At 56.6% G+C, this 56,612-nt stretch carries 54 protein-coding genes; 26 read left to right on the forward strand and 28 right to left on the reverse strand.

The genetic code is table 11. The annotated features are described in order from the left end of the window. On the reverse strand, nucleotides 1–1,236 hold a 1,236-nt coding region (locus F8562_RS29630), incomplete at its 3' end, for a DNA translocase FtsK 4TM domain-containing protein (protein WP_226789540.1). A 135-nt stretch (nucleotides 1,237–1,371) separates the two neighbouring features. After that, entirely contained in the window at nucleotides 1,372–1,866 is a 495-nt protein-coding gene (lrp, locus tag F8562_RS27320) for a leucine-responsive transcriptional regulator Lrp (protein WP_002439523.1), read from the reverse strand. Nucleotides 1,867–2,397: 531 nt separating this feature from the next. Between lrp and trxB the strand changes: the two genes are divergently transcribed. From trxB to infA, 5 genes are all read left to right on the forward strand, one after another. Continuing rightward, nucleotides 2,398–3,366 carry a thioredoxin-disulfide reductase gene (gene trxB, locus F8562_RS27325; protein WP_004849433.1) on the forward strand — a complete coding sequence of 323 codons (969 nt, stop codon included), beginning with the start codon at nucleotides 2,398–2,400 and terminating at the stop codon, nucleotides 3,364–3,366. Nucleotides 3,367–3,480: 114 nt separating this feature from the next. Then, nucleotides 3,481–5,247, forward strand: a complete 1,767-nt coding sequence (cydD, locus tag F8562_RS27330) for a heme ABC transporter permease/ATP-binding protein CydD (RefSeq protein WP_014228628.1) — start codon at nucleotides 3,481–3,483, stop codon at nucleotides 5,245–5,247. Beyond that, nucleotides 5,248–6,969: a heme ABC transporter ATP-binding protein/permease CydC gene (gene cydC, locus F8562_RS27335; protein ID WP_014837950.1), complete on the forward strand. Its 1,722-nt coding sequence runs from the start codon at nucleotides 5,248–5,250 to the stop codon at nucleotides 6,967–6,969. A gap of 38 nt (nucleotides 6,970–7,007) precedes the next feature. Continuing rightward, entirely contained in the window at nucleotides 7,008–7,712 is a 705-nt protein-coding gene (aat, locus tag F8562_RS27340; RefSeq protein ID WP_009653303.1) for a leucyl/phenylalanyl-tRNA--protein transferase, read from the forward strand. A 279-nt stretch (nucleotides 7,713–7,991) separates the two neighbouring features. After that, the gene (gene infA, locus F8562_RS27350; RefSeq protein ID WP_002211347.1) at nucleotides 7,992–8,210 is read left to right on the forward strand and encodes a translation initiation factor IF-1; all 219 of its coding nucleotides are present in this window, start codon (nucleotides 7,992–7,994) and stop codon (nucleotides 8,208–8,210) included. 137 nt (nucleotides 8,211–8,347) lie between these two features. Here infA and clpA read toward each other — a convergent pair whose 3' ends face one another. Both clpA and clpS read right to left on the reverse strand, forming a co-directional pair. Continuing rightward, nucleotides 8,348–10,630: an ATP-dependent Clp protease ATP-binding subunit ClpA gene (gene clpA / locus F8562_RS27355; protein WP_151891956.1), complete on the reverse strand. Its 2,283-nt coding sequence runs from the start codon at nucleotides 10,628–10,630 to the stop codon at nucleotides 8,348–8,350. Between the two features lie 30 nt (nucleotides 10,631–10,660). Further along, nucleotides 10,661–10,978 carry an ATP-dependent Clp protease adapter ClpS gene (gene clpS, locus F8562_RS27360; protein ID WP_004100628.1) on the reverse strand — a complete coding sequence of 106 codons (318 nt, stop codon included), beginning with the start codon at nucleotides 10,976–10,978 and terminating at the stop codon, nucleotides 10,661–10,663. Between the two features lie 324 nt (nucleotides 10,979–11,302). Between clpS and cspD the strand changes: the two genes are divergently transcribed. Continuing rightward, nucleotides 11,303–11,533, forward strand: coding sequence for a cold shock-like protein CspD (cspD, locus tag F8562_RS27365; protein ID WP_004100627.1), 231 nt, complete (start codon nucleotides 11,303–11,305; stop codon nucleotides 11,531–11,533). A gap of 68 nt (nucleotides 11,534–11,601) precedes the next feature. Here cspD and macB read toward each other — a convergent pair whose 3' ends face one another. From macB to F8562_RS27380, 3 genes are all read right to left on the reverse strand, one after another. After that, on the reverse strand, nucleotides 11,602–13,548 hold the full coding sequence (gene macB, locus F8562_RS27370; RefSeq protein ID WP_014837948.1) for a macrolide ABC transporter ATP-binding protein/permease MacB: 1,947 nt from the start codon (nucleotides 13,546–13,548) through the stop codon (nucleotides 11,602–11,604). Beyond that, nucleotides 13,545–14,660: a macrolide transporter subunit MacA gene (gene macA / locus F8562_RS27375; RefSeq protein ID WP_014228619.1), complete on the reverse strand. Its 1,116-nt coding sequence runs from the start codon at nucleotides 14,658–14,660 to the stop codon at nucleotides 13,545–13,547. The genes macB and macA overlap by 4 nt, the downstream gene beginning before the upstream one ends. 175 nt (nucleotides 14,661–14,835) lie before the next feature. Then, nucleotides 14,836–16,494 (reverse strand): ATP-dependent endonuclease, encoded by a 1,659-nt coding sequence (locus tag F8562_RS27380; protein ID WP_014228618.1) that lies wholly within the window; start codon nucleotides 16,492–16,494, stop codon nucleotides 14,836–14,838. A gap of 382 nt (nucleotides 16,495–16,876) precedes the next feature. On the opposite strand from F8562_RS27380, the gene aqpZ reads away from it, so the two are divergent. The 4 genes from aqpZ to hcr all read left to right on the forward strand — a co-directional run bounded on the left by aqpZ (nucleotide 16,877) and on the right by hcr (nucleotide 21,373). Next, nucleotides 16,877–17,572: an aquaporin Z gene (aqpZ, locus tag F8562_RS27385; RefSeq protein WP_014228617.1), complete on the forward strand. Its 696-nt coding sequence runs from the start codon at nucleotides 16,877–16,879 to the stop codon at nucleotides 17,570–17,572. Nucleotides 17,573–17,697: 125 nt separating this feature from the next. Continuing rightward, the gene (locus F8562_RS27390; RefSeq protein WP_014837946.1) at nucleotides 17,698–18,597 is read left to right on the forward strand and encodes a lysine exporter LysO family protein; all 900 of its coding nucleotides are present in this window, start codon (nucleotides 17,698–17,700) and stop codon (nucleotides 18,595–18,597) included. A 144-nt stretch (nucleotides 18,598–18,741) separates the two neighbouring features. Beyond that, on the forward strand, nucleotides 18,742–20,394 hold the full coding sequence (gene hcp, locus F8562_RS27395) for a hydroxylamine reductase (protein WP_014837945.1): 1,653 nt from the start codon (nucleotides 18,742–18,744) through the stop codon (nucleotides 20,392–20,394). A 10-nt stretch (nucleotides 20,395–20,404) separates the two neighbouring features. Further along, nucleotides 20,405–21,373, forward strand: coding sequence for an NADH oxidoreductase (hcr, locus tag F8562_RS27400; RefSeq protein WP_014228614.1), 969 nt, complete (start codon nucleotides 20,405–20,407; stop codon nucleotides 21,371–21,373). Nucleotides 21,374–21,412: 39 nt separating this feature from the next. On the opposite strand, the gene F8562_RS27405 is transcribed toward hcr, so the two are convergent. Then, nucleotides 21,413–21,847: a DoxX family protein gene (locus tag F8562_RS27405; RefSeq protein WP_014228613.1), complete on the reverse strand. Its 435-nt coding sequence runs from the start codon at nucleotides 21,845–21,847 to the stop codon at nucleotides 21,413–21,415. A 152-nt stretch (nucleotides 21,848–21,999) separates the two neighbouring features. Between F8562_RS27405 and poxB the strand changes: the two genes are divergently transcribed. The 4 genes from poxB (at nucleotide 22,000) to F8562_RS27425 (ending at nucleotide 27,428) form a co-directional block, all read left to right on the forward strand. After that, nucleotides 22,000–23,718, forward strand: coding sequence for a ubiquinone-dependent pyruvate dehydrogenase (gene poxB / locus F8562_RS27410; RefSeq protein ID WP_014228612.1), 1,719 nt, complete (start codon nucleotides 22,000–22,002; stop codon nucleotides 23,716–23,718). Nucleotides 23,719–23,872: 154 nt separating this feature from the next. After that, a complete protein-coding gene (gene ltaE, locus F8562_RS27415) occupies nucleotides 23,873–24,874 on the forward strand; it encodes a low-specificity L-threonine aldolase (RefSeq protein WP_014228611.1) in 1,002 nt (333 codons plus the stop codon). 10 nt (nucleotides 24,875–24,884) lie between these two features. Next, the gene (locus F8562_RS27420) at nucleotides 24,885–26,318 is read left to right on the forward strand and encodes a DUF2867 domain-containing protein (protein WP_014837944.1); all 1,434 of its coding nucleotides are present in this window, start codon (nucleotides 24,885–24,887) and stop codon (nucleotides 26,316–26,318) included. Nucleotides 26,319–26,414: 96 nt separating this feature from the next. Continuing rightward, nucleotides 26,415–27,428: an NAD-dependent epimerase/dehydratase family protein gene (locus tag F8562_RS27425; protein WP_009653274.1), complete on the forward strand. Its 1,014-nt coding sequence runs from the start codon at nucleotides 26,415–26,417 to the stop codon at nucleotides 27,426–27,428. Here F8562_RS27425 and F8562_RS27430 read toward each other — a convergent pair. Both F8562_RS27430 and F8562_RS27435 read right to left on the reverse strand, forming a co-directional pair. Then, on the reverse strand, nucleotides 27,425–28,255 hold the full coding sequence (locus F8562_RS27430) for an N-acetylmuramoyl-L-alanine amidase (RefSeq protein ID WP_014837943.1): 831 nt from the start codon (nucleotides 28,253–28,255) through the stop codon (nucleotides 27,425–27,427). The genes F8562_RS27425 and F8562_RS27430 overlap by 4 nt on opposite strands. Continuing rightward, nucleotides 28,252–28,575, reverse strand: coding sequence for a heavy metal-binding domain-containing protein (locus tag F8562_RS27435; protein ID WP_004100606.1), 324 nt, complete (start codon nucleotides 28,573–28,575; stop codon nucleotides 28,252–28,254). The genes F8562_RS27430 and F8562_RS27435 overlap by 4 nt, the downstream gene beginning before the upstream one ends. 117 nt (nucleotides 28,576–28,692) lie before the next feature. On the opposite strand from F8562_RS27435, the gene F8562_RS27440 reads away from it, so the two are divergent. From F8562_RS27440 to artJ, 6 genes are all read left to right on the forward strand, one after another. Next, a complete protein-coding gene (locus F8562_RS27440) occupies nucleotides 28,693–29,208 on the forward strand; it encodes a lipoprotein (protein WP_014837942.1) in 516 nt (171 codons plus the stop codon). Nucleotides 29,209–29,435: 227 nt separating this feature from the next. Next, nucleotides 29,436–30,164, forward strand: coding sequence for an arginine ABC transporter ATP-binding protein ArtP (gene artP / locus F8562_RS27445; RefSeq protein ID WP_004111834.1), 729 nt, complete (start codon nucleotides 29,436–29,438; stop codon nucleotides 30,162–30,164). A 19-nt stretch (nucleotides 30,165–30,183) separates the two neighbouring features. Beyond that, complete coding sequence (gene artI / locus F8562_RS27450; protein ID WP_004130868.1) at nucleotides 30,184–30,915, forward strand: arginine ABC transporter substrate-binding protein ArtI; 732 nt, start codon at nucleotides 30,184–30,186, stop codon at nucleotides 30,913–30,915. Nucleotides 30,916–30,921: 6 nt separating this feature from the next. Then, nucleotides 30,922–31,638, forward strand: a complete 717-nt coding sequence (artQ, locus tag F8562_RS27455) for an arginine ABC transporter permease ArtQ (RefSeq protein WP_004100599.1) — start codon at nucleotides 30,922–30,924, stop codon at nucleotides 31,636–31,638. Then, nucleotides 31,638–32,306: an arginine ABC transporter permease ArtM gene (artM, locus tag F8562_RS27460; RefSeq protein ID WP_014228606.1), complete on the forward strand. Its 669-nt coding sequence runs from the start codon at nucleotides 31,638–31,640 to the stop codon at nucleotides 32,304–32,306. Before artQ ends, artM begins: the two co-directional genes overlap by 1 nt. 173 nt (nucleotides 32,307–32,479) lie before the next feature. Further along, nucleotides 32,480–33,211 (forward strand): arginine ABC transporter substrate-binding protein ArtJ, encoded by a 732-nt coding sequence (gene artJ, locus F8562_RS27465; protein ID WP_014228605.1) that lies wholly within the window; start codon nucleotides 32,480–32,482, stop codon nucleotides 33,209–33,211. 461 nt (nucleotides 33,212–33,672) lie between these two features. Here the strand turns inward: artJ and F8562_RS27470 are convergent, their stop codons facing one another. From F8562_RS27470 to F8562_RS27525, 12 genes are all read right to left on the reverse strand, one after another. After that, nucleotides 33,673–35,145, reverse strand: coding sequence for an ATP-binding protein (locus F8562_RS27470; RefSeq protein WP_014837940.1), 1,473 nt, complete (start codon nucleotides 35,143–35,145; stop codon nucleotides 33,673–33,675). Next, entirely contained in the window at nucleotides 35,142–35,858 is a 717-nt protein-coding gene (locus F8562_RS27475) for a response regulator transcription factor (protein WP_004849381.1), read from the reverse strand. Before F8562_RS27475 ends, F8562_RS27470 begins: the two co-directional genes overlap by 4 nt. A gap of 78 nt (nucleotides 35,859–35,936) precedes the next feature. Next, entirely contained in the window at nucleotides 35,937–37,067 is a 1,131-nt protein-coding gene (rlmC, locus tag F8562_RS27480; protein ID WP_014837939.1) for a 23S rRNA (uracil(747)-C(5))-methyltransferase RlmC, read from the reverse strand. A gap of 42 nt (nucleotides 37,068–37,109) precedes the next feature. Continuing rightward, nucleotides 37,110–37,598, reverse strand: a complete 489-nt coding sequence (locus tag F8562_RS27485; RefSeq protein ID WP_004100588.1) for a YbjO family protein — start codon at nucleotides 37,596–37,598, stop codon at nucleotides 37,110–37,112. 57 nt (nucleotides 37,599–37,655) lie between these two features. After that, nucleotides 37,656–38,501 carry a putrescine ABC transporter permease PotI gene (gene potI / locus F8562_RS27490; protein ID WP_004130847.1) on the reverse strand — a complete coding sequence of 282 codons (846 nt, stop codon included), beginning with the start codon at nucleotides 38,499–38,501 and terminating at the stop codon, nucleotides 37,656–37,658. Further along, the gene (gene potH, locus F8562_RS27495) at nucleotides 38,498–39,451 is read right to left on the reverse strand and encodes a putrescine ABC transporter permease PotH (protein ID WP_014228601.1); all 954 of its coding nucleotides are present in this window, start codon (nucleotides 39,449–39,451) and stop codon (nucleotides 38,498–38,500) included. Before potH ends, potI begins: the two co-directional genes overlap by 4 nt. Nucleotides 39,452–39,461: 10 nt before the next feature. Further along, on the reverse strand, nucleotides 39,462–40,595 hold the full coding sequence (gene potG, locus F8562_RS27500) for a putrescine ABC transporter ATP-binding subunit PotG (protein ID WP_004134592.1): 1,134 nt from the start codon (nucleotides 40,593–40,595) through the stop codon (nucleotides 39,462–39,464). Between the two features lie 102 nt (nucleotides 40,596–40,697). Next, nucleotides 40,698–41,810, reverse strand: coding sequence for a spermidine/putrescine ABC transporter substrate-binding protein PotF (potF, locus tag F8562_RS27505; RefSeq protein ID WP_014837938.1), 1,113 nt, complete (start codon nucleotides 41,808–41,810; stop codon nucleotides 40,698–40,700). A 348-nt stretch (nucleotides 41,811–42,158) separates the two neighbouring features. Next, on the reverse strand, nucleotides 42,159–42,638 hold the full coding sequence (locus tag F8562_RS27510) for a YbjN domain-containing protein (RefSeq protein WP_014837937.1): 480 nt from the start codon (nucleotides 42,636–42,638) through the stop codon (nucleotides 42,159–42,161). A gap of 89 nt (nucleotides 42,639–42,727) precedes the next feature. After that, entirely contained in the window at nucleotides 42,728–43,630 is a 903-nt protein-coding gene (rimK, locus tag F8562_RS27515; RefSeq protein WP_009653278.1) for a 30S ribosomal protein S6--L-glutamate ligase, read from the reverse strand. Nucleotides 43,631–43,733: 103 nt separating this feature from the next. Further along, nucleotides 43,734–44,456 carry a nitroreductase NfsA gene (gene nfsA / locus F8562_RS27520; RefSeq protein ID WP_014228599.1) on the reverse strand — a complete coding sequence of 241 codons (723 nt, stop codon included), beginning with the start codon at nucleotides 44,454–44,456 and terminating at the stop codon, nucleotides 43,734–43,736. Next, nucleotides 44,440–44,730: a YbjC family protein gene (locus F8562_RS27525; protein ID WP_009653259.1), complete on the reverse strand. Its 291-nt coding sequence runs from the start codon at nucleotides 44,728–44,730 to the stop codon at nucleotides 44,440–44,442. The genes nfsA and F8562_RS27525 overlap by 17 nt, the downstream gene beginning before the upstream one ends. A 204-nt stretch (nucleotides 44,731–44,934) precedes the next feature. On the opposite strand from F8562_RS27525, the gene F8562_RS27530 reads away from it, so the two are divergent. Further along, entirely contained in the window at nucleotides 44,935–45,198 is a 264-nt protein-coding gene (locus F8562_RS27530) for a GrxA family glutaredoxin (protein WP_004100567.1), read from the forward strand. A 6-nt stretch (nucleotides 45,199–45,204) separates the two neighbouring features. On the opposite strand, the gene ybjM is transcribed toward F8562_RS27530, so the two are convergent. Then, the gene (gene ybjM / locus F8562_RS27535) at nucleotides 45,205–45,588 is read right to left on the reverse strand and encodes an inner membrane protein YbjM (protein WP_004849358.1); all 384 of its coding nucleotides are present in this window, start codon (nucleotides 45,586–45,588) and stop codon (nucleotides 45,205–45,207) included. Nucleotides 45,589–45,855: 267 nt separating this feature from the next. Here ybjM and F8562_RS27540 point away from each other — a divergent pair, with 267 nt between their 5' ends. Continuing rightward, nucleotides 45,856–47,541, forward strand: a complete 1,686-nt coding sequence (locus F8562_RS27540) for an aspartate:alanine antiporter (protein WP_004849356.1) — start codon at nucleotides 45,856–45,858, stop codon at nucleotides 47,539–47,541. A gap of 158 nt (nucleotides 47,542–47,699) precedes the next feature. Here the strand turns inward: F8562_RS27540 and F8562_RS27545 are convergent, their stop codons facing one another. Further along, nucleotides 47,700–48,242 carry a TetR/AcrR family transcriptional regulator gene (locus F8562_RS27545; RefSeq protein WP_014228592.1) on the reverse strand — a complete coding sequence of 181 codons (543 nt, stop codon included), beginning with the start codon at nucleotides 48,240–48,242 and terminating at the stop codon, nucleotides 47,700–47,702. 182 nt (nucleotides 48,243–48,424) lie between these two features. On the opposite strand from F8562_RS27545, the gene F8562_RS27550 reads away from it, so the two are divergent. Continuing rightward, a complete protein-coding gene (locus tag F8562_RS27550; RefSeq protein WP_014228591.1) occupies nucleotides 48,425–49,627 on the forward strand; it encodes an MFS transporter in 1,203 nt (400 codons plus the stop codon). After that, on the forward strand, nucleotides 49,627–50,442 hold the full coding sequence (locus tag F8562_RS27555) for a Cof-type HAD-IIB family hydrolase (RefSeq protein ID WP_014837935.1): 816 nt from the start codon (nucleotides 49,627–49,629) through the stop codon (nucleotides 50,440–50,442). Before F8562_RS27550 ends, F8562_RS27555 begins: the two co-directional genes overlap by 1 nt. A 47-nt stretch (nucleotides 50,443–50,489) precedes the next feature. Here the strand turns inward: F8562_RS27555 and F8562_RS27560 are convergent, their stop codons facing one another. After that, nucleotides 50,490–51,725, reverse strand: coding sequence for an MFS transporter (locus F8562_RS27560; RefSeq protein WP_014228589.1), 1,236 nt, complete (start codon nucleotides 51,723–51,725; stop codon nucleotides 50,490–50,492). Between the two features lie 318 nt (nucleotides 51,726–52,043). Here F8562_RS27560 and ybjG point away from each other — a divergent pair, with 318 nt between their 5' ends. Next, the gene (gene ybjG / locus F8562_RS27565; RefSeq protein ID WP_004849347.1) at nucleotides 52,044–52,637 is read left to right on the forward strand and encodes an undecaprenyl-diphosphate phosphatase; all 594 of its coding nucleotides are present in this window, start codon (nucleotides 52,044–52,046) and stop codon (nucleotides 52,635–52,637) included. A 125-nt stretch (nucleotides 52,638–52,762) separates the two neighbouring features. Beyond that, complete coding sequence (gene deoR, locus F8562_RS27570; RefSeq protein WP_004849345.1) at nucleotides 52,763–53,521, forward strand: DNA-binding transcriptional repressor DeoR; 759 nt, start codon at nucleotides 52,763–52,765, stop codon at nucleotides 53,519–53,521. Nucleotides 53,522–53,549: 28 nt separating this feature from the next. Here the strand turns inward: deoR and dacC are convergent, their stop codons facing one another. The 3 genes from dacC to F8562_RS27585 all read right to left on the reverse strand — a co-directional run bounded on the left by dacC (nucleotide 53,550) and on the right by F8562_RS27585 (nucleotide 56,549). Next, nucleotides 53,550–54,752 (reverse strand): serine-type D-Ala-D-Ala carboxypeptidase, encoded by a 1,203-nt coding sequence (gene dacC, locus F8562_RS27575; protein ID WP_038423245.1) that lies wholly within the window; start codon nucleotides 54,750–54,752, stop codon nucleotides 53,550–53,552. A gap of 459 nt (nucleotides 54,753–55,211) precedes the next feature. Further along, on the reverse strand, nucleotides 55,212–55,628 hold the full coding sequence (locus F8562_RS27580; RefSeq protein ID WP_042934048.1) for a hypothetical protein: 417 nt from the start codon (nucleotides 55,626–55,628) through the stop codon (nucleotides 55,212–55,214). Between the two features lie 369 nt (nucleotides 55,629–55,997). Next, nucleotides 55,998–56,549, reverse strand: coding sequence for a recombinase family protein (locus F8562_RS27585; protein WP_064342399.1), 552 nt, complete (start codon nucleotides 56,547–56,549; stop codon nucleotides 55,998–56,000). Between the last annotated feature and the right edge of the window lie 63 nt (nucleotides 56,550–56,612).

Below are 56,612 nucleotides of genomic sequence, written 5' to 3' on the forward strand. Positions count from 1 at the left end.
CGCATGCTGCGGCTGATAAGTCGGTGCTGGCTGATACGCTGGCTGCTGTACCGGTGCCTGTTCTGGCTGGTACGCATGCTGCGGCTGGTAAGCCGGTTCTGGCTGATATGCTGGCTGCTGTACCGGTGCCTGTTCCGGATGATAGACCGGCTGAGCCTCATACCCTGGCAGCGGTTCAGACCATGCCTGCGGCGCAGCGGTATCCTGCGCGGCCAAAGCCACCGGATCGGCAATGCTATGACCGTTTAACAGAGGATCGTAGGGGTCAAAATCGCCGGGACGTGCCGCACTGACGCCGGAGAACAGAACATCATCAGCATTTGCCGGACGCGCTGCGCTGGAGCCAGAAAAAAGGACATCGTCAGCGGCAACAGGCGCACCGCCGGCGCTGTACTGGACCTCGTCTTCGGCGTCATCCATCCGTTTACCCGAGAACAGCGCCGCATCGGTCTTACGTCCCATCGGATTAGAGAACTTCTCAGCCAGACGCTGGCGGCGAGCTAAGGCGCTGCGTAAAATTCGCGCGCGTCGAGAACCCTGCTGCTTCGCGGGTTCATCATCTTCATATTCTTCTTCATCATCTTCATATTCCCCTTCATCAACCCAGGTATCGTCACGACGGGTACGGTTGCTGGCAAACGTGAGAATAGAAAGAATCGCACCGCCGAGTTTTTCAGCAATGCTAACCCAGGACCAGCCGGTAAATAGCGTCAGTCCTGCCGCCCAGATGCAGAGCAGCGCGATTGTGCCGCCGCTGCTGTGCAGCAGCGGTTGCAGGGTGGTGCTCAGCAGGCTGCCGATCACGCCGCCGGAGGCGAAATACCAGATATCATCAGCGTTGATTGCCGCCAGACCGCAGGAAGTGAGGATCAGCGCCAGCGCGCCAATTAAACGCAGCGAGACGGCGAAATAGTCGATGTACTCGTCGTTTTCTTGATGACGCCAGGCAAACCAGCAGCCGCCGATAATGATGACCGGAATGGTATAGGCCATTACGCCAAAAATAAAAAATAGCGTATCGGCAAGCCAGGCTCCCGGCGTCCCGCCTATGTTGTGAATAGGCTCATGCCACGCCGTTTGCGACCAGCTAGGATCCGAGGGATTAAAGCTGAGTAAGGCCGCCATCAACCAGATGGCAAAAAGGGAGCAAAGAATGAGTAACGCCTCAAGGAGCCGGCGTCCGCTACTCAGCTTTGTGAATTTGACTTCTTTGTCTTCAGTGTATTCCTGGCTCAAGAAAGGCTCTCCAGGTATCAGGCTGTTTCCTGCCTTCGGCTAAAACGGACAACAGTGCCGGGTCTCCCCGGCACTGTTGCTGTATGGATTAACAGGAGTGTAATCAAACTACATCGATTTTGCACCTGTTCCGTGTTAGCGCGTCTTGATTACCAGACGATTACTCTGCTTGACTTCTTCCATTACCACATAGGTACGGGTGTCATTTACGCCCGGCAGGCGCAGCAAGGTCTCGCCCAGTAATTTACGATACGCTGACATATCCGGTACGCGGGTTTTCAACAGGTAGTCAAAATCCCCGGAAACCAGATGACACTCTTGAATTTCTTCAAGTTTTTGCACAGCGGAGTTAAATTGCTCAAACACATCCGGCGCGCCACGATTCAGAGTAATCTCAACAAATACCAGAAGTGATGCATCCAGATAGTGCGGGTTGAGCAGCGCTGTATAGCCCTGAATAAAACCCTGTCTTTCCAGTCGACGCACGCGCTCAAGGCAAGGCGTCGGAGAAAGTCCCACCCGTTTAGAAAGCTCGACGTTGGAAATACGCCCGTCTTTTTGCAATTCATTCAATATATTACGATCAATGCGGTCGAGATCTTTGCCAGGGCGCTTCTTGCTATCTACCATTATTATTGTCTCTCTGTATTCCTTCCCTACTCCTGTTCCGACTCTGAGCCTTCACTGCCAGAGTCCATCCTGTTATCACCCGTACGACGTTGGGTAACCCAGGGGTACGTGAGAAGCCCGTTGCCTGACGGCAGCCACCGACACCACGCATGGCGTCTGTCCACACCATGCGTAGATTTCGCTAACCCGGATAAAAATGGCATTTGCGTGCATGAAAATTCGCCACACGCGAAACACTGCTTTTCTTCTTCCATGAATGTTTTCGCAAAAGCACAGGGGATTGTCAAAGCAAAACATCGATTTTTAGTACAAGATGCCAGATATTCATAATCCTCCCCAGTTGATTCTCATGTTTTCCTCTTATAATTGTCTCGCTAACAGTAGAATTAGTTATATTCTTCGTTCGTTAAATCGCCGATTAATCGGCAGCTTCTATTGCACATATCGTTAACAAAACCGCCGCGCTCTTTTTTTACGTCCACAAATTCCCTACAATCCAGCTCATGTATGCCAATAAATTATGAGGATCTCATGGGCACGGCCAAACACAGTAAACTGCTTATTCTTGGTTCTGGACCTGCGGGATACACCGCTGCGGTCTACGCAGCGCGCGCAAATCTGCAGCCGGTACTGATTACCGGAATGGAAAAAGGCGGTCAGCTGACCACCACCACGGAAGTGGAAAACTGGCCAGGCGATCCTAACGATCTGACCGGACCGCTGCTGATGGAGCGCATGCATGAACATGCCACCAAATTTGAAACCGAAATTATTTTCGATCATATCAACAGCGTCGACCTGCAAAACCGTCCGTTCCGTCTGGTCGGCGACAGCGGCGAATACACCTGCGATGCCCTGATTATTGCCACCGGCGCTTCAGCACGCTATCTGGGTCTTCCCTCGGAAGAAGCGTTTAAGGGCCGCGGCGTGTCTGCCTGTGCGACCTGCGACGGTTTCTTCTATCGTAACCAGAAGGTTGCCGTCATCGGCGGCGGCAATACGGCCGTCGAAGAGGCGCTGTACCTGTCTAACATCGCTTCCGAAGTGCATTTGATCCACCGTCGTGACGGCTTCCGCGCGGAAAAAATCCTTATCAAACGCCTGATGGACAAAGTGGAGAGCGGCAATATCGTGCTGCACACCCACCGTACGCTGGAAGAAGTGACCGGCGACCAAATGGGCGTAAGCGGCTTGCGTCTGCGCGATACCCAGAATGCGGATAACGTTGAATCCCTGGAGGTTGCGGGGCTGTTCGTGGCTATCGGCCACAGCCCGAACACGGCAATTTTCGCCGGTCAGCTGGAGCTGGAAAACGGCTACATTAAAGTCCAGTCCGGCATCCACGGCAACGCCACCCAGACCAGCATCCCGGGCGTCTTCGCCGCCGGCGACGTGATGGATCATATCTACCGTCAGGCGATAACTTCTGCGGGTACCGGCTGCATGGCAGCGCTGGACGCGGAGCGCTATCTGGATGGTTTAGCCGACGCTTGCAAATAATCTTTACAAGTCAGTAACAAAGGTAAAGAAGGCGACGAAAAGTCGCCTTTATTTTTGCCTCGTTGTAACATTGCCGTGCCCAAAAAACTCATAACTACACCTGCTAAGCGCGCAATGAATAAAACCCGTCAACAAGAGTTAACCCGTTGGTTAAAAGATCAAAGCATTATCTCCCGTCGCTGGTTGATGATTTCCCGCGTATTGGGCGTCGTTAGCGGCCTGTTGATCGTCGCCCAGGCCTGGTTCCTGGCGAGGATCCTCCATCGCATGATTATGGAAAATATCCCCGCGACGGCGCTGCTGCTGCCCTTTACGCTACTGGTGCTGGTCTTTGTGCTGCGCGCCTGGGTGGTCTGGCTGCGTGAAAGAGTGGGTTTTCAGGCCGGTCAACATATCCGCCTTGAGATCCGCCGTCAGGTTCTGGATCGTTTACAGCAGGCGGGACCGGCGTGGATACAGGGCAAACCTGCGGGTAGCTGGGCCACGCTGATCCTTGAGCAGATCGACGATATGCATGACTACTATGCTCGCTATTTGCCGCAGATGACGCTGGCCGCCTCTGTACCGTTGCTGATTGTTATCACGATTTTCCCCATCAACTGGGCCGCGGCGCTGATTCTGCTGGGTACCGCACCGCTTATTCCGCTGTTTATGGCGCTGGTGGGAATGGGCGCGGCTGATGCCAACCGGCGCAACTTTCTCGCTCTGGCGCGTTTAAGCGGCCATTTTCTCGATCGCCTGCGCGGTATGGAAACGCTGCGTATTTTTCATCGCGGCGAAGCGGAGACGGACAACATACGCGAGGCCTCGCAGGATTTCCGCCAGCGAACAATGGAAGTGCTGCGCCTGGCGTTTCTCTCCTCCGGTGTCCTGGAGTTTTTCACCTCGCTGTCGATTGCGCTGGTCGCCGTTTACTTTGGTTTTTCCTATCTGGGAGAGCTCAACTTTGGCCATTACGGCGCCGGGGTGACGTTGATGTCCGGTTTCCTCGCCCTGATTCTGGCTCCTGAGTTTTTCCAGCCACTGCGCGATTTAGGCACCTTTTATCATGCGAAAGCGCAGGCGATTGGCGCCGCCGATAGCCTGAAGACCTTTATGGAAGCGCCGCTGGCGCAGGCAGAGCGTGGGGAAAAGGCATTAAAAGATGATGAAACGGTAAGCCTTGAAGCTCGCGACCTGCTGATTAAGTCTCCCGAAGGGAAAGTGCTGGCCGGGCCGCTGAATTTTTCCCTGCGCGCCGGTGAACGCGTGGTGCTGGTTGGGCAAAGCGGCTCGGGAAAAAGCTCGCTACTGAATACGTTAACGGGTTTTCTTCCCTATGACGGCTCGCTCAAGGTCAATGGCGTCGAGTTAAAGAGTCTGGATGCCGACCGCTGGCGTCGTCTCCTGAGCTGGGTCGGGCAAAATCCGCAGCTGCCCGCGGCGACGCTGCGCGAAAACGTCCTGCTCTCCTGCCCTGAAGCCACCGAAGCGCAGCTGCAGCTTGCGCTGGATAAAGCCTGGGTTAGCGAGTTCGTCTCTCTTCTGCCGCAGGGTATTAATACGCCTGTTGGCGATCAGGCCGGCCGACTGTCGGTCGGGCAGGCTCAGCGCGTCGCCGTCGCACGAGCGCTGCTGGTGCCCTGTCGTCTGCTGCTGCTTGATGAGCCTGCCGCCAGCCTTGACGCGCATAGCGAACAGCGCGTGATGCAGGCGCTGACCAATGCATCAACGCAGCAAACCACGCTAATGGTTACCCATCAGCTGGAAGGACTGGCGAACTGGGATGCGATCTGGGTTATGCAGGATGGTCGAATTGTTGAGCAAGGCAGCTATTCGCAGCTGGCGGCCGCTGGCGGCCCCTTCGCGACCCTGCTCGCTCATCGTCAGGAGGAGATTTAAATGCGCGCATTATGGCCTTACCTGGCGCTGTACAAACGACACAAATGGCTGTTGCTGCTCGGTATCGTGCTGGCGATCGTGACGCTGCTGGCCAGCATTGGCTTATTAACGCTATCCGGCTGGTTCCTGTCGGCATCAGCCGTCGTTGGCGTGGCGGGCATCTACAGCTTTAACTATATGCTGCCAGCCGCGGGCGTGCGCGGCGCGGCAATTATTCGCACCGCGGGCCGCTACTTTGAGCGTCTGGTCAGCCATGACGCCACCTTCCGCGTTCTGCAACACCTGCGGGTCTTTACCTTCAGTAAGCTGCTGCCGCTCTCCCCCGCCGGACTGGCGCGTTTTCGTCAGGGCGAGCTGCTTAACCGGGTGGTTGCAGATGTCGATACCCTGGATCATCTCTATTTGCGCGTCATATCACCGCTGGTAGGCGCGCTGGTAGTGATCCTGGTCGTCACCGTAGGGTTGAGCGTGCTGGACGTCACTCTGGCCCTGACCCTCGGTGGTATTATGCTGCTCACCCTGCTGGTGATGCCGCCGCTGTTCTATCGCGCAGGTAAACCCGCAGGTGAAAGCATAACCCGGCTTCGCGGGCAATATCGCCAGCATCTGACCTCATGGCTCCAGGGACAGGCGGAACTCATGCTGTTCAACGCCAGCGACCGCTACCGGCAGCAAATGGAAAAAACGGAAGCGCGCTGGCTGGATGCGCAGCGTCGCCAGGCTGAGCTGACCGCGCTCTCCCAGGCGCTGATGCTGCTGATTGGCGGTATTGCGGTTATTGCTATGCTGTGGCTCGCCTCCGCGGGCGTTGGCGGCGATACTCAGCCAGGGGCGCTGATTGCGCTGTTTGTCTTCTGCGCGCTGGCGGCGTTTGAAGCGCTGGCGCCGGTAACCGGCGCATTTCAGCATTTGGGGCAGGTGATCGCCTCCGCAAAGCGCATCACGCAAATTACCGAGCAAGAGCCGGAAGTGGCCTTCCCTCAGGGCAAAGGCCAGACGCTGGATCGCGTCTCGTTACGCTTACATCAGGTCACCTTCAGCTATCCGCAGCAGCCCTCTCCCGCGCTGGAGAAAGTGTCATTGCAGATCGAGGCCGGAGAGCATATCGCCATCCTCGGACGAACAGGCTGCGGTAAATCGACCCTGCTGCAGCTGCTGACCCGCGCCTGGGATCCGGCTGAAGGGGAAATCTTACTCAACAATCAGCCGCTGGGGCAGTTTAATGAGGCGACGCTGCGCCGGGCGATGAGCGTCGTGCCGCAGCGCGTACATCTGTTCAGCGCTACGCTGCGCGACAACCTGCTGCTGGCTTCTCCCGGAGCCAGCGATGCCCGACTTGCCCAAACGCTTGAACGCGTCGGCTTAGCGAAATTACTGGAAGATAGCGGTCTGAACAGCTGGCTGGGAGAAGGCGGTCGCCAGCTTTCCGGCGGCGAGCTGCGCAGGCTGGCTATCGCCCGCGCCCTGCTTCACGATGCGCCGGTCATGCTGCTTGATGAACCTACTGAAGGCCTCGATGCGACGACCGAAAGTCAAATCCTTGATTTACTGGCGGAAGTGATGCGTGAAAAAACCGTGTTAATGGTAACCCATCGTCTGCGCGGACTGGCGCGTTTTAATCAGATAATAGTCATGGACAACGGGAAGATTATTGAGCAAGGTAGTCACGCAGAATTGCTGGCTGAACAGGGGCGTTACTACCAGTTTAAGCAGCGCCTGTAGGCTACTATTGAATCATTGCCTGATGCGTTGAGGTAAAAATGCGGCTGGTTCAGCTCTCTCATCATTCCATCGCCTTCCCCTCCCCGGAAGGCGCTTTACGCGAACCTAATGGCCTGTTAGCGCTGGGCGGCGATCTTAGCCCGGCGCGTTTACTGATGGCCTATCAGCGCGGTATTTTTCCGTGGTTTTCGCCCGGCGACCCTATTTTGTGGTGGTCCCCCGATCCGCGAGCGGTACTGTGGCCAGAGAAATTTCATCTCAGCCGCAGTATGAAGCGTTTCCATCAGCGCTCGCCTTATCGCGTCACGCTGAATCACGCCTTTGGTCAGGTTATCGAGGGCTGCGCCGACCACCGCGATGAGGGAACATGGATAACGCCGGGGATCGTTCAGGCGTACCACCAGCTGCATGAGCTGGGACATGCTCATTCTGTTGAAGTATGGCAGGGAAAGGAATTAGTCGGCGGGATGTACGGCGTCGCGCAGGGCGCGCTGTTTTGCGGAGAGTCGATGTTCAGCCGTGCCGAAAACGCCTCTAAAACCGCGCTGCTGGTCTTTAGCCAGATATTTTCGCAGGATGGCGGAAAATTAATCGATTGTCAGGTGCTGAATAAGCATACGGCGTCGCTGGGCGCAGTGGAAATTCCCCGCCGCGATTACCTCGACTATCTTTCCGTGCTGCGGACGTATCGTCTGCCGGAGCGATTCTGGGTACCAAGGGTGCTATTTGCAGGAGAAGCATAAATGTTTTCAGCACATTTTTTGTTGGGATGTTATAATTGCGCGGTAGAGTAGCTTCTGCCCGTTGCCCCGCCGCCGTTTGGGAATAATAAGAGTCAGATAACACCCATTGTTCTGTCACTCCCCCTTTACGTTTGCGCCTGTCACCCGGTTTATCCGCGTGAATTACGGGTAATGCGCCAAAACTACTTCGGCGATTTGACGTAAAACTTTACATACTTGCTGAACTTCGGCATTATCTTGCCGGTTCAAAACTACGGTAGTGATACCCCAGAGGACTAGATGGCCAAAGAAGACAATATTGAAATGCAGGGCACCGTACTTGATACGCTGCCTAACACTATGTTCCGCGTAGAACTGGAAAACGGTCACGTGGTAACTGCGCATATTTCCGGTAAAATGCGTAAAAACTACATCCGCATTCTGACGGGCGACAAAGTGACTGTTGAGCTGACCCCGTACGACCTGAGCAAAGGCCGCATTGTCTTCCGTAGTCGCTGATCGTTTTCGCGCTTAGCGCGCCAGATGCTGAAGGCCGGGATAATTCCCGGTCTTTTCATTTCTGCGTCATTTACAACTTAAAGCGCGCAGATAAAAAAACCGGCCCTGAGGCCGGTTTTGTCACTGAGTACCGAAACTTAATGCGCCGCTTCCGGTTTGTGCTTCTGCGCACTCTGAAAGTCGTAGGTCAGCGCATTTTTCTCTTTATCCAGTTCAACGGTCACCTGTCCGCCGTCAACCAGTGAGCCAAAGAGCAGCTCGTTGGCCAGCGGTTTTTTCAGGTTGTCCTGAATCACCCGCGCCATCGGACGCGCGCCCATGGCCCGGTCGTAGCCTTTCTCGGCCAGCCAATCGCGGGCTTCCTGGCTGACTTCCAAAGAGACGCCTTTCTGATCCAGCTGAACCTGCAGCTCGACGATAAATTTATCCACCACCTGATGGATAACCGTCGTAGACAGATGATCGAACCAGATAATGTTGTCGAGACGGTTACGGAACTCCGGCGTAAAGATCTTTTTGATCTCATCCATCGCATCCGGACTGTTGTCCTGATGGATGAGGCCAATGGATTTACGCTCGGTTTCACGCACCCCGGCGTTGGTGGTCATCACCAGCACCACGTTGCGGAAATCCGCTTTGCGGCCGTTGTTGTCGGTCAGCGTCCCGTTATCCATCACCTGCAGCAGCAGGTTAAAGACGTCCGGATGCGCCTTTTCAATTTCATCCAGCAGCAGCACCGCGTGCGGATGCTTAATAACCGCATCGGTCAGCAGCCCGCCCTGATCGAAACCGACGTAGCCCGGAGGCGCACCGATTAAGCGGCTGACGGTATGACGTTCCATATATTCGGACATATCAAAACGCAGCAGCTCAATGCCCAGCGACTTCGCCAGCTGTACGGTAACCTCGGTTTTACCGACCCCGGTAGGCCCGGCAAACAGGAAAGAGCCGACGGGTTTGTGCTCATGGCCAAGCCCGGCGCGCGCCATCTTGATCGCTTCGGTTAAGGCCTCAATCGCCTTATCCTGGCCGAAGACCAGCATTTTCAGGCGATCGCCGAGGTTTTTCAGCGTATCGCGATCGCTGCGGGAAACGCTCTTCTCAGGTATACGCGCAATCCGCGCCACCACGGACTCAATATCCGCCACGTTAACCGTTTTCTTACGTTTGCTCACCGGCATCAAGCGCGCACGCGCCCCGGCTTCATCAATCACGTCAATCGCCTTATCCGGCAGATGACGATCGTTAATGTACTTCACCGCCAGCTCTACCGCCGCACGTACCGCTTTCGCGGTGTAACGGACTTCGTGGTGCGCTTCATACTTCGGCTTCAGGCCGTTAATAATCTGCACCGTCTCTTCCACGGAAGGTTCGGTGATATCAATTTTCTGGAAACGCCGCGCCAGGGCACGATCTTTTTCAAAGATGTTGCTGAACTCCTGATAGGTCGTCGAGCCAATGACCCGAATCTTACCGCTGGAAAGCAGCGGTTTAATCAGGTTAGCGGCATCGACCTGCCCGCCGGAAGCCGCCCCCGCACCGATAATGGTGTGGATCTCATCGATGAACAGAATACTGTTGGTGTCCTGCTCCAGCTGCTTAAGCAGCGCTTTAAAGCGTTTTTCAAAGTCGCCGCGGTATTTAGTACCTGCCAGCAGCGAGCCAATATCCAGTGAATAGATAGTGCAATCAGCCATCACTTCCGGCACGTCGCCCTGCACGATACGCCAGGCAAGTCCTTCAGCAATAGCGGTTTTACCAACGCCGGATTCCCCCACCAGCAGCGGGTTGTTCTTGCGGCGGCGGCACAGAACCTGAATAGCACGTTCCAGCTCTTTCTCGCGGCCGATCAGCGGATCGATACCGCCTACGCGGGCAAGCTGGTTGAGGTTGGTGGTGAAGTTTTCCATACGATCCTCCCCGCCTGCTTGCTCTTCGCTGCTGCCAGGCTGACTTCCGCTGTTATCGGAAGACTGGCTCGGCTCGTCTTTACGCGTACCGTGAGAGATGAAATTCACCACATCAAGTCGGCTGACTTCATGTTTACGCAGCAGGTATGCCGCCTGAGATTCCTGTTCGCTAAAAATCGCGACCAGAACGTTGGCGCCGGTCACTTCGCTGCGGCCGGAAGACTGGACGTGGAAAACAGCACGTTGCAGCACGCGCTGGAAGCTCAGCGTCGGCTGAGTGTCGCGCTCTTCTTCCGTTGCAGGCAGTACGGGTGTGGTCTGTTCGATGAAGGCTTCAAGCTCCTGACGCAGCGCGACCAGGTCCACTGAACACGCTTCAAGCGCTTCGCGGGCCGAAGGGTTGCTAAGCAGCGCCAGCAACAAGTGCTCGACGGTCATGAACTCATGACGGTGCTCGCGCGCTCTGGCGAAAGCCATGTTTAAACTGAGTTCCAGTTCTTGATTGAGCATAGGCACCTCCCCCAAGTTTATTGCCTGCATTCAGGCTTTTTCTAGCGTACACAACAACGGATGTTCGTTCTCCCTCGCATACTGGTTCACCATCGATACTTTGGTTTCTGCGACTTCTGCGGTAAACACCCCGCAAATCGCTTTACCTTGATAGTGAACCGTCAGCATCAGTTGCGTTGCACGTTCAACATCATAAGAAAAGAATTTTTGTAACACGTCAATAACAAACTCCATTGGAGTGTAGTCATCATTGACTAATATCACTTTATACATAGATGGCGGTTTAAGCGCATCTTTAACTTCGTCCTCAATTAGCTGATCGAAGTCCAACCAGTCTCTCTTACTCATCGTCAGTGTTCATCATCGGTTGCTGTTGCCAACAGGCGGTGGCCTGTCGATGACCAGAGGCTATGCACATCACAAATCTACAATAGATCATAGATAATTATCATCTATTACTTCCATCCGCGACGTCTGTCACATTCCCCGGCAATAGCGTTAACTGCTTCAAATTTTGACGCATTTTTCACCGTCCCCTGGCGTCAATCGCTTGACGCATTTCCTGATTTCTCTAAATTGTAGTGGCGAGAGTTGGCGAGCAAATGAACAACTCGTCACTCCACTACCGGTTCATTCCATCTTACTTATAAGATTTACGAAGGATGTCGAAGTATGGAAATGGGTACTGTTAAGTGGTTCAACAATGCCAAAGGGTTCGGTTTTATCTGCCCTGAGGGCGGCGGCGAAGACATTTTCGCCCATTACTCGACCATCCAGATGGATGGTTACAGAACGCTAAAAGCCGGACAAGCGGTTCGGTTTGATGTTCACCAGGGGCCAAAAGGTAACCACGCCAGCGTGATTGTCCCTGTTGAAGCTGAAGAAACAGAAACAGCCGCATAACTCTTTTGCTTCATTGTGTACATCCCGCCAGCAAAATGCCAGTCCTTCTGACTGGCATTTTTTTATCGCTACTCGCGCGCCAGGGCGTCGACGGGGTCCAGACGAGCCGCATTGCGCGCCGGTAGCCAGCCAAACAGCACCCCGGTCAGCGTGGAGCATAAAAACGCGGTCAATAGCGCCAACGGTGAAAAACCGATCTCCCAGCCGGGTAAAAACAGCTGTAACACAAAGGCAATCAGCAGCGAAAGCGTGACGCCCAGCGCCCCGCCAACCAGGCAAACCAGCACCGCCTCGATCAAAAACTGCTGTAAGACATCGCTGGCCCGCGCCCCGACCGCCATACGGATACCGATCTCCCGCGTGCGTTCGGTGACTGAGACCAGCATAATATTCATCACGCCAATCCCGCCGACCACCAGCGCAATCACCGCCACCAGCGTCAAAAACAGCTGTAATGTATGTGTGGTCCGTTCCGCCGTTTTCAAGATGCTGTCCATATTCCAGGTGAAAACATCCTTCTTACCGTGACGCAGTTCCAGTAGACGCAACAGCTGCTGCTCGGCAACCGCGCTGTCGTAGCCTTCATTGACGCGCACGGTGATGGAATTCAGCCACGACTGCCCCATCACCCGGCCAGCCATCGTGGTATAGGGCAACCAGACGCGCAGAATTTTGCTGCTGCCGAACATTGACTGTTTTTCATCCGCCACGCCGATCACCGTCGCGGGCATATTGCCGACCAGAATCACTTCGCCGACGACCCGCGCTTTGTGCGGAAATAGCTGTCGGCGCGCGTTGCTGTCGAGCACCACCACCTGCGCGCGGCTATTTAGCTGAAGCTCGTTAAAGGTGTTGCCTTCGCTAAAGGTCATGCCGTAGACGTTAAAGTACTGCGCCCCCACGCCCTCGGCGCTGGCGGCAACGTCGATGTTATCCGCCCGCAGGCGCAGGCTTTTTGATACCGCCGGGGTCGCCGAGCTCACCCACGGCTGTTTCTGAATAGCAAGCAGATCGTCGTACTTGAGCGATTGCTGATAGCGGGGATCGTCATCGCCGAAATCCTTGCCGGGATAAACATCAATGGTATTCGTGCCGATGGCGCGGATATCGGCCAGCACCATCTGCTTCGCGGCATCGCCCACCACCACAATCGACACCACAGATGCGATGCCGATAATAATCCCGAGCATCGTCAGCAGCGTACGCATTTTATTCGCCGCCATCGCGCGCCAGGCCATGATCAGCGCTTCGCGAAAGCCGCTGCTGAACTGACGCCACGCCGACGGTTCGGCCGCCGTGCGCTGGCGCAGTACGCCGCCTTGCGCCGGACTCAGAGCGGGCGGATTACGCACGATTTCACCGTCGTGTATCTCAATCACCCGCTCCGCCTGGGCCGCCACCTGCGGATCATGGGTGACGATAATCACCGTATGCCCCTGCGCTTTTAGCTGGTGAAGGATCCCCATGACCTCTTCGCCGGAGCGGCTGTCCAGCGCACCGGTTGGCTCATCCGCCAGAATCACTTCCCCGCCGTTCATCAGGGCGCGGGCGATACTCACCCGCTGCTGCTGGCCGCCGGAGAGCTGCGAAGGCTGATATTCAGCTCTGTCGCCCAGCCCCAGCCGAACCAGCAGCTCATGGGCCCGGGCCAGGCGCGCTTTGCGCTCGGCGCCGGCATAAACCGCAGGGACTTCCACGTTCTGCGCCGCGGTGAGATGCGATAACAGGTGATAGCGCTGGAAAATAAAACCGAAATGTTCCCGCCGCAGGCGCGCCAGCTCGTCGCCGTTGAGGCGAGCCACGTCCGTTCCCGCGACCCGGTAGGTACCGCCGGTCGGTTTGTCCAGACAGCCGAGAATATTCATCAACGTGGATTTCCCGGAGCCGGACGCGCCGACGATTGCCACCATCTCACCGGCGGCAACGTTCAACGTAATGCCTTTCAGCACCTCAACGTTGCCATCGCCGGAGGGGTAGCTGCGGCGAATATCACGCAGTTCCAGTAACGCCGTCATTTCGCCGCTCCGGCCGCACCTTCGCCGATAATGACTTCATCCCCCTCGTCCAGCCCTTTCACCACCGCCACATCGGTGTCGTTACGCGCGCCGATAACGATTTCACGCTCTTTAACTTCACCGGTACGCAGCAGACGCACGTGATAGCGGTTATCGCCGATGGCCTCACCCAGCGCGCTCAGCGGGATGGTGATAACATTTTTCACTTCTGAGAGCTGAATATGCACCTGGGCGGTCATCTCCAGGCGCAGGATGCCCTGCGGGTTCGGCACTTCAAAACGGGCGTAGTAGAAAATAGCGTCGTTGACCTTTTCGGGCGTCGGGAGAATATCCTTCAGCGTTCCTTCATAGCGCGTCAGCGGATCGCCCAGTACGGTAAACCAGGCCTTTTGCCCCGGCTTAAGATGAATGACGTCCGCTTCCGAGACCTGCGCCTTCACCAGCATGGTGCTGAGATCGGCCAGGGTCAAAATATTCGGCGCCTGCTGGGCAGCAATCACCGTCTGCCCCTGCAGGGTGGTGATTTGCGTCACTTCTCCGGACATCGGCGCCAGAATTTTGGTGTAGTCGAGGTTGGTTTTGGCCGTATCCAGGGTCGCCTGATTGCGTTTGACCTGGGCTTCAATCGTGCCGATTTGCGCCTCTTTGACCGCTAAGTCGGTCGCGGCGGTATCGAGGTCCTGGCGAGAGACCAGCTGCCGCTGCGCCAGCTGCTGCTGACGAGCCAGCGTCGCCGCAGACAGTTTACGTTCCGCGCGCGCCTGGTTCAGCTGCGCCCGTAGCTCCATCAACGTCGCTTCGACTTCCTTTATCTGGTTTTCCGCCTGCTCCGGGTCGATAACCCCCAGCAGCTGGTCTTTTTTCACTTTGTCGCCAATCTCGACGCGCAGCGTTTTTAGCTGCCCGCTCACCTGCGCCCCGACGTCCACTTTTTTCAACGCATCGAGCTTACCGGTCGCCAGCACGCTCTGCTGAAGGTCGCCTTTACGCACCACCAGCGTCTGATACTGCGGCAGCGGCGCATTCAGAATTCGCCATCCCCAGACGGCGAGGGCCAGCACGACAATCGCCAGCAGCCACCAAACTTTCCTGCGCTTTCCATTTAATTTCATAACAATTCCTGATGTTTTAACCCGCAGAACCCGCGACAATTCTATCTAAATGCGGCAATAGAATAACGCGCATTTTTAGATGCGCTTCATTTTTGTTTAACTGAAGTTGAGGGTGTGCAGATGAAGACCTGCCGGGATGGATCGCCCGGCAGAAAGAGAGAAACAGCGGTCTGCGCTAATCTGCGCGTCCGCGCGCCAGCCATAGTACGCGAGAGAACATTTTTTTCAACAGCGCAGGAATGGCGTCAACCCCGCGCCGCCCGGCCTCCATCGCCACTTCAATCGCCAGGTCCGGTTTTGACGAACGGTGAATCGCTTTGGTGATCACCCGCCGCATATTCATGGGTATATTCATCGGCAGCTGCGCGACCCGGTGATAAACATCGTCGAAGCCCTGACGGTACATAAAATGCTCCATATCCATCGCCGGTAGCGCGGTGAGATGGTCTCGCTCCAGCATTTTATCGTCATTCAACAAACTGCGAACGGTGGCGGCGTATTTCTTCCCGGCTTCATCGCCATCCACCAGCACATGCCACTCAATACCCATTCGCCGGGCGAATTTAATCAGCGGCTTCAAACCCGACTGGGCAAACTCAATGACCTTCACCCCTTCCGCATCAAAGTGATGGCCGCACTGGCGGGCCAGCTCGTTGATAACCCAGGTTTCCGTCTCCCCCTCCACCAGCAGCCAGCAGCGGGCAAACAGCGATGAAGCGCGGTTAAAGCGAATATGAAACGCGATGCGTCGGCTGTCTTCCGCATTCATCCCGCCGGGCCCCAGCCGCCAGGCCGACACTCGTGAAGATTCACGCACCAGCCGACAGACGTGCTCGACGGGCGTTAATGACAGCAGCTCGCCGGAGTTCGTTGTCGTCACCCGCTGCAGCGGCAGTAAATTGAGCAAATGCCAGGCCACCGACAGCATAATAGGATGCAACCGGGTTTCCGGGTCCTCAATCAACAAGAGCGGCCGCGCATCGCGATCGAGTCTTACCGTGCCTTTCGCCTGCAGCAGAGTCGAAAACAGCCCCAATAAAATCACCCGATGGCTGCGCCCGCCGGGCTTGTCGATCATCCTGTTGATAATATCCAGGTAGCGCCAGCTGCGCTGTTCATCATGTGAATGACGGCGCATCAGACGATGGCGCGACTGCGCGCTGCTCTGCTCGGCAAAATAGTGCTCCAGCAATTGCACCATAGCCGACAGCCCCTGGCGGATCTGTCCATCGGTTAAATTTTGCGGATGATGTACCAGTTCGCGAGAGAGGAAATCAAGCTGGCGAGCGGTAATTTCGATCTGCGGCGAGTGCGGAACGGTGCCGTTGTGGATCCGCCGCATAAAGCGGGCGTCGCGTAGCCGCAGAACCGGCATCAGCCGTACCAGGTGACGGGCGAGTTCATCAATATCGTCAAGCTCCAGCGCTTTCCCTTCACCATCAATAAAGCTGCGCAGGGTCATCACGCTGTCGTCATCGGCAAGCTCCCCCTCCAGGCGATAGAAAACGCGCTGATAGCCATCGTCGCAGGGAACCCAGCAGCTGCTGAGAGGACGATAGCGTCGAACCCGATGGCGCCCGGGTTCATTTTCACGGAAGGTCAGGATGATATGCAGATGATGCTCGCGCCCCTGAATATCGCCGGGCGGAAACCAAAAATCTTCCCGAACAAAATGATAGAGGTCGAACTCCGGCGACAGGAGCAGCGTCAGGGCATCCAGCAGGCTGGATTTACCCCAGGCATTTTCGCCAATCAGCACGTTATTTTGTTCCAGCATCAACGATAATCGGTTAATGCCGCGAAAACCGACTATTTCTACGCGCTCAAGATGCATATGCCCTCCGCTCAGTGGCGACTATCTCCTTCAGTTATCAGCAGTATAGCGAGGTGAGCATCAACATGACACTCCGGGCGTCTGCGAATCGCTCATGGCCGCAGGGGGGAATGTGATGAGCCATACATCACTTAATTGAGAAACGCCTTCATCATTGAAAGTCGTTTTTTTAACCGTTTTTGTTCTACACTTTTAAAAAAACCGACATGAAAAGGAATCCCAGCGCATTGTTCTAAATCAAATTACATCAATTTATTTAACTGGTCCCAAGGTGGCGATCGTCCATAGAATAGCGTCGCTTTATTCTGGTCGTCATTCTTTGTGGCGAAAATAAAGGCCGGCACGAAAACTCGTGCGCGTTTACGTTTTTATTGAGGTGGTTATGTTTAGAAAATTAGCAGCAGAATGCTTTGGTACATTCTGGCTGGTATTTGGTGGTTGCGGCAGCGCCGTGCTAGCTGCGGCATTCCCTGAGCTGGGAATTGGTTTTGCCGGCGTCGCGCTGGCTTTCGGTTTAACCGTATTAACCATGGCGTATGCCGTCGGTCATATTTCCGGCGGGCACTTTAACCCGGCGGTAACTTTAGGTTTATGGGCCGGCGGTCGTTTCCCGGCCAGGGACGTGATTGGTTATATTATCGCCCAGGTTGTCGGCGGTATTATCGCCGCCGCTATTCTGTACGTTGTCGCCAGCGGTAAAGCGGGCTTTGACGCCGCCGCTAGCGGATTCGCATCGAACGGCTATGGCGAACATTCTCCCGGCGGTTTCTCCATGCTCTCCGCTATTGTGATTGAGATCGTCCTGACCTGCGGCTTCCTGCTGGTCATTCACGGCGCCACGGATAAAAACGCACCGGCCGGCTTCGCTCCTGTCGCTATTGGCCTGGCGCTAACGCTTATCCACCTGATCAGCATTCCGGTCACCAACACGTCGGTAAACCCGGCGCGCAGTACCGCGGTAGCGATATTCCAGGGCGGCTGGGCGCTGCAGCAGCTGTGGCTATTCTGGGTGATGCCGATTATCGGCGGCATTCTCGGCGGCGTGCTCTACCGCACCCTGCTGGAAAAACGCAGCTAAACTTCCTCCACTTTTCTTGAGGCCCGGTGCTGCCGGGCCTTTCTTTTTTTCCACCACTTTACTCAGTCCGGCGATTTGGGTAGTGTCAGGGGCGCTATTTTCATTCTGCAAGGACCAAGTCGTTCATGTTTTCGGGACTTTTAATCATTCTGCTGCCGTTGGTTATAGGCTATCTTATTCCTCTTCATCGGCCATCAGCCCTTAAACTCATCGCGCGACTTCTGAGCTGGATTGTCTACGTTATTCTCTTTTTTATGGGCATTAGCCTGGCCTTCCTGGATAATCTGGCCAGCAACCTCCTGGCGATCCTTCATTATGCGGCGGTCAGCGTCGTTATTATTCTGCTATGCAATATTGCCGCCCTGATGTGGCTCGAGCAAAAAATGCCCTGGCAAAATCATCATCGTCAGGAAAAATTACCCTCCCGTCTGGCAATGGCTCTGGAATCCCTTCAGCTATGCGGCGTGGTATTTATTGGTTTTATGATTGGTCTGAGCGGTATATCCTTTTTACAACACGCCACCGAGGCCAGCGAATATACCCTGATCTTCCTTTTGTTCCTCATCGGTATTCAACTGCGCAATAATGGCATGACGCTGCGGCAGATCGTACTGAATCGCCGCGGAATGATTGTCGCGGTAGTGGTCATGGTCAGTTCACTGCTGGGCGGTATCATCAACGCCTTTATTCTCGACCTGCCGCTAAAAACCGGGCTGGCCATGGCTTCCGGGTTTGGCTGGTATTCGCTCTCCGGGATTCTGCTGACCGAATCCTATGGCCCGGTAATTGGCAGCGCGGCCTTCTTTAACGATCTTGCCCGCGAGCTGCTGGCGATAATGCTTATCCCCGGACTGGTGCGCCGCAGCCGTTCCACCGCGCTGGGCCTTTGCGGCGCGACATCAATGGACTTTACGCTGCCGGTACTGCAACGCTCTGGCGGGGTGGAGATTGTGCCGGCGGCCATCGTTCATGGCTTCATTCTCAGTCTGCTGGTGCCCATATTGATGGCTTTCTTCTCCGCTTAATACCTCTCTGGCGGTAGTCTTCTGCCGCCAATTTTGCGCTAAATCAATCTCCCCGTAAGTTGTATCAGAAATACCTTTTCTCTTCTCGCGCTCGGGCATAACCTTAAACATGTATATTAAATATAACTTTAAAAAGGTGTGACCATGTTTTGTGTGCAATGTGAACAAACCATCCGTACCCCGGCAGGGAACGGCTGCTCTTACGCGCAGGGTATGTGCGGAAAAACGGCCGAAACGTCCGATCTGCAGGATCTGCTGATTGCCTCTCTGCAGGGGCTCTCCGCCTGGGCGCTTAAAGCCCGTGAATACGGCATCATCGACCACGACATCGACAGCTTTGCGCCGCGCGCTTTTTTCTCCACGCTGACCAACGTTAACTTCGATTCCCCGCGCATCGTTGGCTATGCGCGCGAGGCCATCACCCTGCGTGAAGCGCTGAAAGCCCAGTGCCTGAACATTGATGCCCAAGCGACGGTTAACAACCCGATGGCCGATCTGCAGCTGGCGAGCGACGATCTGGGCGACCTGCAGCGCCAGGCGGCGGAATTCACCCCGAACAAAGACAAAGCGGCCATCGGCGAGAACATTCTCGGCCTGCGCCTGCTGTGCCTGTACGGCCTGAAAGGCGCTGCGGCTTATATGGAGCACGCGCACGTTCTGGGTCAGTACGACAACGACATCTACGCCCAGTACCATAAAATCATGGCGTGGCTCGGTACCTGGCCTGCCGATATGAACGCGCTGCTGGAGTGCTCGATGGAAATCGGCCAGATGAACTTCAAAGTGATGAGCATTCTGGACGCTGGCGAGACCACTAAATATGGTCACCCCACCCCGACTCAGGTCAACGTCAAAGCGACCGAAGGCAAATGCATTCTGATTTCCGGCCATGACCTGAAAGATCTGTACAACCTGCTGGAGCAAACAGAAGGTACCGGGGTTAACGTCTACACCCACGGTGAAATGCTGCCAGCGCACGGTTACCCGGAACTGCGTAAATTCAAGCATCTGATTGGTAACTACGGCAGCGGCTGGCAAAACCAGCAGGTCGAGTTTGCCCGCTTCCCTGGCCCGATTGTGATGACCTCTAACTGCATCATCGACCCAACCGTCGGCGCCTATGACGACCGTATCTGGACCCGCAGCATCGTCGGCTGGCCAGGCGTCAATCATCTGGAAGGCGAAGATTTCGCCCCGGTTATCGCCCAGGCGCAGCAGATGGCGGGCTTCCCGTACAGCGAGATCCCGCACCTGATCACCGTTGGCTTCGGTCGTCAGACCCTGCTGGGCGCGGCTGATACGCTGATCGACCTGGTGAGCCGTGAAAAACTGCGCCATATCTTCCTGGTGGGCGGCTGCGACGGGGCGCGCGGCGAACGTAACTACTTCACCGATTTCGCCACCAGCGTACCGGACGACTGCCTGATCCTGACCCTGGCCTGCGGTAAATACCGTTTCAACAAACTCGAATTCGGCGATATCGAAGGTCTACCGCGTCTGGTCGATGCCGGTCAGTGTAACGACGCTTACTCTGCCATCATCCTGGCGGTCACCCTGGCTGAGAAACTGGGTTGTGGCGTGAACGACCTGCCGTTGTCTCTGGTGCTCTCCTGGTTTGAACAGAAAGCGATTGTTATTCTGCTGACCCTGCTGTCGCTGGGCGTGAAAAATATCGTCACCGGCCCGACGGCGCCGGGCTTCTTCACGCCGGACCTGCTGGCCGTTCTCAACGAGAAATTCGGTCTGCGTTCCGTGACCACCGTTGAAGAAGACATGAAGCAGCTGCTGAGCGCGTAAGGAGTAAAGAATGACAATGCCAACTCATCAGTGCCCATGGCGGATGCAGGTTCATCACATCCATCAGGAAACGCCGGATGTATGGACAATTTCGTTGCTGTGCCACGACTATTATCCGTACCGTGCCGGGCAGTATGCACTGGTCAGCGTACGTAATTCAGCGGAGACGCTGCGTGCTTACACCATTTCATCGACGCCGGGAGTAAGCGAGTACATCACGCTGACCATCCGTCGGATTGACGATGGCGCAGGCTCACAGTGGCTGACCCGCGACGTGAAGCGCGGCGACTATATCTGGCTGTCCGATGCCATGGGTGAATTTACCTGTGAAGATAAGGCTGAAGATAAGTTCCTGATGCTGGCTGCTGGCTGCGGCGTTACGCCAATCATGTCAATGCGTCGCTGGTTGGCAAAGTACCGCCCGCAGGCCGATGTGCAGGTGATCTTTAACGTTCGTTCACCGCAAGATGTTATTTTTGCCGACGAATGGCGCGAATATCCGGTGACCTTAGTCGCTGAAAACAATGCCACCCACGGTTTTGTTTCTGGCCGACTGACGACCGATCTGCTGAAAAGCGTACCGGATCTGACCTCTCGTACCGTGATGACCTGCGGCCCGGCGCCGTATATGGATTGGGTTGAGCAGGAGGTGAAAGCGCTGGGCGCGACGCGTTTCTTTAAAGAGCAGTTCTTTACGCCGGTAGCCGAAGCCGCTACCAGCGGCCTGAAGTTCACCAAACTGCAGCCGGCGAAAGCGTTCTACGCGCCGGTCGGCACCACGCTGCTCGAAGCGCTGGAAAGCAATAAGGTGCCGGTTACCGTCGCCTGTCGCGCAGGCGTCTGCGGCTGCTGCAAAACCAAAGTGGTTTCCGGAGAATATACCGTCAGCAGTACCATGACGTTAACCGATGCGGAAATCGCTGAAGGCTACGTGCTGGCCTGCTCCTGCCACCCGCAGGGTGATTTGGTACTGGCTTAACCCTCAGCTGCCGGATGGCGCAACGCCGTCCGGCAATGTTTACCGCCAGGCTGAATTGCCGCCGATGGCATAGCGCCCTGCCCCGAGGAAGGCAATCGCCAGCGCGCCCACAAAGAAATAGACCAGGCTCTCAATCGCCCACGCGCCTACCGCATCCAGCGCAAAGGTTTTGCCCGTCCCGACCATCAGCCAGGCCACGACCATCGTAAACGCCAGCACCAGCGCCGCCGGACGCGTAAGCACTCCCAGAATCAGCAGGCAAGGCGCTACCACCTCGCCCACTAAAACCCCATAAGCGATAAACCCCGGCAATCCTTTTGCTACCAGCATATTGCTGATTCCCCCTACGCCATCAAATAGCTTATGCAACCCGTGAAACAGCATCAGCCCGCCAACGGCAAGTCGTAACAAGAGTTTGCCGAAATCGTCATGGGATAGCAGTTTATTAACAGCATTTAACAGCGATTTAACCATTTGAAATGATTCCTGTTTACCACTTTATGTGAGCTCAGATTATGCGGAGTTTTCACTGAAAAAAACCAGCGGAAAATGAGAGGTGAAAGCGAGCGTAACTGGCAGTTTCATCTAAGCTTGTAAGCGTTATCACAAAAAGGAGATGGAGAACCATGAAACAGACCGTGGCGGCATACATTGCCAAAACTCTTGAACAGGCTGGCGTTAAACGTATTTGGGGCGTAACCGGGGATTCGCTCAACGGCTTAAGCGACAGCCTGAACCGTATGGGGACCATCGACTGGATGCCCACGCGCCATGAAGAAGTGGCCGCCTTCGCCGCCGGGGCGGAAGCGCAGCTTACCGGCGAACTGGCGGTCTGCGCAGGCTCCTGCGGGCCGGGCAACCTGCATCTGATTAACGGCCTTTTCGACTGCCACCGCAATCACGTTCCGGTTCTGGCCATCGCCGCCCATATTCCTTCCAGCGAAATCGGCAGCGGCTATTTTCAGGAAACGCATCCGCAGGAGCTGTTCCGGGAATGCAGTCACTACTGTGAACTGGTCTCAACCCCGGAACAGATCCCGCAGGTGCTGGCCATCGCCATGCGCAAAGCGGTGATTAACCGCGGCGTCTCGGTAGTGGTGCTTCCCGGCGACGTTGCGCTGAAAGCCGCGCCGGAAAGCGCCAGCAGCCACTGGTACCACGCGCCGCTGCCGCAGGTGACGCCGGCGGAAGAAGAGCTGAAAAAGCTGGCCCAGCTGCTGCGCTATTCAAGCAACATCGCCCTGATGTGCGGCAGCGGCTGCGCCGGGGCGCATAAAGAGCTGGTAGACTTCGCCGCGAAGCTCAAAGCGCCTATCGTTCACGCGCTGCGCGGCAAAGAGCACGTAGAATACGACAACCCTTATGATGTGGGGATGACCGGACTGATTGGCTTCTCCTCCGGCTTCCACACCATGATGAACGCCGACACCCTGGTGCTGCTCGGCACCCAGTTCCCCTATCGCGCCTTCTACCCGACGGACGCGAAAATCATTCAGATTGATATCAATCCCGGCAGTATTGGCGCCCACAGTAAAGTGGATATGGCGCTGGTCGGCGATATTAAATCGACCCTCAGCGCGCTGATGCCGCATCTTGAGGAGAAAACCGACCGTAAGTTCCTCGATAAAGCGCTGGAACACTATCGCGACGCGCGCAAGGGGCTTGATGACCTGGCGAAGCCCAGCGAAAAAACAATTCATCCGCAGTATCTGGCGCAGCGCATCAGCCACTATGCCGACGACGATGCCATCTTTACCTGTGACGTGGGTACGCCGACCGTCTGGGCCGCGCGCTATTTGCAGATGAACGGTAAGCGCCGCCTGCTCGGATCGTTCAACCATGGGTCAATGGCTAACGCCATGCCGCAGGCCATCGGTGCGAAGGCCACCGCCCCTGACCGTCAGGTTGTGGCAATGTGCGGCGACGGCGGCTTCAGCATGCTGATGGGGGATTTTCTCTCGCTGGCGCAGATGAAGCTGCCGGTGAAGATCGTTATCTTCAATAACAGCGTACTGGGCTTCGTGGCGATGGAGATGAAGGCCGGGGGCTATCTGACAGACGGCACTGAACTTCACGCCACCAACTTTGCCCGCATCGCCGAAGCGTGCGGCATTAAGGGCATACGTGTTGAAAGCGCGTCAGAGGTTGATGAAGCGCTGCAAACCGCTTTCGCTACCGATGGTCCGGTCCTGGTGGATGTGGTCGTCGCCAGTGAAGAGCTGGCGATGCCGCCGCAAATTAAACTGGAGCAGGCCAAAGGTTTCAGCCTTTATATGCTGCGCGCGATTATCAGCGGCCGCGGCGACGAAGTTATCGAACTGGCGAAAACTAACTGGCTAAGGTAAAAATATCCTTTTCAATTCATACGCAAAATTATTCGTGTTGCCTCAAGGCGGCAAGGCCGAAAACCCCCGGGCGCAGAGATAACTCTGTGACCGGGCTTTGAGGGAGCAGCCAACGCCGGGGCAGCGCGAAGGATGAAGTGTATAAGGATATGACATGATAGATTTACGCAGCGATACCGTTACCCGTCCGGGCCGCGCCATGCTGGAAGCCATGATGGCCGCCCCGGTCGGGGATGACGTGTATGGCGATGACCCGACCGTTAACGAACTCCAGCGCTTTGCCGCCAACCTGGCGGGCAAAGAGGCCGCTATCTTCCTGCCTAGCGGCACCCAGGCCAACCTGGTCGCCCTGCTCAGCCACTGCCAGCGCGGCGAAGAGTATATCGTCGGCCAGGGCGCGCATAACTATCTCTACGAAGCCGGCGGCGCGGCGGTGCTTGGCAGCATCCAGCCGCAGCCAATCGATGCCGCAGCGGACGGTTCCCTGCCGCTGGATAAAGTCGCGGCCAAAATCAAACCGGACGATATCCATTTCGCCCCTACCCGGCTGCTGTCGCTGGAAAACACCCATAACGGCAAAGTGCTGCCGCGTGAATATCTCAAAGATGCCTGGGAGTTTACGCGCCAGCGCGGCCTGGGGCTGCACGTTGACGGGGCGCGTATTTTTAACGCCGTCGTGGAATACGGCTGCGCGCTGCGCGAGATCGCCCGCTACTGCGACTCCTTCACCATCTGCCTGTCTAAAGGACTCGGCGCGCCGGTAGGCTCACTGCTGGTGGGGAGCGAAGAGTACATTCACCGCGCTATCCGCTGGCGGAAAATGGTCGGTGGCGGGATGCGTCAGGCCGGGATTCTGGCGGCCGCGGGCCTGTATGCCCTGCAGAACAACGTCGCGCGCTTAAAAGAGGATCACGACAACGCCGCGTGGATGGCGGAGCAGCTGCGCGCCGCCGGCGCCGAGGTGACGCGTCATGATACCAATATGCTGTTTGTTCGCGTCGGTGAAGCGCGCGCCGCCGCGCTGGGCGAGTATCTGCGCGAACGCGGGGTGCTGATCAACGCCTCGCCCATCGTGCGCCTGGTGACGCATATTGACGTTAACCGCCAGCAGCTCACCGAGGTGGTTAGCCACTGGCAGGCATTTTTAAACCGTTAAGGGGTCCGGCGTGTCGCAGCGAATTCTGGTGCTTGGCGCCAGCGGTTATATCGGCCAGCATCTGGTGAAAAGGCTCAGCGAGCAGGGCTTCACCGTGCTGGCGGCGGCACGCCAGATCGACAGGCTTAAAAAACAGCAGCTCCCCGGCGTCGAGTGCTATTCGCTCGATTTAAACCAGCCGGACGCGCTACCCGCCCTGCTGGCGCAGGCTGATACCGTTTACTATCTGGTGCACGGGATGGGCGAAGGCGGCGACTTTATCCGCCACGAGCGGCGGGTCGCCCTCAACGTTCGCGACGCGCTGCGCAAGTCGCCGGTGAACGAAGTCATCTTTCTCAGTTCCTTACAGGTGGCGAAGCAGGAGCAATCCGATCATCTGCGCGCCCGCCAGATCACCGGCGATCTGCTGCGCGAATCAGGCGTTCCGGTAGCGGAAGTTCGCGCCGGCATTATCGTCGGCGCCGGTTCCGCCGCCTTCGAAGTGATGCGCGATATGGTCTACAACCTGCCTGTGCTGACGCCGCCGCGCTGGGTGCGCTCGCGCACCACGCCGATTGCGCTGGAAAATTTACTCTACTATCTGCTGCAGCTGCTTAATCATCCGGCCCGGGAGCATCGGGTGTTTGAAGCCGCCGGACCGGAAATTTTGAGCTATCAGCAGCAGTTCATCCGCTTTATGGCGGTCAGCGGCAAACGCCGCCCGCTGATCCCCATCCCTTTCCCGACCCGCTGGATTTCGGTGTGGTTTCTCAACGTCATTACCTCAGTGCCGCCAACCACGGCCAAAGCGCTGATCCAGGGGCTAAAGCACGATCTGATCGCCGACGATCGGACCCTGCGGGCCTTAATTCCTCAACCGCTTATCGCGTTTGATGAAGCGGTGCGCCTTACGCTTAAAGAAGAGGAGCAACTGGTGAACTCCAGCGACTGGGGCTACGATGCGCAGGCCTTCGCCCGATGGCGGCCAGAGTACGGCTACTACCCGAAACAGGCAGGCTGTACCGTTAACACTTCCGCAAGCCTTGCCGCGCTGTGGAAGGTAGTCAACCAAATTGGCGGTAAAGAGGGCTATTTCTTCGGCAACGTGCTGTGGAAAACGCGCGGGGCGATGGATCTGCTGGTCGGTCACCGGCTGGCAAAAGGTCGCCCGGAAAATGAATATCTGCAGACCGGCGATGCGGTGGACAGCTGGAAGGTGATTATCGTCGAGCCGGAAAAGCAGCTGACGCTGTTATTCGGCATGAAAGCGCCCGGCCTTGGCCGCCTGAGCTTTACCCTGCGCGATAAAGGCGATCATCGCGAACTGGACGTGCGCGCCTGGTGGCACCCGCACGGTATGCCGGGGCTTTTCTACTGGCTGTTGATGATCCCGGCGCATCTGTTTATTTTTCGCGGTATGGCGCGACGCATCGCCCACCTGGCGGAGCAAATCACCATCAAATAGAGTATAGGTGCAGAATTCTTTCATGATTCTCATTGCATCGTAGTCAGAATCACGGAAAAATGCGCACGAAATTCTTTTGTTAAACAGTGGATCGATATGAAGGTACTGGTTACCGGTGCGACCAGCGGATTGGGCCGCAACGCGGTGGAATATCTGCGTAACAGGGGCATTAGCGTCAGAGCGACCGGGCGCAACGAAGCGATGGGCAAGCTTCTGAGCAAAATGGGCGCAGAGTTCGTCCCTGCGGACTTAACCGAGCTGGTCTCTTCGCAGGCCAAAGTGATGCTCGCCGGTATCGATACCCTGTGGCACTGTTCCAGCTTTACCTCGCCGTGGGGCACCCAGCAGGCCTTCGATTTAGCTAACGTGCGCGCGACCCGGCGTCTCGGCGAGTGGGCGGTTGCCTGGGGCGTGCGCAACTTCGTGCATATCTCTTCGCCGTCGCTCTATTTTGATTATCACCATCATCGCGATGTTGCGGAGGATTTCCGCCCGCAGCGTTTCGCCAACGAATTCGCCCGCAGCAAGGCGGCAAGCGAAGATGTGATCAATCTGCTGGCGCAGGCCAACCCAAATACCCGTTTTACGATCCTGCGCCCGCAAAGCCTGTTTGGCCCGCATGATAAAGTGTTTATCCCGCGCCTGGCGCAGATGATGCAGCACTACGGCAGCGTCCTGTTGCCGCGCGGCGGCAGCGCGCTGGTGGATATGACCTACTATGAAAACGCGGTACACGCGATGTGGCTCGCCAGCCAGCCGCAGAGTGACCTTCTGCCCTCGGCCCGCGCGTACAACATTACTAACGGCGAACCGCAAACCCTGCACAGCATTGTGCAGAAACTCATCGACGAGCTGGGGATTAAGTGCCGCATCCGTTCGGTTCCCTATCCCATGCTGGATATCATCGCCCGCAGCATGGAGCGCTTTGGCAATAAGTCAGCGAAAGAGCCCGCATTTACCCACTACGGCGTCTCTAAGCTGAACTTTGATTTTACTCTTGATATCTCCCGCGCCCAGCAGGAGCTAGGCTATCAGCCGGTCATCACGATGGATGAAGGGATTCTCCGCACCGCCGCGTGGTTGAAGGACCACGGCAAGCTGCACTATTAACCCCGCCCGTACTTTTCCAGCAGCGCTTCGGCTATCGCCAGGGTTTGCGCATCGGCAACCCCGTCCCAGCGCGCGGGACGGAAGTGCATCTGGAAAGCCATAATGACCCGCTTCTGCTGCGCTGGCGTCATTTCCGGCGTCACCTGATAGCCGTAGCGCGCCAGGACGTCCAGCAGCGCTGCGGCGTCTACCGGCTCGTATGACGGACGGCCCTGCAGATAAAACGCCACGCGCCGGGCATCAGGCCATGCGCCAATCCCCTGCTCGGCCAGCCTGCGCCACGGGAACAGCGGCCCCGGATCGTCTTTGCGCTGCGGCGCGATATCCGCATGGGCGACCACGTTCTGCGGCGCGATGTGGTAGCGGGCGATAATATCTTTCGCCAGCGGGATCAGGGCGTCAATCTGCGCCGGATTAAACGGCGTAAAGCTTTTCACCCCCGCCGTTTTTTGCCAGCCGCGGTTCTCCAGCTCGATGCCAATCGAAGTGTCGTTAATGCGCGTGCTGCCGCGCCAGAAGCTGACGCCCGCATGCCAGGCCAGTTCCTCTTCCGGCACCAGCTGCCAGATCCGCGGTTTGCCTCCGTGCAGCGGCGGTTTCTCCGGGATCAGGTAGTGAGAGCTCACCTGGTTATCCGTCAGCGTCGCCAGCGAAACGTCGAAATCATCGGCGGTGTAGTGAATCACCAGCACTTTGATGCGCGGATAAGCCGCCTGCGCCGGATGGCGCGTATCCAGCTGATAGCCATCGCGATCGATAATACCTTTTTCGCTGGCGCAGCCCGCCAGCAGCAGCGCCAGCAGTACGCCTGCCCGGCAAGCTCTCATCGGCGAGTCTTCACCGCGGTGCCGCTAACGCTGACCATCAGCATGCTGCTATCTTTACCTACGGTTTCGTAGTCAATATCAATCCCGACCACCGCATTGGCGCCCAGCGCCTTCGCCTGCTCGCTCAGCTCTTCAAACGCAATTTCACGGGCCTTACGCAGCTCCTTTTCATAGGCGCCGGAACGACCGCCGACGATATCGCGGATGCTGGCGAAAAAATCGCGGAATACGTTGGCGCCCAGAATCGCTTCCCCCGTGACGACGCCGCAGTATTCAATGATGGGCTGACCTTCGAGGGTCGGAGTGGTGGAAAATTGCATGATGAAACTCCTTCTTTAGCGTTCAATGCGTTAGCTCTAAGGGTCAAGCACAATCCCTATCTGATACACTATGCTTGAAAAGATATTCTAACGTAGTGAGCTCATAAGGAAATCATCATGCGCTACAAAGTTCTTGCATTAGTCCTCCCCTGCGCGCTGGCGCTCAGCGCCTGTACTACCGTCACGCCTGCGTACAAAGATAACGGCACCCGCAGCGGCCCCTGCGTCGAAGGCGGCCCGGATGACGTAGCGCAGAAGTTTTATGACTACCAGGTACAGCACCGCAACAGCGATTTAACCGCGCTGCGCCCATACCTGAGCGACGGTCTGGCAAAACTGCTGAACGACGCGCGTCGGGACCCGTCTAACAACGCCCTGCTGCAGTCAAATCTTTTCTCCAGTAGCACAACGCCAGCCGACAGCGCCGATGTCGCCAGCGCCTCCACCATCCCTAATCGCGACGCGCGCAATATTCCCCTGCGCGTGGAGCTGAAACAGGGCACCCAAAGCTGGAAAGACGAAGTGCTGATGATTCAGGAAGGCCAGTGCTGGGCCGTGGATGACGTGCGCTACCTCGGCAACAACGCCCATGCGCCGGCGGGCACCCTGCGTCAGAGTCTGGAAAAACGCTAATTCAGGCGTTGGGTCGCTCGGGCCGAATGAAATAACCCCGGTAAAATGTCGGCGTTTCCGCTGGTAATGCCGACATTGACGTCTCCCGCCTTCACGAAGCCATATTTTGTGCTAACTTTAAATGTAAACATGGTTTACATTTAACTTTTAACGCATAAATATTGCATAACTATTCTGCCAAAGGTACTATTTGCGGCCTCAATTGCTATATGTATCAGACTGCCCAGATGAGCATAAAATTAAACGGCATTAATTGCTTCTACGGCGCACACCAGGCGCTGTTCGACATCACGCTGGATTGCCCGCAGGGGGAAACGCTGGTGCTGCTCGGCCCAAGCGGTGCCGGTAAAAGCTCGCTGCTGCGCGTCCTTAATCTGCTGGAGATGCCGCGTTCCGGTACGCTGCATATCGCCGGAAATCATTTCGACTTTACCAAAGCGCCTTCTGACAAAGCCATTCGCGAGCTGCGCCAGAACGTGGGTATGGTGTTCCAACAGTACAATCTGTGGCCGCATCTGACCGTGCAGCAAAATCTGATTGAAGCTCCCTGCCGCGTGCTCGGTTTGAGCAAAGATCAGGCTCTCGCCCGCGCTGAAAAGCTGCTCGAACGTCTGCGCCTGAAACCCTATAGCGATCGCTACCCGCTGCATCTTTCCGGCGGCCAGCAGCAGCGCGTCGCTATTGCCCGTGCCCTGATGATGGAACCGCAGGTTCTGCTGTTCGATGAACCCACGGCGGCGCTCGATCCAGAAATCACCGCCCAGATCGTCAGTATTATCCGCGAACTGGCTGAAACCGGTATTACGCAGGTTATCGTCACCCACGAAGTGGAAGTGGCGCGCAAAACAGCCAGCCGCGTGGTCTATATGGAAAATGGCCATATCGTTGAACAAGGTGATGCCGGCTGCTTCGCGCATCCGCAGACCGACGCGTTTAAAAACTATCTTTCACATTGATGTTTTCGGGGAAATGACGATGAAAAAAGTACTGATTGCCGCTCTTCTTGCGGGCATGAGCCTCTCCGCTACCGCAGCCCAGACCATTCGTTTCGCCACCGAGGCCTCCTACCCTCCGTTTGAATCGATCGACGCCAATAACAAAATTGTCGGCTTTGATGTCGATCTGGCGAACGCGCTGTGTAAAGAGATTGATGCCACCTGCACCTTTACCAACCAGGCTTTCGACAGCCTGATCCCCAGCCTGAAGTTCCGCCGTTTCGACGCGGTCATGGCCGGGATGGACATCACCCCTGAGCGTGAAAAACAGGTGCTGTTCACCACCCCGTACTATGAAAACTCCGCGCTGTTCGTCGGCCAGCAGGGTAAATTCACCAGCATTGACGCCCTGAAAGGCAAAAAAGTCGGCGTGCAGAACGGCACCACTCACCAGAAATTCATCACCGACAAACACCCGGAAATCACGACCGTTCCTTACGACAGCTACCAGAATGCGAAGCTGGACCTGCAGAACGGCCGTATTGATGCCGTATTCGGCGATACCGCCGTGGTGACCGAATGGCTGAAGAGCAATCCGAAGCTGGCCGCGGTGGGCGACAAGGTGACCGATAAAGACTACTTCGGCACCGGTCTCGGCATTGCGCTGCGCCAGGGCAATACCGAACTGCAGCAGAAATTTAACGCTGCGCTGGAAAAAGTGAAAAGCGATGGGACTTACCAGTCTATCTATAACAAATGGTTCCAGAAGTAACGCTGAATGAACGAATTTTTTCCATTAGCAAGCGCCGCCGGGATGACCGTCGGCCTTGCCGTTTGCGCCCTGATCATCGGCCTGGTGCTGGCGATGCTCTTTGCCGTCCTCGAGTCGGTAAAGCTGCGTCCGGTCGCCTGGCTCGCAACCGGCATTGTCACCCTTTTGCGCGGACTACCGGAAATTCTGGTGGTTCTGTTTATCTATTTTGGTTCCTCACAGCTGCTGCTGACCCTTTCTGACGGTTTTACGATCAATCTCGGCATTGTGCAGATCCCGGTACAGATGCAGATTGAAAACTTCGACGTCAGTCCGTTCCTCTGCGGGGCTATCGCGCTTTCTCTGCTGTATGCCGCTTACGCATCGCAGACCCTGCGCGGAGCGCTTAAAGCCGTTCCGCAGGGGCAATGGGAATCCGGTCAGGCGCTGGGATTATCGAAAGCCGCTATTTTCTTTCGCTTAGTGATGCCGCAAATGTGGCGCCACGCGCTGCCGGGACTCGGCAACCAGTGGCTGGTGCTGCTGAAGGATACCGCGCTGGTGAGCCTGATCAGCGTCAACGATCTGATGCTGCAAACTAAAAGCATCGCCACCCGAACCCAGGAGCCGTTTAACTGGTATATCATCGCGGCGGCAATCTATCTGGTCATCACCCTGTTGAGTCAGTACATTCTGAAACGTATTGACCAGCGTGCGACGCGCTTCGAACGGAGACCAGGCTGATGCTTGATTACTTACCCGAACTGCTAAAAGGGCTGCATACCAGCCTGACGCTGACCGCAGCCTCTATCGTCGTGGCGCTGATTCTGTCGCTGATCTTCACCATCATTCTGACGCTAAAAACGCCGGGGCTGGTGTGGATCGTGCGCGGCTATATCACGCTGTTTACCGGCACGCCGCTGCTGGTGCAGATCTTCCTGATTTACTACGGCCCGGGACAGTTCCCGTCGCTGCAGGAGTATCCGGTACTCTGGCATCTGATTTCCGAGCCCTGGCTCTGCGCGCTGATCGCCCTTTCTCTCAACAGCGCCGCTTATACCACGCAGCTGTTTTATGGCGCCATTCGCGCCATCCCGGATGGCCAGTGGCAATCCTGCGGCGCGCTGGGAATGAGTAAGAAAGATACGCTGGCGATCCTGCTGCCGTACGCCTTTAAACGCGCCCTCTCCTCCTACTCCAACGAAGTGGTGCTGGTGTTCAAGAGTACGTCTCTGGCCTACACCATTACCCTGATGGAAGTGATGGGCCACAGCCAGCTGCTCTATGGACGTACCTATGATGTGATGGTGTTCGGCGCCGCCGGCATTGTCTATCTGGTGGTCAATGGCCTGCTGACGCTGCTGATGCGCCTGGTGGAACATAAAGCGCTGGCCTTTGAGCGACGTAATTAAAAACGCATAAACAGCCAAATCAAGACGGATAAGTTCACTGAATTATCCGTCTTTTTTTATCTTAATTAAAATAGATATCCATGATTATTGAATATAAATTCATTTAGTGGCATTGTTACTCCCAGCCGCAGACACGGCACAACATCATAAGATTGACCGACGGGAGTTCCACAATGAAAAAGTTAGTTCTGGCCGCACTGCTTAGCACTTTCGCCTTTGGCGCCGCTGCCGCAGAAAAAATCAGCTTTGGCGTTTCTGCAACTTACCCACCGTTTGAATCGATGGACGCCAATAACCAGATCGCCGGTTTCGACATCGATCTGGCAAACGCGCTGTGTAAGCAGATGCAGGCTGAGTGTACGTTTACCAACCATGCCTTCGACAGCCTGATCCCGGCGCTCAAATTCAAGAAATATGATGCGGTCATCTCCGGCATGGACATTACCCCGGAGCGCAGCAAGCAGGTGGCGTTTACCGACCCGTACTACGCTAACTCCGCGCTGGTTATCTCGAAGAAAGATGCCTTCCACTCTTTCGCCGATCTGAAAGGCAAACGTATCGGGATGGAAAACGGCACCACGCACCAGAAATACCTGCAGGATAAACATCCGGAAGTGAAAACCGTGGCTTACGATAGCTACCAGAATGCGTTTATCGACCTGAAAAATGGCCGTATTGATGGGGTGTTTGGCGATACCGCCGTGGTCAACGAGTGGCTAAAAACCAACCCGCAGCTGGGCGCGGCAACGCCGAAAGTCACCGACGCGCAGTACTTCGGTACCGGCCTCGGCATTGCGGTACGCCCGGATAACAAAGCGCTGCTGGAAAAACTGAACGCCGCGCTGAAGGCGATTAAAGCCGACGGCACCTACGAGAAAATCAGCAAGCAGTGGTTCCCGGAGTAAACATTCCCGGAGGCGGCGCTTGATGCGCCTGTCCGGGCTACCGGCCCGCAGACAGCCGTGGCCCCGTAGCCCGGGCAAGCGCAGAGCGGCCCGGGACGAAGCCACACCAAAGCCTCAACCCCGGCGCATTCCCCGGGTTGCGGCGTAAACGCCTTACCCGGGCTACCGGCCCGCAGACAGCCGTGGCCCCGTAGCCCGGGCAAGCGCAGCGCGGCCCGGGACGAAGCCGCACCAAAGCCTCAATCCCGGCGCATTTCCCGGGTTGCGGCGTAAACGCCTTACCCGGGCACCGGCCCGCAGACAGTCGTGGCCCCGTAGCCCGGGCAAGCGCAGCGCGGCCCGGGACGAAGCCGCACCAAAGCCTCAATCCCGGCGCATTTCCCGGGTTGCGGCGTAAACGCCTTACCCGGGCTACCGTTTAGCAGGCGGCGATAGACCGCCCGATCGGCCAATCCGCCACCTTACACCGGCAGGGTAAACTGGAAACAGGCCCCTGCCGGCGCTTCAAGCAGGCGAATATCGCCGCCGTGCAGCTGCAGCATCCGCCGCACAATCATCAACCCCAGCCCTCCTCGTGATGCGCTTTGCGCGCCAGGTTCAAGCACCGAAGGCCGTTCGAACAAGGTAGCCCGCAGCTCACCGGCAACGCCCGGTCCGCTATCGGCCACCTCGACGATAAACTCCGGCCCTGAGCGACGCGCCGTCAGGCGGATAAGCCCACCTTCCGGCGTATGGCGAATGGCGTTATCGAGCAGATTAGTCAGCACCCGTTCAATCATCGAGAGATCCGCCGTTATCGGCGGTAGCCCGGCGGCCAGATCCAGCCGTAGACCGATATTGCGCGTCGCGATTGCCAGGTCGAATTTTTGCGCGACATCCTGCACCAGCTCAGCCAGCACAAAGGTTTCCGGCTGCGGCTTAATCCCTCCGTGCTCCAGGCGAGCCAGCTCAAACAGCTGCTGAGAAAGATGGCGGACCTTGTTCCCCTGGCGCAGGGCGATATTCAGATACTGCTTGTTCTCCTCCATCGTCAGGCGATCGGCCTTCAGGCTTAACGTTTCCAGATATCCCAGCAAAGAGGTGAGCGGCGTGCGTAAATCGTGGGAGATATTGGCGACAAATTCTCGCCGCTGGCGATCGCTGTCGGCCAGACGGTCCCACTGCCCGGCAATCTGATGAGCCAGTTCAATAAAGCGATTATGCAGCACGGCCACTTCATTCCCCGGGTTCGCCTCCGGAGTTTGCGCCGCCAGCGCCTTTATCGCATGAATACTGTCCTGGCTGTCGGTTGCCACCAGCGCGGTGAGCTGACGCACCGGGCGCGTTACCCAGAACCAGGCAAGCCAGCCCGCCAGCCCGCCGAGACCGGCCACCAGCAGCAGAGTCCACAGCAACAGGCTCCACAAGGTTTTCTGCCACGCGCTCGCCGCCAGTTCATTAAAGGTTTCACCCTGCAGGATAATGTAGAGATAGCCGCGCAGCTGGCCGTCCTGGCGCAGCGGCGCCACGCTAAACACCTTTTGCTTATCAAGGCTGCGCGGATCGTCGCCGTACACCGGCCAGGCGCCGCCGGAAAGAAACGTTTGCACCGGCGCCAGATCGATGCGCTGGCGCTTAATATGCCCCGGCGGCGCGGCGTCGGCCAGCAGCTCGCCGTCGGGCGAAAGCAGATACAGCTCCACGCTAGGATTGAAGGTCATCAGCCGATCAAAAAGCGGCTTCAGCATCCGGCGATCAACCTGCCCCTGAGCGTCCAACAGCGGCTCGCGGGCGGCGATCTGCTGCGCCAGCCCGGCGGAGAGACGCTGGACCATGACGTTGCCGTACTGCGCGCTGCTGTACAGCTGGATCAGACAAACGGCTATGGCACAGAGCAGCAGCAGTGAGGTAAACACCAGAGCCAGGCGCTGGCTGAGGCTGAGACGGCGGATCATGGCTGCGCCTCTTTGCGTTCCACGGCAAATTTATAGCCTTTTCCCCAGACGGTCAGAATGATGTCCGGCTCCGCCGGGTCGCGCTCAATTTTGGTGCGCAGGCGGTTGATATGGGTATTGACCGTATGCTCATAGCCGTCGTGCTGATAGCCCCACACCCGATCAAGCAGCTCAAGGCGGGAAAAGACCTCCCCCGGATGGCGGGCAAAGTAGTAGAGCAGGTCGAACTCGCGCGGCGTCAGATCCACCGTCTCGCCGCGCAGCTTAACGTCGCGCGACAAGGGGTCAATGCTTAAACCATGGCTGGCGATACGGCCGGCATCCATTAGCAGATTCTGCCCCATCGCCTCCTGACGACGGAACACCGCTTTGACTCTGGCGGTCAGTTCGAGAATCGAAAACGGTTTGGCCAGATAATCATCCGCTCCCATCTCCAGCCCCTGTACCCGCTGGGTTTCGCTGGCGCGAGCGCTGATAATAATCACCGGCAGATAGCGGGTTTGCTGACGAATGCGCCGACAAATTTCCAGACCGTCTACGCCCGGCAGCATCAGGTCGAGGATCACCGCATCCCAAAGCTCTTTTTCCAGCAGGCGCAGGGCCTGGGCTCCGTCCGCCACGTGGACAATCTGATAGCCCTCATCCAGCAGATTCAGGCGCAGCAGCGCGGCGATATCTTCATCATCTTCAACCAACAGGATTTTTTTTGCCACCGGCAGCACTCCGCTATTCTTACGTTCTGATTAGCCAAGCTTACCCGATCTTCACCGCCTGAAGAGTTCACATTTTGTTTATACTTCGCGAACCAGCAGGGTCAGCACCTCATAGTGGGCGGTATGGGGGAACATATCGAACAGCTGGACGCGCTCAATGCGATAACCGGCCAGGCGAGCGATATCTTTCGCCATCGTCCGGGCGTTGCAGCTGGAGTAGATAATAAAGCCTGGCGCCATACGGTTTAAATAGTCGCACAGGCCGTCGCCGATACCGCGACGCGGCGGATTCACCAGCACCAGATCGGGAATATCGCCTTCGCCGGTCGCAAACTGCGTGGAATCGAGCGCCTGAAAATGCAGATTATTCAGCCCGAGCTGCGCCGCGGACTGCTTCGCGCAGGCGATCGCCTCCGGGGCAATTTCAATCCCGGTCAGGCGCATCTCAGGCGTTGCGCTGTGCAGACCAAAGCCGCCCACCCCGCAGAAGAGATCCCACATGTGGTTGACCGGCAGCTGGCGCACCCAGTCGCGAGCGGTGGCATACAGGCGGCTGGCCACCGCCGGGTTGGTCTGAAAGAAGCTTTGCGGGCGGATCCACAGCGGCACGCCGTTGAAATTTTCCGCCAGCGCCTGCTGGTCGGTGAGGAAAATTTCCCGCTCTCCTTCCATGATGGCCATATGCACCGGCTGAATATTGGCGGTAATCACCTGCAGCTGCGGCAGCAGCGCCTGAAGCTCCGGCAGCGCGGCGCGCAGCTGGGCAAGCTTGCTCTCCGAGCGCAGGACAAAGCGCAGCATCATACCGCCGTCGAGCCGGCTTTCGGTCAGCAGAATGTACTTCAGCTCTCCGCGCCTGCGGGCAACGTTATAGGGCGTGAGCCCGGCGCGGGCGATAAACGGCTTGAGCGCAGCGAAGACGGGCGCGAAGCTTTGCGGATAAAGCGGGCAGTCGGTCAGGTCTTCCGGGGCGCCATCACGGTGCAGCATCCCGAGCAGCGGGCGCTCCACGCTACCGCTGACCACCATTTTCGCTTTGTTGCGAAACCCGCTTTCCGGCCCGCAAATCGGTGCGCACCAGTCAGCGACAGGCGCATCGGCGAGAAGCGCGCGCAGATCGGCCATTTTATTGGCGAGCTGTTGGGATACCGGCAGTTCCAGCCACTGGCAGGAGCGGCAGCGACCCGCGTCATAAAGTGCGCAATGCATAACAAGACCTTCAAAAAAACAGGGGCGGGGATTGTATCACCGTTACTGTAAACGGAAAAAGCGTCGGCACGGGGCCGGCACAAACAGCATCGCCAGCACCAGCAGATCCGGTAGTTTTTGCAGCACCAGGGAGCGAAAGATTTCGCGCTTCGATTCCCCGGCAATACTAAACAGCTCGGGATAACCGTAGCCCAATGAAGCGGCCCACAGGTAGCCAATGACGATAATCTGCGTCAACAAGAACAGCCAACGCGCCCAGTTGCGCCCTTTTACCAGCGAAAACGCGCACCAGATTTCAATAAATACCAGCACCAGACTTGAGAGAAACACCAGGGTAAGCGCCCAGGTCTGCACGCTGCGATGGACAAAATCCGCGATTCCCTGAACGCCAAGCTGGTTGAGGATCATCAGCAAATCCAGGCCGCGGATTAAAATAATGGCGAAGGCCGCCACCTGCACCAGCGCAGGAACGTTAAGACGAGCATGAGACGAACGCGTTTTAGTAAACAATCCCAACGTAAAGTCTTCCATGAAAACGGCGCCACAAATGCGGCGCCGATGTTAACTCTATTGCAGATTTTAGGTGGTTCAGCCGCTTCTTGCACGCTGGATATCGCGCACCCGCTGCTTTTCCGCGCGGGCCATCAAATACCAGGCGATAAAACCAACAATCCCGACCACGCCGAGGATTAACGTCGCCAGGGCGTTAATCTCCGGGTTGACCCCCATGCGCACGCTGGAGAAGACCAGCATCGGCAGCGTCGTCGCCCCCGGCCCGGAAACAAAGCTGGCAATAACCAGGTCGTCGAGCGACAACGTAAAGGCCAGCAGCCAACCGGAGACCACCGCCGGCATAATCATCGGCAGCGTAATGACGAAAAAGACCTTCAGCGGCGCGGCGCCCAGATCCATCGCCGCCTCTTCAATAGAGTGGTCCAGCTCACGCAGGCGCGATGAAATGACCACCGCGACGTACGCGGTACAGAAGGTGACGTGCGCCAGCCAGATGGTCAGCATGCCGCGATCCGACGGCCAGCCAATTGAATGCCCCAGCGCGACAAACAGCAGCAGCAGCGACAGGCCGGTAATCACATCGGGCATCACCAGCGGCGCGGTGATCATAAAAGCAAAGCCGTTTGAACCGCGGAAGCGGCCAAAACGCACCATCACCACTGCGGCAATGGTACCGAGGATCACCGCCGCCGTCGCGGCGCAGGCGGCAATGGTCAGACTTAAGCCTACCGCGCTCATCATCGCATCGTCATGAAACAGCTCGCGATACCAGCGCGTCGACCACCCCGCCCATACCGTCACCAGCTTTGAGCTGTTGAATGAGTAAATCACCAGCATCAGCATCGGGGCATACAGAAAGGTAAAGCCGAGCAGCAGAATCAAAATTCGCCACGGCGAACGGACTACCGGTAAATTATTCATCCGTGTTCCCCCACCTGTTTTTGCTGATGCTTGTGGAACCACATGATCGGTACGATCAGCAGCAACAGCATCACGATCGCCACCGCAGACGCCACCGGCCAGTCGCGGTTATTGAAAAACTCCTGCCACAGCACGCGGCCAATCATAATGCTGTCTGGCCCGCCCAGCAGTTCCGGGATAACGAACTCCCCGACTGCCGGAATAAACACCAGCATCGACCCGGCAATAATCCCGCCTTTGGTGAGGGGAACGATCACCTGGAAGAAGGTCTTCAGCGGCCGGGCCCCCAGATCCAGCGACGCCTCTACCAGCGAGTAATCGATACGCGTGAGGGCGGTATAGATCGGCAGCACCATAAACGGCAGATAGGCGTAAACAATACCGATATAGACCGCCAGGTTGGTGTGCAGGATCTCCAGCGGCTGGTCGATGACCCCCAGCCACAGCAGGAAGTTGTTCAGCACGCCGTTGCTTTTCAGCAGCCCCATCCAGGCATAAACGCGGATCAGGAAGGAGGTCCATGAGGGTAGGATCACCAGCAGCAGCAGGATATTTCGCGTCGATGGCTTACTGTGCGCCACCGCCCACGCCAGCGGATACCCCAACAGCAGGCAGCAGAACGTCGAGATCGCCGCCACCTGAAGCGATTGCAGATACGCTTCAAAATAGAGCGGATCGTCGGTGAGCTGCAGGAAATTCCCGAGATTCAGCGTTAACGTAAGCTGACCGTCGGCCCACTCCAGCAGGTCGGTATAGGGTGGGATCGCCCGCGCCATCTCCGCAAGGCTGATTTTAAAGACGATCAGGAACGGCAGCAGAAACAGCAGGATCAGCCACACGTAGGGCAGCGCAATGACCAGCTTGCGCCCGTGGGCCATCTGCAGCCGCGCCAGCCACAGCGCAAAACCGCCAGGTTTTTTTACGCCTGACGGGGGTTCTAATGTACTCATCGCCCTCTCCTTACACCGTCAACACGACGCAGCTATCGGCATCCCAGCACAAACGCACCTCATCACCCCAGGTGGGAGCCCCTTTACGGTAACGGTGTTCGTTTTGCAGCTGAGCGCTCAGCATCTGCCCGCTTTTCAGGCGCACATGGTAGATAGACAGGTCGCCGAGATAGGCAATATAGATAACCTCGCCCACCGCGAAGTTATAGCCATCCGCGGGCGGGTCTTCGCAGAGCATGATTTTTTCCGGGCGCAGGGCCACCCACACCGGCACGTTATCGACGACTGAGGCATCGGGATCGACCTTCAGCGGATGGGTCAGGCCCGGAGAGTCCAGCACCAGGCCATCTTCCTGACGCTCTTTCACCAGCCCTTCAAAGACGTTGACCGAGCCGATAAACTCCGCGCTGTAGCGGGTGGTCGGGTGCTCGTAGATTTCCTCCGGCTCGCCGATTTGCACGAACTTACCGCGGTTCATAATGGCGATACGCCCCGCCATGGTCATCGCCTCTTCCTGATCGTGGGTCACCATCACGCAGGTAACGCCGACGCGCTCAAGGATATCGACCACTTCCAGCTGCATCCTGTCGCGCAGCTTCTTATCCAGCGCCCCCATTGGCTCATCAAGCAGCAGCAGTTTCGGTCTTTTCGCCAGGCTGCGGGCCAGGGCCACGCGCTGACGCTGGCCGCCGGAGAGCTGATGCGGTTTACGCTTTGCGAACTCCTGCATATGCACCAGCGCCAGCATCTCCTGCACCCGGCTGGTGATTTCGGCCTTGGGCAATTTGTCCTGCTTGAGGCCAAAGGCGATATTCTGCTCCACCGTCATATGGGGAAACAGCGCGTAGGACTGGAACATCATATTAATCGGCCGCTGATACGGCGGCACCCGCGCCAGATCGACGCCATCCAGGACAATCTGTCCGGCGGTAGGCTGTTCAAATCCCGCCAGCATGCGCAGCAGGGTTGACTTGCCGCAGCCGGATGCGCCCAGCAGGGCAAAAATTTCGCCTTTATAAATGGTGAGATTGACGTCATCGACGGCGTGCTGGCCATCGAAGGACTTGGTTAAATTACGGATTTCCAGCAGCGGGGTCAGCGCTTTGGGGGTTTTCGCCTGCGGGCGAGGAATCACATCATTCACGGGGTGTTCTCCGGCAGAAATCAAATCATGGTGCAGGCGCACCATCGCGGTGCGCCTGTTGCCGGCAGCGCGACGCTTATCCGGCCTACAACTCACGGAGAATTACTTACCGCTTTTCACCTTCGTCCACGCGCGAGTACGCACGCGGTCGATTTTCGGATCCTGGACTTTCAGGGTGAACAGCTTGGCGAAGACGTCAGCCGGCGGGTAAATGGCCGGGTTATTGCGGATCGCTTCGCTGACCAGCGGAACAGAGGCTTTGTTGCCGTTAGCGTAATAGACATGATCGCTGATGTGGGCGATAACCTCCGGACGCATCAGATAGTTCAGGAACTGATAAGCCTCATCTTTGTTTTTCGCATCCGCCGGCATGGCGAAGACGTCGAAGAACGCCAGCGCGCCCTCTTTCGGAATATAGTAGGAAACATTCACCCCGTTTTTCGCTTCTTTCGCCCGGTTAGCCGCCTGCCATACGTCGCCCGCCCAGCCGATAGCGACGCAGATATCACCGTTCGCCAAGTCGTTGATGTACTGAGAGGAGTGGAAATAGCGAATATTCGGACGCAGCTTCAGCAGCAGATCGGTCGCCGGGCCGGTGTAGTCATCGGCTTTAGTACTGTTAGGATCTTTGCCGAGATAGTTCAGCAAGGTGGCGAAAATCTCTTCCGGGGCATCCAGGAAGGAGACGCCGCAGCTTTTCAGCTTTTCCAGGTTTTCCGGCTTCATCACCAGATCCCAGCTGTCCAGCGGCGCATCTTTGCCCAGCACGGCTTTCACTTTATCGATGTTATAGCCTATGCCGGTTGTCGCCCACAGGTACGGGATCGCGTATTTATTGTCGGGGTCGTGCTTCGCGACCAGCTTCAATACTTCCGGATCGAGATTTTTCCAGTTGGGAAGCTTACTTTTATCCAGCGGCTGGAACACCCCGGCCGCCAGCTGGCGCTCAAGGAAGCTCGCCGACGGCACCACCAGGTCAAAACCGGTGCTGCCCGCCATGAGCTTACCCTCCAGCACTTCGTTGGAGTCAAAGACGTCATACACCACTTTAATACCGGTCTCTTTTTCAAAATTCGCCACCGTATCCGGCGCAATATAATCAGACCAGTTATAAACATGCAGGGTTTTTTGTTCGGCTGCGAGCGAACCGGCAGAAACGGCCATCAGCGCACCCGTAACCAGACCTGTTAACCATTTTTTACCAAAGGCGGTCATATCTCTTATTCCTTCTCAATGCCCGTTAACAAGCGGGCTGAATATACGCACTTGTTCGCATGCAATAATCATGCATATTTTTTCATTGCCTAAGAAAAGGAGAGAGGACCTCTCCCGGAATGGTTGCCCGCAACTGGAAGCAGCGTCAGAATAACTGTAGCCAGAATAAGAGGCTATAGCCCAGGTAAAAAAACGGCTTTTATCAATTTTTTATGCAATAAGGGTCTATGTGATAAGCCGAAAGCGGCGGAATGGCGGTGAAAAATTCTTTTACGGAAGGTTAATAGCAGAATAAAAGCATGTAATACGCAGCCGCTATGGCAGTGGCTGCGCTATTTTTCGACAGGCTTAGTGAAGAAAATGGTACTGAATATTCTCAGCCACCGCCTCTTCTTCCTCAGACTTATACAGCACCTGATTGGCGCTGGCTTCGAGGATGACCATCGATATCTGTTCTTCGCTCTGGCGGAAAAACCACGCGAACTGATCGATCGTCACGCCGACGCCTACGGTCAAGGCCTGGCACACCACCAGCTTCGGCAGATTATCATCCTGAATATCGAGGAAAGCTTTCACCGTCAACGAACTGGCGTTAATCGCAGAAAGATCGGCGGAGAGCGGCAGCAGCGCGGAGGGTTTCACCTCTGCCAGCGCGGAGAAAAGCACCACGTTATCCACCAGATCAAGTTTGGCATCAAAAATGCCTTCGAAATTTTGCATATGCGGCAGGTGCAGTGCCTGGCAGGAATCACACTCAAAAAAGCTGATGCCCAATTCGTCGAGCCATTGACGTAACGTATCAAGACCCGGAACGACCAGTGAATCCATATGACCTGTGACCTCTTACTGTGAAAAATGCGACGCCATAGCTTACGCAAAAAAAGCGTCCTGTACCATGACGGTGTCGTGAAAGGGAATTATCCGCCCATTTTCAGACAAAATCCGGGCGTGGCTTGTCGTTCGATCCAGGCGATCATTTTGCCGGCAATATCGACGCCGGTGGTGGTTTCAATTCCTTCCAGCCCAGGAGAAGCATTGACCTCCATCACCAGAGGACCGCGCGCGGCGCGCAGGATATCAACGCCGGCCACGTCCAGCCCGAGCGTTTGCGCGGCCTTGATGGCCATTTCACGCTCCTGCTCGCTGATATACGCCACCGACGCCACGCCGCCGCGATGCAGGTTAGAGCGAAAATCCCCCTCCTTCGCCCGCCGTTCAATTGCCGCCACCACTTCATTACCCACCACGAGGCAACGCACGTCCCGCCCCTTCGCCTCGGCGATATACTCCTGCACCAGAATATGCGCATTCAGGCCGCGAAAAGCGTCGATGACGCTCTCTGCCGCCTGGCGCGTTTCGGCCAGCACGACGCCGATGCCCTGGGTACCCTCCACCAGCTTTACCACCAGCGGCGCGCCGCCAACCATGGCAATCAGGTCGCTGGTATCGTCTGGCGAATGGGCAATACCGGTGAGCGGCAGATCGATCCCCTGACGGGCCAGCAGCTGGAGCGAGCGCAGCTTGTCGCGGGCGCGGGTAATCGCCACCGATTCATTCAGCGGATAGCTGCCCAGCAGCTCAAACTGACGCAGCGCCGCGGTACCATAGTAGGTGATCGCCGTGCCAATGCGCGGGATCACGGCGTCGAAATGCGGGAGCTGGCGACCTTTATAGTGAATCGACGAGGCCACCGGGCTGACGTTCATATAACAGGAAAGCGGATCGAGGATTTCCACCTGGTGCCCGCGTTTTTGCGCGGCTTCGCGCAGGCGTCGACATGAATAAAGCGTTCCATCCCGGGATAATATGGCAATTTTCACCCTGCACCTCTGCGAAAAGACCCGCTCTGGCGGGCCTCTGGTAGTCAATTAGCGCTGACCTGCGGAATTTCCTTGCGTCAGACCGAGGGCAGTTTACACGCAATCAGCGCGTAGCCCATCCCTGCTTATGCAGATATTGCAGAATAAACGGACGGCTCTCTTTAACAATAGTCCGACGGATATGGTCGCTCCAGGTATCGCGACGCGTATTGCTGCCGCGAGAGAGATAATACTGCGCTATCTGCTCGTCATATTCCGCAAGCACCGCGTCGTCCACCGGCTGATAGTGATTTTCATGCATCAGCATCGCCGACGGCATGCGCGGTTTCACCTCCGGGTTATCGTCCGGCCAGCCAAGGCACAGGCCAAACAGCGGCAGTACGTGCTGCGGGAGCTTCAGCAGCTCGGTCACCGCATCGATATTGTTGCGCAGGCCGCCAATATAGACGCCGCCGAGGCCAAGGGATTCCGCCGCCACCAGCGCATTCTGCGCCAGAATCGCGGTATCGACGCAGCCCAGCAGCAGCTGTTCGGCGAGGCCCAGCTGAGCGTCCGGGCAGATTTGCAGATTGCGATTGAAATCAGCGCAGAATACCCAAAATTCAGCGGCCTGCGCTACGTGCTGCTGGCCGCCGCTCAGCGGGACCAGCTGTTGGCGTATTTCCGGGTCGGTAACGCGAATAATTGAGGAGCATTGTAAAAAACTGGAGCTGGAAGCGCCCTGCGCGCTGGCAATAATCGCGGCGCGCTGTTCGTCGCTTATCGGCGCGTCGGTAAAATGGCGAATAGAACGGTGGCTACGCAGCAGCTCAATGGTCGGCGTCATCTCGTTTTTCTCTGTCAGGCAATGAAGAAGGTGGGGTTTTCGTTTGCGTCAACTGCGGGGCAATCACTTTCGCCACTCGCCACATTAACGCCACGGCGGCCGGAAGCATCAGCAGGATCCCCGCGAAGATCATCAGCAGCGCCGCCGTTGGGCTGGAAAACGGCGCGGGCAGGCTGACGTACTGGTTGAGCGAGAGCCAGGCCAGGGTCAACAGCACCATGCCGATAATCTCGACTACCAGAATGCTTTTTGGTAATGCAGCGGGCGATCGCATAACGCTCCTCCGGTCAAAATCATGCACGCCCCCGGGCAAAAACCGGTCGCGTATCAGGGGAGTATAGCGGTTTCATCAGCAGAATATTTACCAAACATAGCCTTAAGCCATCGAAGCAAAAGGCAGAACCTTCTTTCCCTCCTCGACATAACGCGGCATGATACGCGGCATTCGCCATCCGGCTGAGGTTTAAGGAGAAGGACTATGTTTACGGTAATTTTTGGTCGTCCAGGCTGCCCCTATTGCGTTCGCGCCAAAGAGCTGGCGGAAAAACTGAGCAACGAGCGTGATGATTTTAACTATCGCTATATTGATATTCACGCAGAAGGCATCAGCAAAGCCGACCTGGAAAAAACCGTGGGTAAACCGGTTGAAACCGTACCGCAGATTTTTGTCGATCAGAAGCACATTGGCGGCTGCACTGACTTTGAAGCCTGGGCGAAAGAGAATCTCGGCCTGTTCGCCTGAGACGGCTCACTCCTCTGACGAGTGCCTGCGTCTGGTATCAAGCCAGGCGCAAATAAACAAAAAGCACAGCGCGCCCAGCGCGCACCAGAACACCGCGCTAAACAGCCACGCCAGTTCCTGCCAGAAAGAACGCTCGGTCACAAAGAAAAGCCGCATAACCACCAGACAGACAGGTGCAGCCAGCATCGCGCCGATAAGCGGACGCAGCACCCGCTGCCCGGGAGAGAGGCAGCTTGCCGCCGCACCGGGGAGCAAAAAGAACAGCAGCCCGAGCTCAGGGTGACCGGTAGCCCGAAAGGCGCCTTTCATATGTAACAGTAGTGATAAACAAACCACGATAAATAGAAAGAACCCACAGATAATACCGGCCCAAGCACGCTCAGATTTCACGACATCCTCCTGATTTTGCCTCTAACCAACTTCCACTTCGCCCAGTCAGATAAAGATTCTGGCAATCCATGCCAATAAAAGATCCCGTCAATGTAAACACGATTGTTACTAGCCGCAGCCTCCAGGAAAGATTAAACTGTCGACTATATTTTGCTGGTTATAACGGGATGCCAGAATAGCGTTCGGGACAACGCGAACACTGGACCAACCTTAGACCAAATAACCATTTCCTTCAACAACTTACTAGTAAATGAGAAGTTGGCTTTCGTGAATATAAACGTCGCAGATTTGTTAAACGGGAATTACATCCTGTTATTGTTCGTTGTGCTTGCATTAGGACTCTGCCTCGGGAAACTGCGTCTCGGGTCGGTACAACTTGGTAATTCCATTGGCGTTTTAGTGGTTTCCCTATTATTAGGGCAACAGCATTTCAGTATTAACACTGATGCCCTCAATCTCGGCTTTATGCTGTTTATTTTCTGCGTCGGCGTGGAAGCGGGGCCCAACTTTTTTTCTATTTTTTTTCGCGACGGCAAAAATTACCTGATGCTCGCGCTGGTGATGGTCGGCAGCGCGATGCTGATCGCCATGGGGCTGGGTAAGCTCTTCGGCTGGGATATCGGCCTGACGGCCGGGATGCTCGCCGGCGCCATGACCTCCACGCCCGTGCTGGTGGGCGCCGGGGATACGCTACGGCACTTCGGCATGCCCAGCGACCAGCTCGCCCTCTCGCTCGATCATCTGAGCCTCGGCTATGCGCTGACCTACCTGATTGGCCTGGTCAGCCTGATCGTCGGCGCCCGCTATATGCCGAAGCTGCAGCATCAGGATTTGCAGACCAGCGCCCAGCAAATCGCCCGCGAGCGCGGCCTCGATACCGACTCCCGGCGCAAGGTCTATCTGCCGGTGATCCGCGCCTACCGCGTCGGTCCGGAGCTGGTGGCGTGGGCTGATGGTAAAAACCTGCGCGAGCTGGGCATTTACCGCCAGACCGGCTGCTACATTGAGCGCATCCGCCGCAACGGCATTCTCGCGAACCCGGACGGCGATGCGGTGCTGCAGATGGGCGATGATATCGCCCTGGTGGGTTACCCGGATGCCCATGCCCGCCTCGACCCAAGCTTCCGTAACGGCAAAGAGGTCTTCGACCGCGATCTGCTCGATATGCGCATCGTCACCGAAGAGATCGTGGTCAAAAACCACAATGCCGTCGGCCGTCGCCTGGCGCAGCTGAAGCTGACCGATCACGGCTGCTTCTTAAACCGCGTTATCCGCAGCCAGATCGAAATGCCTATCGACGATAACGTGGTGCTCAACAAGGGCGATGTGCTGCAGGTCAGCGGCGACGCGCGTCGCGTTAAAACCGTCGCGGATCGTATCGGCTTTATCTCCATCCACAGCCAGGTGACCGACCTGCTCGCCTTCTGCGCCTTCTTTATCGTTGGCCTGATGATCGGCATGATCACCTTCCAGTTCAGCTCGTTCAGCTTCGGCATCGGTAACGCCGCCGGTCTGCTGTTTGCCGGCATTATGCTCGGTTTCCTGCGCGCCAACCATCCGACGTTTGGCTACATTCCGCAGGGAGCGCTGAATATGGTGAAGGAGTTCGGCCTGATGGTGTTTATGGCAGGCGTGGGGCTCAGCGCGGGCGCCGGCATAAATAACGGCCTCGGCGCCGTCGGCGGTCAAATGCTGGCGGCGGGCCTTATCGTCAGCCTGGTGCCGGTGGTTATCTGTTTCCTGTTCGGCGCGTACGTGCTGCGCATGAACCGGGCGATGCTCTTCGGCGCCATGATGGGGGCCCGTACCTGCGCGCCGGCGATGGAAATCATCAGCGATACCGCGCGCAGCAATATTCCTGCGCTGGGATACGCGGGGACCTACGCCATCGCTAACGTATTGTTAACCCTGGCAGGTACGCTGATTGTCATCATCTGGCCAGGACTACAGTGAATTTTTTAAGAAAAAAAACGCGCATACGCAGAACTTTTTTTGCTGGCATCAGTCATAAGTAGTGCCACTGCTTTTCTTTGATGTCCCCATTTTGTGGAGCCCATCAACCCCGCCATTTAGGTTCAAGGTTGATGGGTTTTTTGTTTTCTGCGCCCCGCTCACGCTCCCGCCAGCCGGTCTACCATCAGTCGAATCGCTTCTCTCGATAGCGGCGCTCTGTCGGTCACGAAGTGCAGCGTCATCCCCTCGATAAAGGCGTCAAGCCCGCGGGCCGTGGCCGGTTCAAACCACTGCTCAAGGGTCCGCTGGCTGCGCAGCATCCAGTTCTGCATGACCGCTTTTAAATTCGGCTGGCTGCTGCAAAAAGCATACAGCTGATACATCAGCTCCATATTGCGCGCGGTGGTCACCTGGGCGCTAAAAATCAGCTCCGCAATGGCGTCACAGGCCTCTTCGCGGCTATGCACATCGGCAAAAAACTGCTGATACTGCGCCGACATCTGGCCGGTAAACAGGCTGAACGCCTCTTCGACCAGCGCCTCAATGCCGCTGAAATAGTAGGTCAGCGAGCCCAGCGGCACGCCCGCGCAGGTGGCGATTTTCCGGTGCGTGACCGCGTGGATACCGTGTATCGCGATCGTGTCCAGCGTCGCCTGCAAAATCCGCTCCCGCCGCTGCGGGTCGTTTGGTCGACGGGCCATCCCCTTTTCCTCTTTCATTTAAACAGATGCTGAATCCCACGGCGTACGCGTCAAATATGCCTCAGGCTGAATCAAATCATAGAGGTCAATAAAAAAGCATTCCGCGGCAGCCTGCCTGGATGTACAAATGTACACAACCTTGCTACTGTTGTCTGCATCTCTTCACTCTCGGGCATTTACGGATGACAGCGCAAACCTCCCGCAGAGCCCTTCAGCTAAGGCTGTGGGCGCTCTTCATGTTCTTTTTTATTCCCGGATTACTCATGGCTTCATGGGCGACCCGCACGCCGGCGATTCGCGATCTGCTCGCGCTATCGACGGCGGAAATGGGGATTGTATTATTTGGACTATCAATAGGTTCGATGAGCGGCATCCTCTGCTCAGCGTGGCTGGTCAATCGATTCGGCACCCGTAAAGTGATTCGCGCCACCATGTCCTGCGCGGTGGTCGGCATGCTGGTGCTCAGCGCCGCGCTATGGTTTACCTCAGCGGTGCTGTTTGCTATCGGCTTAGCCATCTTCGGCGCCAGCTTTGGCTCCGCGGAAGTGGCCATTAACGTCGAAGGCGCCGCCGTTGAACGTGAGATGAATAAAACCGTCCTGCCGATGATGCATGGTTTCTACAGCTTCGGTACGCTCGTCGGCGCCGGGATTGGTATGGCGGTAACCGGCTTCGGCCTGCCCGCCGCGCCGCACATCCTGCTGGCGGCGCTGGTGGCCGTCGCCCCCATTGCTATCGCCATTCGCGCGATCCCTGAAGGCACCGGCAAAAATGCGGCGGAAGCGGCGCGCCATGAAGGCAAAGGCCTGCCGATATGGCGCGATGCCCAGCTGCTGCTGATTGGCGCGATCGTCCTGGCCATGGCCTTTGCTGAAGGCTCCGCCAACGACTGGCTGCCGCTGCTGATGGTTGACGGCCACGGCTTCAGCCCAACCTCCGGCTCGCTGATTTACGCAGGCTTCACCCTCGGCATGACCCTTGGCCGCTTTACCGGCGGCTGGTTTATTGACCGCTACAGCCGGGTGACGGTGGTTCGCGCCAGCGCGGTAATGGGCGCCCTGGGCATTGGCCTGATTATTTTCGTCGATAACCCGTGGGTCGCCGGTCTCTCCGTACTATTATGGGGTCTCGGCGCGTCGCTGGGCTTCCCGCTGACCATTTCTGCCGCCAGCGACACCGGCCCCGATGCGCCGAAGCGCGTCAGCGTGGTGGCGATTACCGGCTACCTCGCCTTCCTCGTCGGGCCGCCGCTGCTGGGCTTTCTCGGCGAACACTTCGGCCTGCGCAGCGCCATGATGGTGGTGCTGGCACTCGTGCTGGTCGCGGCCATCGTCGCTCGCGCGGTAGCGAAGCCACAATCCGAACCCGTGATGGAGAACAGTTAATGAGCATCAAAATGATTGCGGTAGACATGGACGGCACTTTTCTGAGCGATGCCAAAACCTATAACCGTCAGCGCTTCCTCGCCCAGTATCAACGGATGCGCGAGCAGGGCATCCGCTTCGTCGTCGCCAGCGGCAACCAGTATTACCAGCTTATCTCCTTCTTCCCGGAGGTAGCGCACGAGATCGCCTTTGTCGCCGAAAACGGCGGCTGGGTGGTCAGCGCCGGAGAAGATGTATTTAACTGCCGGATGCCGCAGGAACATTTCAATACCGTCATCGATCATCTCCAGACGCTGACCAACATTGAAATTATCGCCTGCGGTAAGCGCAGCGCTTATACCCTCAACCAGTATAATGATGAGCTGAAAGCGGTCGCGGCAAAGTACTATCATCGCCTCGAACTGGTCGACGACTTTAATCATATTGCTGATGATGCGATTCTGAAATTTGGCCTCAACGTCCCGGACCAGCTGATCCCTGAGATACAGCCGAAGCTGCACGCCGCGCTTGGCGATATGGTAACCGCGGTCGCTACCGGCTACGGCAGCATTGACCTGATTATTCCTGGGGTACACAAAGCTAACGGACTGCGCATCCTGCAGGAGCGCTGGGGGATCGAGAACCATGAAGTGGTGGCGTTTGGCGATAGCGGCAACGATATTGAAATGCTACAGCATGCCGGATTCGGTTACGCGATGGCCAACGCCGCCGCGCCGGTGAAGGCCGTCGCTGGCTATCGTGCGCCGCACAATAACGAAGAAGGCGTACTGCATATTATTGATAAAGTGCTTAATCGCGAAGCGCCGTTCGCCTGAGGGCGCGCCTGCTGCGGCGCGTAACGTCGCAGCAGGGCATCTGAAGATTACTGCGGTTCGAGGGAGCTGCCTACGCGTTTATCCTTCAGGAAGTAGACCGTCATCGCCAGCCAGAGCACCCCGCTCAGCAGGTTGAGCAAGCTGAAGAGTCCGCTACCGCCAGCCTCATAGGCGTGCTTGCTCACTTCGATACCCACGGTAAAGATCAGCATTTGCAGCATCCCCATCGCCGCCGACACCGTTCCCTTGCTCATCTCGCTGGCAAACAGCGTCAGGCGCACCAGCCCGGCGTTGGCGAGCCCAATGCCGAAGGCGTAAACGCTCAGCCCGGCGGTCATCCACAGATACGCGTGGGTTGACGCCACCGTCGCGATGGCGGAGATCAGCAGGCCGATCATAATTGGCCAGCCGCCGAGAATAATCAGCGAACGCACCGTCTTGCGGGAAGTCTGGCGCGCCAGCACCAGGTTACCGGCAATCAGCGCGCCAAATATCGGCACCTGCAGCAGACCATACTCGTAGCTGGTCGCCTGCTCGCCGCTAATGATGATCACCGGCGATTGGGCAATCCACGCCAGCAGCGGCAGGCTGACAAAACCGGTGGCCAGCGCGCCGGCGACAAAGCGCAGGTTTTTCAGCACTTCACGATAATCACGCCCCAGCTCTTTAACCGATAGCTTCTCGCCAATGCGGGTGGCGGTTTCCGGCATCGCCTTCTGTAGCCCAAAAAAGGCGATAGCGGCCAGCACGGCAAACAGGACAAACATCATCTCCCACGGCAGGAGATGAACCCAGGCCGCGCCCACCAGCGGCCCAAGCAGCGGCGCAATCAGCGCGACGTTGGCCATCAGCGCCGTGATCTTGATGCACACCGCCTCTTCAAAAGACTCCTGTATCGCCGCATAGCCAACCGCACCGATAAAGCACAGGCTGATGCCCTGCAAAAAGCGCAGCAGCGTGAACTGCTCAATCGTCTGCGCCAGCAGCGTCGCCAGGCAGGTCACGATAAACCATACCACCCCGGTCAGCATGACCGGACGGCGGCCGATGCGATCCGAAAGCGGCCCCAACAGCCACTGCAAAAACATACCGCCGGCCAGATAGGCGGTCATTGAGGTCGGAACCCACTCATTGCCCACGCCAAACTCTTCCACCACCGAGAGCATTCCCGGCTGGATCATGTCATTGCCGATATAGGTGGCGAATTCGTATAACACCAGGCACAGCGGAAAGAGCAGCGCCTGACGTCCGAGGCGTTTGCCTGAAAGCGAAGAATTGTGCATGAAATCTCTTATTTAAATAAAACCGCGCAAAGTTTAATGAAAGTCGTGCCGGGGAGATAGTGAATTGTGAGCGATGAAGAGAAATATCGCCACGCAGAGACCGCGTCGCCATCACCGAATGAAAATCCCACTGTATATATTTCGTTTATGTTTCAATTAGATTACAGGCTATATACTCCTTTACTCAGTCTGTTAACGAAGCCACATACGCACTTTCATTCATAACAAACTGATAATTAAGACAATACTGCTTTACCTTATCGCCACCGTTTTTTAAGGTGGGCGGCTTGTTGCTAACGGACCCAAGAGCCTGGATGTATGCTGGAAAATATTAACTACTCGCTGTTTGCATTCCTCAATGCCACCCCCGCGTCGCCGTGGTGGGCAATTGAAATCGCGACGTTTATCGCCAAAGACCTGATTATTATTGTGCCATTATTGGTGTTCGCCTTATGGCTTTGGGGGCCAAACCAGCGTCAGCTAGTATTTAAGGTGATGATGGCGCTCGCGATTAGCCTCACGCTTTCATGGATATTCGGCGTGTTTTTTCCGCATGAACGTCCGTTTGCCGCCGGTGTGGGCTATAACTTCCTGCATCATTCACCCAATAACTCCTTCCCAAGCAATCACGGTACTATTTGCTTTACCTTTGCGCTGGCCTTTATGTTCTGGCACCGCCTGTGGTCGGGCGCGCTGCTTATCGCCGTTGCCTGCGCGATTGCCTGGTCCCGGGTCTATCTCGGCGTTCACTGGCCGATGGACATGCTGGGCGGGCTGCTCACCGCGATGATCGCCTGCCTTAGCGCCCAACTGCTGTGGCAAAGCGGCGGAAAAACCCTCTATCAGCATCTGCAGCGGCTGTACCGCCTGTTCTTTTCGCTGCCGATTCGCAAAGGCTGGGTGCGCGAATAGACGTTCCTGACCAGCCGGTAAAGTTGCGGCAGCGCCCGATTCCTGCGCGTGACTAAGCCTCTTCCGGCAGGTAAAATCGCCGCTGACGCCCTGTCAATGCAGGGCGCTTTCAGCTTAGAGGGAATATGGAAACTCGTCGTGACGAACGCATCAGCCAGCTTATTCAGGCACTCAAGCGCAGTGATAAACTCCATCTAAAAGAAGCGGCCACCCTGCTTGGCGTGTCAGAGATGACCATTCGTCGCGACCTCAACGGCCACAGCGGTCCGGTCGTGTTGCTGGGCGGCTATATCGTTCTGGAGCCGCGCAGCGCAACGCACTATCTGCTGAGCGATCAGAAAACGCGCCTTGTGGATGAAAAACGCCGCGCAGCCCGCCATGCGGCAAAGCTGCTTGAGCCCCACCAGATGGCCTTTTTTGACTGCGGGACCACCACGCCGTGGATCATCGACGCCATCGATAGCGCCCTGCCCTTTACCGGCGTCTGCTATTCGCTCAATACCTTTCTTTCCTTACAGGAAAAGCCCCAGTGCCGCGCAATTTTGTGCGGCGGCGAGTTCCACGCCAGCAACGCCATTTTTAAACCGCTAAGCCTGCAGGATACGCTGAGCCATCTGTGCCCGGACATCGCGTTTTATTCCGCTGCGGGCGTCGATTGCGAGCAGGGCGCGACCTGTTTTAACCTGGAAGAGCTGCCGGTCAAACACTGGGCGATGAAAAGCGCTCGCTACCACGTGCTGGTTGTCGATCACAGTAAATTCGGCAAAGTCCGGCCGGCGCGGATGGGGGATTTATCGCAGTTTGACGTAATAGCCAGCGACGTGTGTCCGGATGACGATCTGCTCGCGCTGGCGAAGGAAAAACAAATTTCACTGCTTTACTAACCGCGCCCCGCAGGGCGCGGCCTGCATTTTAAGAGAACCAACCGCCGAACCAGCCGTGCAGTTTCATCAGCACGAAATCGATCATCCGGCTAAAGAAACCGCCTTCGTTTACCGCTTCCATTACAATCAGCGGCCGCTGCTCAATGGTTTTATCATTCAGTTTAAAGTCGATGGTGCCGACAACCTGCCCTTTGGTCAGCGGCGCGGTCAGCTGTGCATCATTCAGGGTGTAGCTGGCCTTGAGGTTTTTCAGCTGGCCTTTCGGCAGCGTGATGGAACCCGCCTCGCCCGCCCCCAGCTTCGCTTCACTGCTATCGCCAAACCAGACGCGCTGGGTAATGAAGGTGGCATCGGGTTTAATCGGCGTCACGGTTTCATAGAAGCGGAATCCCCAGGTCAGCAGTTTTTCTGATTCGTTAAAACGGATACGGTCAGTTTTGGTGCCGAGCACGACGGCAATCAGGCGCATATCGTTTTGCGTCGCGGAAGAAACCAGATTGTAGCCCGCCCCGGCGGTGGTCCCGGTTTTCACCCCGTCAGCGTTGAGGTTCGTGCTCCACAGCAGGCGGTTGCGGTTCGGCTGGCGGATTTTGTTGAAGGTGAACTCTTTTTCTTTATGGATCGCATACTCTTCCGGCACGTCATGGATCATCGCTTTGGTGAGCAGCGCCATATCGCGGGCGGTACTGAACTGACCCGGCGCGTCCAGACCGTGCACGGTCATAAAGGTGGTATTGGTCAGGCCCATTTTCTGCGCATAGCCGTTCATCAGGCTGACAAACGCGTCCTGGCTGCCCGCCACGTAGTCGGCTATCGCGATGCTGGCGTCGTTGCCGGACTGAATGATGACGCCCTTGTTAAGATCTTCTACCGACACCTGCATCCCCGGCTTGAGGAACATAACCGAAGAGCCGCGCAGCGCCGGGTTACCGGTGGCCCACGCATCGCGTCCGATGGTCACCATATCTGTAGACTTAATCTTACCCGCCTTTAACGCCTGGCCGACAACGTAGCTGGTCATGATTTTGGTCAGGCTCGCCGGGTCGAGTTTTTCGTCGGCATTGCCTTCGCTGAGCACTTTGCCGCTGGCATAGTCCATCAGGATCCAGGCTCGCGCGTCAATGGATGGCGCATCGGGGAGTTGTTCCGCAGCCTGCACCGCAGGCGCAACGAGAAGTAAAAGCGCGCAGCCTGCCGCGAGGCCGCGAAGGGAAAAAGCATCATGCGTCATAAGAGCCACCCAAGTATCCTTTCCAAACAAAAATATGCCGCCACACTCGTTCCGCGCCGCAGCAGCCGGTGAGTAAAGCGTACAAATGACCTTAAAGAAACAGCGAGTTGGTAAAGTTTTTAAAGTTTACGCAATAACCTCGTCCGGTGCTGCAAACAGCGCAATTTTTTTGATCGCGGTTGCCTAAATATTAACTTTATTATGGCATGCAAAAAATTAGTTTAGCAAATTCAATGATCTGCAATATTTTCAACGAGATAGCGCTGTTGACTTTTGGTCAAATACGGACAAATGCGGACATTTGATTGCCCCAAATCGTGCCCCAAACGTTATTCTGCCCCAAAATTTGCCCCAATTTTACCCCCTAAGGGTCTGAGGCAATAACCATTCTCATAGCTTACAAATAACCCACTAAGGGGTTGCAAGTTGACTACTTTGCCAGCAGGTGCTTATGGGCGATTAATGAGATACGTTTCTTGCGCTACCACTGCTCACGGTGACTCCCGATAAGGATTTTGCAGCCCGGTTTAAAGCGGTATTGAAAGCAATGAGTGTTACTGGCCGGCATTCGTTCTTCACACGATTTGAATGGCTCTGGAACACAAAAATATCCTCTGGATGCCTTTCCCGTCGCCGCGCTATCATCGCCATCACCGTAGGTGGAATTTCAACGCGCAGTGCTTTCAGTCTCCCCCTCTCTCGTATCAGTATCGAATTGCCATCTATGTCATCGTAACGAAGAGACAGCAGCCTGCCCGCACCAAGGCTCGTATGGAAAATCAATACCCACAAATCAGCCCAAGTATCTGAGATGCTGGCGAGTTGACTATTTATTATCAAAAATTGCATGAACGTTAACGTTTTCTTACTGCTCATATTTAAACGCGCTTTGCTCTATTATTCGTGAGGTTATTATCTCAGATGTGAATTTCAGGCAACAGTAGTTAACGTGCGGTTAATCACACTCCCCTTCAAACAGGGGTAGTATCCAGCCTCAAGCTGTTGATCGTGTGCATAGCAACTCCGAGCACTTCAACAGCTCCAGGACCCCTTAAGTAAAAACATACCCATGCAACCGGAACTTTAACTTAACTGTTCAGACCAGAATTATCTGGAAACATCAGGAGTTTTCTCAGAAGATATACTCCGCGCGGAGACGCACGCAGCAATAATGTAATGAAGTTTTTTCCCCTGAGTGTGCCTGCTCCGGGGATTTTTTTTATCAAACAGGGCTATCACCCTACCTCACTCGCCTACCGGAAAATATTTGTAAACCGTCTTAACCCCTACGCCGATCACGTCGGCCACCTGCTGGCGTGTAGCTCCGTTTTCCAGCATGCGCCGGCAGCGTTCCACAACTTCGGTGGTCATTATCCGGCGGCGGCCACCGATGCGCCCATGTTCCCTTGCAGCGGCTAAACCGGCGCGGGTGCGCTCCACTATCAATTCCCTCTCCATTTCCGCCAGGGCACTCATGACATGGAAGAAGAAGCGGCCAGCAGGTGTCGAAGTGTCGATCGAATCGGTCAAACTGCGAAAATGAATTCCCCGCTCCTGCAGTTCAGATACCAGAGTGATGAGGTCACGAACACTGCGACCGAGGCGATCGAGCTTCCAGACCACCAGCGAATCACCAGGTCGAAGACGGCGAATAGCTTTCCTTAATCCGGGCCGCTTCGCATTTTTCCCGCTGGCGGTATCTTCGAAAATTAGTTCACATTCTGCACGAACCAGTGCGTTTTTCTGTAAATCGAGGTTTTGATCGCCGGTAGATACCCGCGCGTAGCCAATCAGCATTATGCAACCCTTTGAAATAGCTGATTGTAAATTGCCGGGATTGTTCGCGTAAACCTGGGTTCA

It is taken from the genome of Klebsiella sp. RCJ4 (genome assembly GCF_009025755.1).
In the GTDB taxonomy this organism is placed as follows: Bacteria; Pseudomonadota; Gammaproteobacteria; order Enterobacterales; family Enterobacteriaceae; genus Klebsiella; species Klebsiella michiganensis.

Excerpts from the sequence above, each read along its gene's own strand:
- cspD (WP_004100627.1), top strand. The coding sequence starts at position 11,303 with ATGGAAATGGGTACTGTTAAGTGGTTCAACAATGCCAAAGGGTTCGGT.
- F8562_RS27485 (WP_004100588.1), bottom strand. The coding sequence starts at position 37,598 with ATGGAAGACTTTACGTTGGGATTGTTTACTAAAACGCGTTCGTCTCAT.
- F8562_RS27580 (WP_042934048.1), bottom strand. The coding sequence starts at position 55,628 with ATGAGCAGTAAGAAAACGTTAACGTTCATGCAATTTTTGATAATAAAT.
- F8562_RS27585 (WP_064342399.1), bottom strand. The coding sequence starts at position 56,549 with ATGCTGATTGGCTACGCGCGGGTATCTACCGGCGATCAAAACCTCGAT.
- F8562_RS27510 (WP_014837937.1), bottom strand. The coding sequence starts at position 42,638 with ATGGATTCACTGGTCGTTCCGGGTCTTGATACGTTACGTCAATGGCTC.
- potI (WP_004130847.1), bottom strand. The coding sequence starts at position 38,501 with ATGAATAATTTACCGGTAGTCCGTTCGCCGTGGCGAATTTTGATTCTG.
- potF (WP_014837938.1), bottom strand. The coding sequence starts at position 41,810 with ATGACCGCCTTTGGTAAAAAATGGTTAACAGGTCTGGTTACGGGTGCG.
- F8562_RS27435 (WP_004100606.1), bottom strand. The coding sequence starts at position 28,575 with ATGCAATTTTCCACCACTCCGACCCTCGAAGGTCAGCCCATCATTGAA.
- artP (WP_004111834.1), top strand. The coding sequence starts at position 29,436 with ATGAGCATAAAATTAAACGGCATTAATTGCTTCTACGGCGCACACCAG.
- macA (WP_014228619.1), bottom strand. The coding sequence starts at position 14,660 with ATGAAATTAAATGGAAAGCGCAGGAAAGTTTGGTGGCTGCTGGCGATT.
- dacC (WP_038423245.1), bottom strand. The coding sequence starts at position 54,752 with ATGACGCATGATGCTTTTTCCCTTCGCGGCCTCGCGGCAGGCTGCGCG.
- cydC (WP_014837950.1), top strand. The coding sequence starts at position 5,248 with ATGCGCGCATTATGGCCTTACCTGGCGCTGTACAAACGACACAAATGG.
- F8562_RS27525 (WP_009653259.1), bottom strand. The coding sequence starts at position 44,730 with ATGCGATCGCCCGCTGCATTACCAAAAAGCATTCTGGTAGTCGAGATT.
- hcr (WP_014228614.1), top strand. The coding sequence starts at position 20,405 with ATGACAATGCCAACTCATCAGTGCCCATGGCGGATGCAGGTTCATCAC.
- F8562_RS27560 (WP_014228589.1), bottom strand. The coding sequence starts at position 51,725 with ATGCACAATTCTTCGCTTTCAGGCAAACGCCTCGGACGTCAGGCGCTG.
- F8562_RS27405 (WP_014228613.1), bottom strand. The coding sequence starts at position 21,847 with ATGGTTAAATCGCTGTTAAATGCTGTTAATAAACTGCTATCCCATGAC.
- infA (WP_002211347.1), top strand. The coding sequence starts at position 7,992 with ATGGCCAAAGAAGACAATATTGAAATGCAGGGCACCGTACTTGATACG.
- artQ (WP_004100599.1), top strand. The coding sequence starts at position 30,922 with ATGAACGAATTTTTTCCATTAGCAAGCGCCGCCGGGATGACCGTCGGC.
- artI (WP_004130868.1), top strand. The coding sequence starts at position 30,184 with ATGAAAAAAGTACTGATTGCCGCTCTTCTTGCGGGCATGAGCCTCTCC.
- F8562_RS27380 (WP_014228618.1), bottom strand. The coding sequence starts at position 16,494 with ATGCATCTTGAGCGCGTAGAAATAGTCGGTTTTCGCGGCATTAACCGA.
- potH (WP_014228601.1), bottom strand. The coding sequence starts at position 39,451 with ATGAGTACATTAGAACCCCCGTCAGGCGTAAAAAAACCTGGCGGTTTT.
- artJ (WP_014228605.1), top strand. The coding sequence starts at position 32,480 with ATGAAAAAGTTAGTTCTGGCCGCACTGCTTAGCACTTTCGCCTTTGGC.
- poxB (WP_014228612.1), top strand. The coding sequence starts at position 22,000 with ATGAAACAGACCGTGGCGGCATACATTGCCAAAACTCTTGAACAGGCT.
- rlmC (WP_014837939.1), bottom strand. The coding sequence starts at position 37,067 with ATGCATTGCGCACTTTATGACGCGGGTCGCTGCCGCTCCTGCCAGTGG.
- F8562_RS27530 (WP_004100567.1), top strand. The coding sequence starts at position 44,935 with ATGTTTACGGTAATTTTTGGTCGTCCAGGCTGCCCCTATTGCGTTCGC.
- ltaE (WP_014228611.1), top strand. The coding sequence starts at position 23,873 with ATGATAGATTTACGCAGCGATACCGTTACCCGTCCGGGCCGCGCCATG.
- F8562_RS27550 (WP_014228591.1), top strand. The coding sequence starts at position 48,425 with ATGACAGCGCAAACCTCCCGCAGAGCCCTTCAGCTAAGGCTGTGGGCG.
- trxB (WP_004849433.1), top strand. The coding sequence starts at position 2,398 with ATGGGCACGGCCAAACACAGTAAACTGCTTATTCTTGGTTCTGGACCT.
- aat (WP_009653303.1), top strand. The coding sequence starts at position 7,008 with ATGCGGCTGGTTCAGCTCTCTCATCATTCCATCGCCTTCCCCTCCCCG.
- artM (WP_014228606.1), top strand. The coding sequence starts at position 31,638 with ATGCTTGATTACTTACCCGAACTGCTAAAAGGGCTGCATACCAGCCTG.
- F8562_RS27440 (WP_014837942.1), top strand. The coding sequence starts at position 28,693 with ATGCGCTACAAAGTTCTTGCATTAGTCCTCCCCTGCGCGCTGGCGCTC.
- F8562_RS27545 (WP_014228592.1), bottom strand. The coding sequence starts at position 48,242 with ATGGCCCGTCGACCAAACGACCCGCAGCGGCGGGAGCGGATTTTGCAG.
- ybjG (WP_004849347.1), top strand. The coding sequence starts at position 52,044 with ATGCTGGAAAATATTAACTACTCGCTGTTTGCATTCCTCAATGCCACC.
- F8562_RS27425 (WP_009653274.1), top strand. The coding sequence starts at position 26,415 with ATGAAGGTACTGGTTACCGGTGCGACCAGCGGATTGGGCCGCAACGCG.
- F8562_RS27430 (WP_014837943.1), bottom strand. The coding sequence starts at position 28,255 with ATGAGAGCTTGCCGGGCAGGCGTACTGCTGGCGCTGCTGCTGGCGGGC.
- F8562_RS27470 (WP_014837940.1), bottom strand. The coding sequence starts at position 35,145 with ATGATCCGCCGTCTCAGCCTCAGCCAGCGCCTGGCTCTGGTGTTTACC.
- deoR (WP_004849345.1), top strand. The coding sequence starts at position 52,763 with ATGGAAACTCGTCGTGACGAACGCATCAGCCAGCTTATTCAGGCACTC.
- macB (WP_014837948.1), bottom strand. The coding sequence starts at position 13,548 with ATGACGGCGTTACTGGAACTGCGTGATATTCGCCGCAGCTACCCCTCC.
- cydD (WP_014228628.1), top strand. The coding sequence starts at position 3,481 with ATGAATAAAACCCGTCAACAAGAGTTAACCCGTTGGTTAAAAGATCAA.
- aqpZ (WP_014228617.1), top strand. The coding sequence starts at position 16,877 with ATGTTTAGAAAATTAGCAGCAGAATGCTTTGGTACATTCTGGCTGGTA.
- hcp (WP_014837945.1), top strand. The coding sequence starts at position 18,742 with ATGTTTTGTGTGCAATGTGAACAAACCATCCGTACCCCGGCAGGGAAC.
- clpS (WP_004100628.1), bottom strand. The coding sequence starts at position 10,978 with ATGAGTAAGAGAGACTGGTTGGACTTCGATCAGCTAATTGAGGACGAA.
- clpA (WP_151891956.1), bottom strand. The coding sequence starts at position 10,630 with ATGCTCAATCAAGAACTGGAACTCAGTTTAAACATGGCTTTCGCCAGA.
- lrp (WP_002439523.1), bottom strand. The coding sequence starts at position 1,866 with ATGGTAGATAGCAAGAAGCGCCCTGGCAAAGATCTCGACCGCATTGAT.
- F8562_RS27390 (WP_014837946.1), top strand. The coding sequence starts at position 17,698 with ATGTTTTCGGGACTTTTAATCATTCTGCTGCCGTTGGTTATAGGCTAT.
- F8562_RS27555 (WP_014837935.1), top strand. The coding sequence starts at position 49,627 with ATGAGCATCAAAATGATTGCGGTAGACATGGACGGCACTTTTCTGAGC.
- nfsA (WP_014228599.1), bottom strand. The coding sequence starts at position 44,456 with ATGACGCCGACCATTGAGCTGCTGCGTAGCCACCGTTCTATTCGCCAT.